The organism is Mesorhizobium sp. CNPSo 4684 (assembly GCF_057784315.1).
Genome location: NZ_JBWLUX010000004.1, coordinates 1 through 56,973, shown reverse-complemented (window position 1 = coordinate 56,973; position 56,973 = coordinate 1). Strand labels below are relative to the sequence as shown.

The following is a 56,973-nucleotide window of genomic DNA, read 5'->3' as shown; positions in this document are numbered from 1 at the left end:
AGTGGTGCAGGCGGCGCAGACCGTCTTCACCGTCGCCGAGGACGGTGACCGCGACGCGGTGTTCAACGTCCAGGAAACGCTGGTCGCCAAAACGGCGCCATCGCCGTCGGTGACGATCACGCTGCTGGCCGACCCGCAGGTGAAGGCCTTGGGCAAGGTGCGCGAAGTCTCCCCGGCGGTCGATCCGGCTTCGGGGTCGATCCGGGTCAAGGTCGGCATTGCCGACACGCCGGAAGGCATGCCGCTCGGCGCCACCGTCATCGGCTCGGTCAACGCCAGACCGGCGAAAGCCGTCATCTTGCCCTGGCAGGCGCTGACCTCGATCGAGGGCAAGCCGGCTGTCTGGATTGTCGATCCTTCGACCAAGGCGGTGGCGACAGCCTTGGTCAATGTGCTGGCCTTCGATTCCGGCGTGGTCGTCGTAGACAAGGGGCTGGAGGCCGGACAAAGCGTCGTCACCGCCGGCGGCCAATTGCTCAGCCCCGGACAGGCGGTCGAGATCTCGGGAGCCGGACAATGAGGCGGCGGCGTATCCTGCTCTTTGTGTCTGCCTTGTCTGCAATAGCGGCGCTCGCCGGCTGCTCGAAATCGGAAGAAACACCGCCCGAGATCATCCGGCCGGTGCTGTCGATGGTGATTGAGCCGCAGACGACGCGAACCTTCGGCTTCGCCGGCTCCATCGAGCCTGAGGTCAGCGCCGACCTAGCCTTCCGCCTGCTCGGTCGGGTCGTGTCGCGTGACGTCAAGGTCGGCGATATCGTCAGCAAGGGCACGACGATCGCCACGCTCGATCCGACAGCGTTGGAACTTGCTGTGCAAGCGGCCAAGGCCGAACTCTCCAATGCCGAGGCGCAATTCACCAACGCCGCCGCCAGCGAGGAACGCCAGCGTCAACTGCTTGCCGCCGCCAACACCTCGCAGGCCGTCTTCGACGCTGCGCAGCAGGCGCGGCAAGCGGCCGAAGCCGGCGTCGAGCGGGCCAAGGCAGCGCTTGCCAAATCGCAGGAGCAGCTTGGCTATGCCAGGCTGTTCTCGGACTTCGACGGCGTCGTCACCGCCACCGGCGCTGAGGTCGGCCAGACGGTTTCGGCCGGCCAGACCATCGTCACCGTGGCGCGCTCGGATTTGCGCGAAGCGGTGGTCGACATTCCCGACCAATTGATCGGCGATCTGACTGCCGGCACGTCGTTCGAGGTCATCCTGCAATCGCTGCCGTCGATCCAGACCGAGGCCACGCTGCGCGAGATCGCGCCGCAAGCCGATAGTTCGACCCGCAGCCGCCGCGTCAAGCTGACGCTCACCGATCCGCCGCAGGCGTTCCGGCTCGGCTCGACGGTGACGGCGACACGCGTGGCTAAGGTGGCGCCGACGATCGAGCTGCCGCTGTCGGCGCTGCTGCAGAAGAATGGCGGCGACAAGGTCTGGATCGTCGATGAAAAGACGTCGAGCGTCTCTACGCGCGACATCAAGATCGCCTCGAAGGGCGCCGCCAGCTTCATCGTCGCCGAAGGACTTGAGGCCGGGATGCGCGTCGTCACCGCCGGCGTCCACAGCCTGGTGGACGGCCAGAAGGTCAAGATTCCACAAGGAGGGGCGTCATGAAGGGGTTCAACCTCTCCGACTGGGCGCTCAACCACCGCTCGCTGGTCTGGTACTTCATGCTGGTCTTCGTCGTCGCTGGCATCTTCGCTTACCTCAATCTCGGCCGCGAGGAAGATCCGAACTTCACCATCAAGACCATGATCGTCCAGGCCAATTGGCCGGGCGCCTCGGTCAACGAGACGGTGCGGCAGGTCACCGACCGCATCGAAAAGAAGCTCGAGGAACTGGACAGCCTCGACTTCACCCGCTCGGTCACCACCGCCGGCAAGACCGTCATCTTCGTCAACCTGAAGGACACCACCAAGGCGCGCGATGTCGTGTCGAACTGGACCCAGGTGCGCAACATGGTCAACGACATCGCGCCCCAATTTCCGCAAGGCGTGCAAGGGCCGTTCTTCAACGACCGCTTCGGCGACGTCTTCGGCAATATCTACGCCTTCACCTCGGACGGGCTGACGCCGCGCCAGTTGCGCGACTATGTCGAGGATGTCAGGACCCAGATCCTGACTGTGCCCAATGCCGGCAAGGTCGATCTGGTCGGCGCTCAGGACGAAGCCATCTATCTCGAATTCTCGACCCGCCAGATCGCAGCCCTCGGCCTCAACCAGCAAGCGATCGTGGCCAGCCTGCAAGCGCAGAACGCCATCACGCCGTCGGGTGTCGTCGAATCCGGACCCGAGCGCGTCAGCGTGCGGGTCGGCGGCCAGTTCACCTCCGAGGAGAGCCTGCGCGGCATCAATCTGCGCGTCAACGACCGCTTCTTTCGGCTGAGCGATGTGGCGACGATCCGACGCGGCTATGCCGACCCGCCGACGGCGCTGTTCCGCTTCAACGGCCAGGACGCGATCGGGCTTGCCATAGGCATGAAGCCCAACGCCAATCTGCTCGAATTCGGCGCCGCGCTCGAGAAGAAAATGGACGAGGTGCTGGCCGACCTGCCGGTCGGCGTCGGCGTGCATCTGGTCGCCGACCAGCCGGTGATCGTGGAGGAAGCCGTTTCGGGCTTTACCCGGGCGCTGGCCGAGGCCGTCGCCATCGTGCTTGCCGTGTCCTTCATCAGCCTCGGCATGCGCGCCGGCTTCGTCGTGGCGTTGTCGATCCCGCTGGTGCTGGCCATCACCTTCACGGTCATGGCCTATCTCGGCATCTCGCTGCAGCGCATTTCGCTGGGCGCGCTGATCATCGCGCTCGGGCTCTTGGTCGATGACGCCATGATTGCGGTCGAGATGATGGTGGCGCGGCTGGAGGTCGGCGATAATCTGCGCAAGGCGGCGACCTATGTCTATACCTCGACCGCCTTCCCGATGCTGACCGGCACGCTGGTGACGGTCGCCGGCTTCATCCCGATCGGCCTCAACAACAGCGCCGCCGGCGAATATACGTTTACGCTGTTCGTCGTCATCGCGGTCTCGCTTTTGGTGTCATGGATCGTGGCAGTGCTGTTTGCGCCGCTGTTGGGCGTCACCATCCTGCCTGCGACGATGAAGCAGAAGCATGAACAGCCCGGACGTTTCACCAGCCTGTTCCGGCGCGTGCTGGTGGGCTCGGTGCGCCACCACTGGCTGACGATCTTCGTCACGGTGTTGTTGTTTGCCGGCTCGATAGCCGGCTTCGGCCTCGTCCAGCAGCAGTTCTTCCCGCCTTCGGACCGGCCTGAGCTGATTGTCGACTGGAACCTGCCGCAGAACTCGTCGGTCACCGAGACGCGCGACCAGATCGAGCGCTTCGAAGGCCGGGCGCTGGCCGGCAATCCCGACGTCGACCATTTCTCGTCCTATATCGGCCAGGGCGCGGTGCGCTTCCTGCTTGCCTTCGACGTGCAGCCGGCCAATCCCTATTTCGGCCAGACCGTCATCGTCACCAAGAGCATCGAGGCGCGCAACCGGGTCAAACCGCTGCTGGAGAAACTGCTGCGCGAGGAATTCGTCGGCACCGATGCCTTTGTCAAGCCGCTGGAACTCGGGCCGCCGGTCGGCCGCCCGGTGCAGTACCGTGTCGGCGGACCCGACATCCAAAAGGTGCGCGACCTGGCGCAGCAATTTGCCGGCCTGATCTCGGTCAACACGAAGCTGGCCGCGCCGACCTTCGACTGGAACGAACCGCAGCGCGTGCTGAGGGTCGATGTGCTGCAGGACAAGGCACGCCAGCTCGGCATCACCTCCTCCGACATCGCCAGCGCGCTGAACAGCACGGTCGGCGGTGCCACCATCACCCAGGTGCGCGACGCCACCTATCTGATCAACGTCATCGCCCGCTCCCGCGAAGCTGAGCGCGGCTCGATCGACACGTTGCAGAACATGCAGCTGCCGACTGGCAACGGCGAGGCGATCCCGCTCGCGGCGGTGGCCAATTTCCGCTACGACCTCGAACAGCCGACGGTGTGGCGGCGCAACCGCATTCCAACGATCACCGTGCGCGCCGGGCTGGTCGGCGATGTGCTGCCGGCAACCGTCGTCAACGAATTGAAGCCGTCGGTCGACGCCTTCATCGCCAACCTGCCGCCGGGCTATTCGGTCGCCACCGCGGGCTCGGTCGAGGAAAGCGCCAAAAGCGCCGAGCGGCGCGCCGCTCGGCTTCGTCGCCATTCTCGGCGTGCTGGCGCTGATCGGCATCCTGATCCGCAACTCGGTCATCCTGATCGTGCAGATCGAGGATCTGGTCGCCGAAGGCAAGGATCGCTGGGCGGCGGTGATCGAGGCCACCGAGCACCGCATGCGCCCGATCGCGCTGACGGCGGCGGCGGCGAGCCTGGCGCTGATCCCGATCGCGCGCGAAGTGTTCTGGGGTCCGATGGCCTACGCCATGATGGGCGGCATCATCGCCGGCACGGCGATCACGCTGCTGTTCCTGCCGGCGCTCTATGTGACGTGGTTCAGGATCAAGGAGCCGAAAGGCGAGGCGGAGGCTGCCCAAAGCGAAGCTCTGCCGGAGGGCGGAGCGGCTTGAGCCGCGTTCCTTCGCTGTAGACCTTCACGGCTGTCGGGACAGCACTCCCCTCTGTCCTGCCGGACATCTCCCCCTCAAGGGCAGGGCAGAGGGGGTGTGAAGGAACGCGACGCAGACCGCTACACCCGCCCGAGCCTATTGCTCTTCACCGTTGTCATTAAAGCCCACGGGCGGCGATTTTGCCCGCTGCCATGGCGACGATTTAGAGCTGCGCCAAGCATGCCAGCCTTCCGGTAAGTCGGCTAATTCCTGGATGCTTTCGTCCCGCTGAACTACCTCTTGCAAGCCCACCAGCATTACGTCGCGTTCATCCCAATCCCGATTGTCGCTGCTGTAGAACAGCCAACTACCGTCATCATCCTCATGCGAAACGTATGCGATCCAATCGCCGCTTGAAAATATGCTTCGATCAGAAATCACCGCGACATTGGGTGGGTCTTCGAACTTCCATTCGTCCATGGGCTTCTCCTGAAGCCAACGGTTCAACGTACAGTGAGAGGGAATTCTAATAAACGCAGACGGTTCGCACAAACCGCCGCTGGTCCGGCGTAGCATTGCCGGATCAGTCGTTGTCGTTGAAGCCCACGGGCCGCGACTTGGCCCGCTGCCACGGCGACGATTTTGAGCTTCGCCAGGCATGCCAGCCTTCCGGCAAGTCGGCTAATTCCAGGATACTCTCATCCCGCCGAACCACATTCTGGAGGCTGACGAGCATTATGTCGTCGTCTTCGGCTGGACCGGGCTCGCTGTTGTGAAATTGCCAGCTGCCGTCTTCATCGTCATGCGACACATATGCGATCCAGTCGTCCTGTTTGAAGATGCTCCTGTCTACGAACACCGCGACATTGGGCGGATCTGAAAACTTCCACTCACCCATGACGTTTCCCCAAAAACAGTCCGAGCGAACTCACGCCGTCCGCACAAACCCCTCGCTCGCCCTGAGCAGGTTGCGCGTATAATCCTTGGTCACGCGGTGCCCGATCAGCTGGCTCGCGGTGAGATTCTCTACCGCCTCGCCGCTCTGCATCACCATCAGCCGCTCGCACATATGGGTGATGATGGCGAGGTCGTGGCTAACCATCAGGAAGGTCAGCTTGCGCCGCCGGCGAACCTCTTCCAGAAGGTTGAGCACTTCGGCCTGCACCGAGGCATCGAGCGCCGAGGTCGGTTCATCGAGCAGCAGTATCGAGGGCTCGAGGATGAGCGCTCGCGCGATTGCCACGCGCTGGCGCTGGCCGCCTGACAATTGATGCGCGTAGCGGAAGCGGAAGCCGTTGCCGAGGCCGACCTCATCCAACGCGCGCTGGATACGCTGCTCGCCGTCGGCAAAGCCGTGAATGGCGAGCGGCTCCTGCAGCAGGCGGTCGACGGTCTGGCGCGGGTGCAACGAGCCATACGGGTCCTGGAAGACCATTTGCACTTCGCGATAAAAGGCCTTGTCGCGGCGGGCGCCGAGTGTCTTGCCGTTGACGGTGATAGTTCCGGACGCTGCCGGCACGAGACCGGCAATCGCCTTGAGGAGCGTGGACTTGCCGGAACCGCTCTCACCGACCAGGCCGAAGGAATCACCCGATTGCACCTCCAGGCTGACACCTTTCAGCGCGCGAAAACGGTCGAACACCACCGCCAGTCCGTCGATGGAAATGGCTGGGGAAATGGCTGGTGTCATGCCGCCCACTCCGGCTTGCGGTCGAGCACCGGCAGCGGATGGCGTTCGTAACCGATCCTGGGCATGCAGTTGAGCAGGCCGCGCGTGTAGGGGTGCTGAGCGTCGCGCAATTCCGAGGCCTTGAGCTGTTCGACCACCTTGCCGGCATACATGACAATCACCCGGTCGCAGAAGGAGGCGACCAGGCGCAGATCATGCGAGATGAAGATCAGGCCCATGCCACGCTCGCTGACCAGCCGGTCGAGGATGCCGAGCACGTCGAGCTGCACGGTGACGTCGAGCGCCGAGGTCGGCTCGTCGGCGATCATCAGTTCTGGCCCTGCGATCAGCATCATGGCGATCATGGCGCGCTGGCCCATGCCGCCGGAGACCTCGTGCGGATGCAGGTCGAAGACGCGCGCCGGGTCGCGTATCTGCACCGCTTCCAGCATTGCCAGCGCCCGCTCGCGCGCCTCCGTCTTGGAGACCTTCTCATGCGTGCGCAGCGTCTCGACGATCTGGCGGCCGATGCTCATCACCGGATCGAGCGAATATTTCGGATCCTGCAGGATCATGGCAATGCGTTTTCCGCGCAGCGCCCGGCGCTGGCGGGCCGGCATGGCCAGAAGGTCGATGCCGTCGAGGGCGAGCTTCTTCGCCGACACAAGGGCCTGCGGCGGCGTCAGCCCCATAATGGCGCGGCCGGTCTGCGACTTGCCGGAGCCGCTCTCGCCGACAATGCCCAACCGCTCGCGGCCGAGCGAGAAGGAGACGCCGCGCACCGCCTGGACAAGGCCGGTGCGGGTCGGGAAATCGACGCGCAGATCGTCGACATCGAGAAGCGTGCCCTTCACAGCGCTCATTGGTCTCCGCTCCTTGGATCGAGCGCGTCGCGCAGGCCGTCGCCAAGCAGGTTGAAGCCGAGGCTGACGATCAGGATGGCGAAGCCCGGCGCGCCGGCCACCCACCATTGGTCGAGGACGAAGCGGCGGCCGGATGCGATCATGGTGCCCCATTCTGGGAGCGGCGGCTGCGCGCCGAGGCCGAGGAAGCCGAGGCCGGCGGCGGTGAGGATGATGCCGGCCATGTCGAGCGTCACCCGGATGATCAGCGAGGAGATGCAGAGCGGCATAATGTGGCGCAGCACGATGCGGAAGGGCGAGGCGCCCATCAACTGCACCGCCTTGATGTAATCCGAGTTGCGAACCGTCATCGTTTCGGCACGGGCAATTCGGGCGTAAGGCGGCCAGGAGGTGATGGCGATGGCAAGCACGGCGTTTTCGATGCCTGGTCCAAGTGCTGCGACAAAGGCCAGCGCCAGGATCAGCTTGGGGAAGGCAAGAAAGATATCGGTGATGCGCATCAGAATGGCATCGGTCCAGCCGCCGGCATAGCCAGCGACGGTGCCGACCAAAAGGCCGATGGGGGCTGCGATGATGGCGACGAGGATGACGACATAGAGCGTCCATCGCGAGCCAAAGAGAATGCGAGAATAGATATCGCGGCCGAGATCGTCGGTGCCGAACCAATGCGCGCTGCTCGGCGCTAAAAGCCGCGCGTTCTTCAAATCGCCGACGGTCGGCGAATAGGGCGCCAGCACATCGGCGAAGGCAGCGACCACCAGCAAGGCGATGATGATCAGCAGGCCAAGAAACGCCAGCCGGTTGGCGGAAAAGCGGCGCCAGGCGACATAGGCGCGGCCGAGCCTTGCCTGCATGCGCGAGGCCGGCCGATCGCTGAGCAGCCAGTCACGGCGGGTCTGGACGGTCGCGATACTCATCCTGTCTTGGTCCTCGGGTCGAGCAGCTTGTAGAGAAGGTCGGACAGGAGATTGATGCCGATGAACACCGAACCGATGACGATGGTGCCGCCAAGCACCGCGTTCATGTCGGCGTTCTGCAGCGAATTGGTGATGTAGAGGCCAATGCCGGGCCAGGAAAACACGGTCTCGGTCAGCACCGAACCTTCGAGCAACCCGGCATAGGAGAGCGCGATTACGGTGACCATCGGCACGGCCGCGTTGCGCAGCGCATGGCCCCAGATGATGCGCGTTTCCGACAGGCCCTTGGCGCGTGCGGCGACGATGTATTCCTGCGACAGCTCGTTCAGCATGAAGGAGCGCGTCATGCGGCTGATATAGGCGAGCGAAAAATAGCCGAGCAGCGAGGCCGGCAGGACGATGTGGCGATAGGCGTCGTAGAAGACATCCCATTGCCCCTGCATCGCGGCGTCGAGCAGATAGAAGCCGGTGATCGGCGTGAAGGTGTATTCGTAGACGACGTCCAGGCGGGCCGGGAAAGCCACCCATTGCAGCTTGGCGTAGAACAGGACAAGACCCAGAAGCCCGATCCAGAAGATCGGCACGGAATAGCCGATCAGGCCGATGACACGCACGATCTGGTCGATCAGGCTGCCGCGTTTAACCGCTGCCAGCACACCAAGCGGCACACCGATGACCGAGCCGATCAGAGTTCCCAAAGTCGCCAGTTCGATGGTTGCTGGAAAGGCACGACGGATGTCGGTCATCACCGGATTGGTGGTTAGCACCGACGTGCCGAAATCCCCATTCAGGGCATTCTTCACGTAGATATAGAACTGCTCGATGAGCGGCAGATCGAGGCCCATTTCGCGACGGGTGCGCTCGACGACATTGAGGGGCGCCCTGTCACCCAGCACCGCCAGCACAGGGTCAATCGGGATGACACGGCCGATGAAGAAGGTCACCGCGAGCAGGCCAAGATAGGTCGTGATCGCGATGACCAGGAAGCGGCCGATGAATGATGCAACAGCGACGGCGCGAGCGCTGCCGCGCCCCGCCGCCACTTCGTTTTCAGCTGCGCTCATGCGGCGCGTCCGCCGACGCTATTCCTTGGAGACCGGACCGACGAAGTTGGTGTCGAAGCTCGGGCCGAGCGCGAAGCCCTTGAGGTTCTTGCGCAGGCCGGCCACTTCGAGCTGCTGGTGAATGATGACGAAGGGGCTGGTGTCGAGGATCTTCTGCTGCAGATCCTTGTACATGTCAGCGCGCTTGCCGGCATCCTTCTCGAGCAGAGCCGCTTCCGTTTCCTTGGTGAGTTCCGGAATATCCCAGGAGTTGCGCCAGGCGAGCGTGTGCGACTTGCCGGCGTCCGAATTATCGGGGTTCGAGGCAAAGGTCTGGGCATTGGAATTCGGATCGAAATAGTCCTGGCCCCACTGGCCGATATAGATGTCATGATTGCGGGCGCGGTACTTGGTCAGCGTCTGCTTGCCGTCGCCGGGGATGATCTCCAGCTTGATGCCGGCCTGACCCAGCGTCTGCTGCATCGATTCGGCCATGCCTGTCTCCGGCTGTTTGCTGCGCACGTCCATGGTGACGCTGAAGCCGTCGGGCAAGCCGGCCTTGGCCAGAAGTTCCTTGGCCTTGGCGACGTCGAGCTTGAACGGATTCTCGTCCAGTTCGCCGAGCACGCCCTTCGGCAGGAAGGTCTGGTGGATCTCGCCGATGCCCTTGAGGATGGTGGAGCCGAGAGCGTCATAGTCGACCAGATATTTGAACGCCTGGTGCACTTCGGGCTTGGCGAGGTTGGGGTTTTTCTGGTTGAGGCTGATGTAGTAGACCGTGCCCTTCGGCGCACTTGTGGTGGTGAGGTCAGCGTTCTTGGCGATGGCCTCGAGATCGTTCGGCTCGAGGTTGCGGGCAACGTCGATATCGCCGGCCTCAAGCGCCAGACGCTGCGCCGAGCTTTCCTTCATGTTGCGATAGATGACACGGGCGAGCTTGGCCTTTTCGCCATTGTAATTGTCGTTGCGCTCCATGACGACGGCCTCGTTGGCGCGCCATTCGCGCAGCTTGAACTGGCCGGAACCGGCATAGCCAGTCTTCAGCCAAGCATTGCCGAAGTCATTGTCCCATTTGTAGTCGGCGCTCGGCGTCACCGCGGCGACATGTTCCTTGACCAGCTTGGCGTCGACCACCGAGGCGACGGTTGCCGACAGGCAGTTCAAGACGAAGCTCGGCGCGTAGGCCTTGTCGACGGTGAACTGGAAGGTCGTGTCGTCGACGGCCTTGGCCTTGTCGGTGACGTTGTCGCCGCTGATGCCGAACTGGCCGATGATGAAGGCCGGGCTCTTGTCCAGCTTGACGGCGCGCTCGAACGAATAGGCGACGTCGGCCGCGGTGATCGGGTTGCCGGAGGCGAATTTCAGGCCGGGCTTGAGCTTGAACGTGTAGACCAGGCCATCGTCGGAGACGGTCCAGCTCTCCGCGAGATCGCCCTTGACCTTGGAGGTGTCGCTGAGGTCGAGGCGCACCAGCAGGTCATAGGTGTTGCCGGTGACCTCGGCGGTCGACAGCTCGAACGCCTCGCCCGGATCCATGGTGATGATGTCGTCGATGGCGAAACCTTCGACCAGCGTGTCGGCGGGCGTCACGGCGAAGGCGGGCGCTACAAGCAGCGCGGACAGCGCCGCTCCTGCGAGCAAGGCGCGAGAGCGTAGAGCAAACTTTTCCGTCATCATGGTGATTGTTCCCTGTTTTGTTGATTGTTGACCCCGAGTTCCCGGCTCAGGGCTGCAGCGTTTTTTTTCGCGGTCGTAGGACGGCCGTTCACCCCTTACCGTGTTGGTTTTTGTCCAGTTGGTCAACACCCTATCCGGCAGCCCTCCAACCGGCAACGAGCATTTTATGAGCCGGCATATTAGAGCGGAATGCGCGACGGTCGTCGAAGAATAGCCGGCCAATTGCAGCCTCCGACGGGGGCAGAATCTGCTCTTCTCTATGCTACTTGATCGCGGCGACCAATTCAGCGTCGGGAAAGCAGGTGGCGGCGCGGCCGTTCTTTTCCTGCCAGCTGCCGATCGAGCGGCGGGTCTTGAAGCCGGGCAGGCCGTCGGCACTGCCGACATCATAGCCCTTGGCCTCCAGCGCTCGCTGCAAGGCGGCGATGTCGGAACGGTGCAGCCCGCCGACCGGACCCCAACTGCCGGCGAAGTCAGCGTCGCCATGAGCGATACGGTCGGCGCCATGGCCGATAAACAGGGCGTAGAGGTCGCTGGTGTTGTACTCTTTCAGGACGTAGAAATTCGGTGTGGCGATGAAGGCCGGGCCGCTGCGCCCGGCAGGCATCAAGAGAAAGCCTTCGGCCTTCAGTTCGCTGGCTGGAAAGGCTTTGCCGCCGACACGGCTGATGCCCATCGCCGCCCAGGCTGAGATTTTCTTGCCCTGGTCGGGACCTTCGAGCGAGCAGGAGACGCTCTCCGGCACCGTCACCTCGAAACCCCAGCCGCGGCCTTTCACCCAGCCGTAGTGGACGAGATAGTTGGCGATCGAGGCCAGCACATCAGGCGTCGAATTCCAGATGTCGGGGCGCCCGTCACCGTCGAAATCGACGGCATGCTTCAGGAACGAGGTCGGCATGAATTGCGGCTGGCCGAGCGCGCCGGCCCATGACGATTTCATGGCGCCGACCGGCGCCAGACCGCGCTCGACGATTTCGAGTGCGGCCAGCACTTCAGTACGGAAGAAGTCTTTTTTGGTCGACATGAACGCCTTGGTGCCGAGCACCTCGAACGCGTCGTAAGGCATTTTCGCGGCGCCGAATCCGGTCTCGCGGCCCCAAATCGCCAACAGCACTTCATCCGGCACGCCGTAGCGTTTCTCGATGGCGGCCAGCGTCCTGGCGTTGGCCGCCTCGCGCGTACGACCGCCAGCGGTGACGGCGCGCACCGTCTTTTCGGCGAAATAGGCGCCAGGCGAGCCGAACTCGGCCTGATGCTGCTTTTGCGGGGTTTTGGGCTTTTCTCCGGGCAGGACGAGGTCGGGCAATTTGAGGTTGGGCTTCACGCCGTCGAAGGCGGCATCGAAGGTGGATTTGGAGATGCCTTTGGCTTTTGCGTCGGGCCAAAGATCGGTCTGCAGCCAGGCGCGGAACTGGTCGTCGATTTTGGCGGCGGATGCGGGAGCTACAAAAAGCAGGGCGAAAAGGGATGCGAGAAGCGTAACGAGCGCCAATCTGAAAGATCCGCGTTCTGTCGCGCCCCCCTCTGTCCTGCCGGACATCTCCCCCACAAGGGGGGAGATTGGCTGTATTGGCGCCGCGCCTCTTCCTGCAACGTTAGAGATTGGCGAAAGCCGTTGTGACATCTGATCTCCCCCCTTGTGGGGGAGATGTCCGGCAGGACAGAGGGGGGCGCGAAGGAATGCAGTCATCTCTGGGGCATCCCCGCCAATTGCGTCAAAACGCCGTCCGCGATCGCAACGCGGCGGCCAGTGTACCCTCATCGAGATAATCCAGCTCGCCGCCAACCGGCACGCCATGCGCGAGCCTGGTCACCTTGACCTCGAAACCCGAGAGCTGGTCGGTCAGATAATGCGCCGTCGTCTGGCCCTCGACCGTGGCGTTGACGGCGAGGATCACCTCCTTCACCTCGCCGCCGGCAACACGGTCGACCAGCGAGCGGATGTTGAGTTGTTCGGGGCCGATGCCGTCGAGCGGCGACAGCGTGCCGCCGAGCACGTGGTAGCGCACGTTCATCGCCGCTGCCCGCTCCAGCGCCCAGAGATCCGACACGTCCTCGACGACGATCAGCGTCGAGGCATCGCGGCGCGGATCGGTGCAGATCATGCAGGGATCTGCTGTGTCGACATTGCCGCAGGTCGTGCAGATGCGCACCTTGTCGGCCGCCTCGGCCATGGCTGCGGCGAGCGGCGACAAAAGCTGCTCCTTCTTCTTGATGAGGTGCAGTGCCGCGCGCCGCGCCGAACGCGGCCCGAGCCCCGGCACCTTGGCCAGGAGCTGGATCAGGCGTTCGATCTCGGGACCGGCGATTCGCTTGGACATCGCACTGATCTAGGATTTTTCGGCGCGCTTTGAAACATGCACCAAACGCATGGAGCCCACCATGCTGCCATGGCGGGCTCTGAAAAGGCTTCAGGCGTCAGTAGGCCGAGAGCGGCCGGGTCTGGTCGGCAATCATCGCGCCGATGGCGTCGGTGTTCTCGGGTGTCGACTGGAAGCCCATCGACGCTTCCTGCGTCGCCGAAGGTACCGAGGTGATGTAGCGGGCGTTCAGCGTGCCACCGAACCGCGAGGCATCGGGCTCGGCCATCGGCTCCTGCATCGCCACTTCCGTCTGCTTGGCGGCGACGCGGGCGCCCTTGGCGGGCGCCACAGCAGCCGTCACATAGGTCTGCTCTACCGGGGCCTGGCTAGCCTTGGCCGCGCGAACTGCCGCAGCCTGCTTGGCGGGGTCCGGACGGACGATCGTTTTCACCACCGGCTCGGCGTAAGCCACCTGCACGGGCGCTTCAGCCACGGGCGCGCGCGTCGTCACTGAAGCAACCATGGTCGTCGGTTCATCCGGCAGCGGCTGCCAATTGCGGCCGCGCTTCTCGTAGAAGGCGTTGCCGCCGGCAACCATGGTGTAGTGCATGTTCTTGTAGGGAAACTTCAGGCCGGCTGTGTGGAAGTACATCGTGTTCTTCAGCTTGGCCTTGCGCTCGCCCTTGAGCACCGCCTCGGCGGCTTCCTCGACATCGGGCATCGCCTTGGAATTCATCGGCCGCGTCATCACGCCGGGCGCGAACTGGCCCGGTTCGCCCACCACCTGGCAGATGGTGCTACCATGATTGCCGGAGCGCAGCCGGTTCATCACCACTGTGCCGACGGCGATCATGCCGTCGCGACTCGACCGGTTGGACTCGAAGAACATTGCCCGCTCAAGGCATTCCTTCTCCTTCGGCGTGTTGCGGTAGGCGCGCGTTGAGAGGAAGCTGGGGGTTATGGCGTCGGTCAGGCTGGCGACCGACATGCCGTGGGAAGAAGTGGTCTGGCTGCAACCCGCCAGGAACAAAGGGGAGAAGATGATGCCGAGCAACAGCGGCGTCTTCCATCGCGTCGCGATCAACAAAAGTGCCTCATTTTCCAGATGCCGCCCGTCCCAGGATGTGGCAAGAATGAGACTCTTAAAGGCAAAAAGATGGCTAAAGGATTAGCATTCGTGCAGCACAGGTAAAACTTTATAAATGCCCGGATATGTCCGCGTGAGCAAAGCCGGGGAAAGTCTTAACAATAGCACCCGCAGCCGATTTCCGTTCATAATCAATTAACTGGTGAAGCCGGCTCAGAACGGCAGTTTCATTCCCGGCGGGATCGGCAAGCCTGCCGTCAGCGCCTTGGTCTTCTCCTGCATGATCTGCTCGACCTTATTTTTGGCGTCATTGTGGGCGGCCAGAAGCAGGTCTTCGAGGATCTCGACATCGTCCTCCTTGAACAGCGACGGGTCGATCTTCAGCGACTTCATCTCGAACTTGCCGGTCAGCGTGACGCTGACCAGGCCGCCGCCGGCCTGCCCGCTCGCTTCAAGCGTGGCGATCTCGTCCTGCATGGCCTGGAACTTGGCCTGCATTTCCTTCGCCTTGCCCATCAGGCCGAGAAGATCTTTCATGGTCGGGTCCTTTGCGGATTTGTGCTGTGGTCAGGTTTCATCGTCGTCGCCCGGTGGCTCGACCGGCACTTCGGCCTTGTCGGTGTCGACTTCCGGCGCGTCGGGAATGCGCACGTCGATGATCTTGGCGCCGGGAAAGCGCGCCAGGATGGCGGCGACTGTCGGGTCGCTTTTCGCATCGGAGAAGGCGGTCTCGCGCTTGGTCGATTCCATCTCGGCCAGCGTCTGGCCGCCTTCTTCCTTCGACAGCGACACCAGCCAGTTGCGGCCGGTCCAGGCGCGCAGCTTGGCGGTCAGCTCGTTGAGCAGCATTTTCGGCGCATCGTCGGTCAGGCTGACGTCGATGCGGCCGGGTTCTATGCGCACCAATCGCACGCAGCGCTTGACCTGTACCTTGAAGGCCATGTCGCGCTGCTGGTCGGCAAGGGCGACGATGTCGGCCAACGACTTCACCGGCACCGGCGGCGTCTCAACGACCGGCTCCGGGGGCGCAACGAAGCTGGCCGGCAGCGGTTCGGGCTCGACCAGGCGCATCGTCTGCGCGCCGCTGCCGGACGACGGCATCCGCGTCTGCGCCACGGCACTTGCGCCGCCGCCATTGCCTGGGCTCGTCGGCGCACCGTTCGGACGCGGCGTGCCACTCGATACGGAAGCGCCGCTCTCCAGCGATTTCAGGGCCTCGTCCAGGGTTGGCAGGTCGGCGGCATGCGCCAGCCGGATCAGCACCATTTCGCCAGCGCTGACTGGGCGGTTGGAAGACTGCACCTCCGGGATGCCTTTCAACAGCATCTGCCAGGTCCGCGACAACACCTTGACCGACAGCGTGCTGGCGAAGTCGGCGCTGCGCCGGCGCTCGTCCTCGGACAGGGAGGCATCGTCAGCGGCCGTCGGCACGAAGCGCAGCCGGGTGACGAGATGGTTGAATTCGGCCAGATCGGTGAGCACCGCGGCCGGGTCGGCGCCGGTGTCGTACTGGTTGCGGAATTCGGCGAGCGCAGCGGCGACATCGCCCTTCATCACATGTTCGAACAGGTCGACGATGCGGGCGCGGTCGGCGAGCCCCAGCATGGCGCGCACCGCCTCGGCACTGACGGCGCCGCCGCCATGGGCGATCGCCTGGTCGAGAATGGACAGCGAATCGCGGGCCGAGCCTTCGGCGGCGCGCGCGATCATCGCCAGCGCGTCGTCGTCGACCGATATGCCTTCCTTGCCGGCAATGGACGACAGATGCGCGACCAGCGCGCCGGCGTCGATGCGCCTCAAATCGAAGCGCTGGCAACGCGACAGGACGGTGATCGGCACCTTGCGGATTTCGGTGGTGGCGAAGATGAATTTGACGTGCGGCGGCGGCTCTTCCAGCGTCTTCAACAGGCCGTTGAAGGCCTGGGTGGAGAGCATATGCACTTCGTCGATGATGTAGACCTTGTAGCGCGCCGACACCGGGGCGTAGCGCACGCGCTCGATGATGTCCCTGATGTCGTCGATGCCGGTGTGGGAAGCGGCGTCCATCTCGATGACGTCGACATGGCGGCCTTCCATGATCGCCTGGCAATGCTCGCCCAAGACGGCAAGGTCGACCGATGGCTGGTCGACTGTCGGCGTCTTGTAGTTTAGCGCCCGCGCCAGGATACGCGCCGTGGTCGTCTTGCCGACGCCGCGCACGCCGGTCAGCATCCAGGCTTGGGCGATGCGGCCGGTGGAGAAAGCGTTGGTCAGGGTGCGGACCATCGGCTCCTGGCCGATCAGTTCGGAGAAATTCGACGGACGGTATTTGCGCGCCAGCACACGATAGGCGGCGGCCTTTTGCTTATCCAGGTTTTCTGGGCCCGAATTTCCGGCTTCGCTCATTCGCCCGTAAAGCTCCAAAAAGGCCGCGTCCGAGGTGGCCGATTCCCGCTAATAGTCTCGCCCGCGCTGCAATGCGTCGTCAATGTCGCGAGAGGGGCCGATGAGGTGGGAGGCTGGAACAATGACCCGTTCCGGGCTCGTTAGGGCTGCTTCCTTCCGGACCTGACCCGGTTGGCGAGTGGATCGTCCACCACCAACCTCCCGCGTTCCATATCGGCAATTGCGCGATGAAATGCAAGGGTGCATGAGAATCGGACGCCCTTGAGCTCCGCCCCTCAATGAATCGCTTGCAGCCCCCGTGCAGCCGCTCTAGCGTTCATGAGTTTGGGAAATAATGCGAGAATCGCAAGGGAAACGCCAATGCTGCCGGGCCTCAAGGCCGGATTCACGCTCGACTCCAGGCTGGAGGCGGACAGCGAGCAGTTGATGTGGCTCGGCCTGTGCGAACTCAGAGTGATGAACGACCGCCGCTGGCCATGGCTGGTCCTGGTCCCGCAGCGGCCCGGCATCGAGGAAATCCACGACATGACGCCGCTCGACCAGGCGATGCTGACCTTCGAGACCAATATGGTGGCGCAGGCGCTGAAAAGAACCACTGGCTGCACCAAGATCAACACCGGCGCGCTCGGCAACATCGTGCGGCAACTGCATGTCCATGTCATCGCCCGGTCGGAAGGCGATCCGGGCTGGCCGGGTCCGGTATGGGGGCACGGCATGCGCGAACCCTATCAACGCTCCGAAATCCGCCGGTTTGCGCAACAGATAAAGGCGGCGCTATAAACTGCGCTCGTGTCCATCCCTGAACCTTCGAGCCTCCATGACCTTTCGCCTGTTTGACGCGCCCTTGCGCGAGCCGAGCCAGTTTGTCGGTTTTGCCGGCAACACGATCGACCGGCAATCCGAGACCCGCGCCGATGATTCCGTCGAAAAGGCGCTGGCCGACCCGACGGCACGGCTTTTGCTGATGCATGGTGGCCGGCTTTATCTGAAACTCAGCGACGGCAACTTCGACCCTTGGTTCGATGTCGCCGGCAGCGAGTTGCTACAGCCGTCCTTCGCGCAAGGCGTGCTGCTCGGCTTTGCCGAGAGCAATCCGGTGCTTGCCGTGCCGGTCGGCCTCGATCCTGAACAGCTGCCGGAGACCATCAAGGCCATCGACTATCGCTCGGTCTACATGCAGGGGCTGATCGATGAAGCGGCGGCGGGCGCACTGGCGCAAGGGGCGGCGCTGCTTGCCTGGCATGCCAGCCATCGCTTCTGCAGCAAATGCGGCCATGAATCCGAAATGCGTGCCGGCGGCTACAAGCGACACTGCCCCAACTGCGGCACCGAGCATTTTCCGCGCACCGATCCGGTGGCGATCATGCTGACGGCGACACGGGAGAAATGCCTGCTCGGCCGTGGCCGGCATTTCGGGCCGGGAATGTATTCGGCGCTTGCCGGCTTCATCGAGCCCGGCGAGACGATCGAGGCGGCGGTGCGCCGCGAGACGCTGGAGGAAGCCGGCATAAGGCTCGGCCGCGTCGTCTATCACGCCAGCCAGCCCTGGCCGTTCCCCTATTCACTGATGATCGGCTGTTTCGGCGAACCGCTCAACGAGGACATCCAGGCCGACCTGAACGAGCTGGAAGACTGCCGCTGGTTTTTCCGCGACGAGGTCCGTTCTATGCTGGAGAGGACGCACAAAGACAATCTGGTGACGCCGCCGAAAGGCGCCATCGCGCATCATTTGATCCGCGCCTGGGTCGACAGCGAGTAAACAGGGATAACGGGAGCAAGAAATGATCCGTCACACCGTGGTTTTCACCCTGAAGCACCCACAGTACTCGCTGGAGGAAAAACGGTTCCTCTCCGACGCAAAGCGCATTCTCAGCGCGATCAAGGGCGTTACCCATTTCGAGCCGCTGCGGCAGGTCAGTCCCAAGAACGACTATCACTTCGGCTTCTCGATGGAGTTCGCGGATCAGGCGGCCTACACCAGATACAATGAGCATCCCGACCACGTCGCCTTCGTGCGCGACCGCTGGGTGCCGGAAGTCGCGACCTTCATGGAAATCGACTACGTGCCGCTGGCACTTTTGGTCTAGTCCGCGACCTTCCACTGCTCGCGCGACTCGCTCGCGGGATAGACACCCAGGACGCGCACTTCACGCGAGAAGAAGCGCAGTTCGTCGAGCGCCAGCTTGACCAGCGGATCGTCAGGATGGCCCTCGATGTCGGCATAAAACAGCGTCGCCGTGAAAGCGCCCAGCTGGTAGCTCTCCAGCTTGGTCATGTTGATGCCGTTGGTGGCGAAGCCGCCCATCGCCTTGTAGAGCGCGGCCGGCACGTTGCGGACGCGGAAGATGAAGGTCGTCATCATTTTGATGTCGGCCGAGGACCGCTCGGCCCACTGCTTGTTCTTGGTCAGCACGACAAAACGGGTGACGTTCGAGTCGGTGTCCTCGACATTCTTCTCGATGATGTCGAGGCCATAGAGCTCCGCGGCAAGTGCGGGCGCGAGCGAGGCCATGGTGCGGTCCTTGAGCTCGGAAACCAGCTTGGCCGAACCCGCCGTGTCGCCCGCGACCACCGGCTTCCAGCCGTTCTTGCGGATGTATTTGCGGCACTGCCCCAGCGCATGGATGTGGCTGTGCACGGTCTTGATCTCTTCGCGCTTGACGCCCGGCAGCACCATCAGCTGGAAGTGGATCGGCAGGAAATACTCGCCGACGATGTGCAGTTTCGATTCCGGCAACAGATGGTGGATGTCGGCGACGCGGCCGGCGATGGTGTTTTCGATCGGGATCATGGCGAGGTCGGCCTTGTTGGTCTCGACCGCGTTGAAGGCATCCTCGAAGGTCGGGCACGGCAACGGCTCCATCGACGGGAACATGTTGCGGCTGGCGGTGTCGGAATTGGCACCGGGCTCGCCCTGGAAGGATATTCTGTTGGTCTTTTCAGGCATGCCGATGTCTCAGGTTGAAAGGATGGTTCTGGCGCGTTCGAGGTCTTCCGGCGTGTCGACGCCAAGCGGCAGCGATTGCACGATCTCGGCGTCGATGCGCATGCCGGCCTCCAGCGCCCGCAGCTGCTCCAGCCGCTCGCGCCGTTCCAGCGGCGACGGTTTCAGCGCGACGAAGCGCTCGAGCGCTGCGCGGCGATAAGCATAGAGGCCAACATGGTGATAGAGCGGCCCCTCGCCCCAGGGCGCGGTGGCGCGGGTGAAATAGAGCGCTTTGAGCCGCGTCGCCGACAGCGGCGAACCGACGATCTTGACGACGTTGGGATTGGTCTTTTCCTCGTCGCCGACAATCTCGACGCCGAGCGTGGCGATGTCGACCGCAGGGTCCTCGAAAGGCCGCAGCGCCGCCCCAATGATTTCGGGATCGATGGTCGGCAGGTCGCCCTGCACATTGATGATGGTTTCGACCTTGCGGCCGGGATCGAGCGCGGTCAGCGCCTCGAAAATGCGGTCGGAGCCGGATTCGTGGTCGGCCCGCGTCATCACCGCCTCGAAACCGTGCGCGCGCACCGCCTCGGCCACGCTTTGCGTGTCGGTTGCCACCACCACTCGGCCAAGCCCGGCCTCGGCGGCGCGGCGGGCGACATGCACGATCATCGGCGCGCCTTCTATATCGGCCAGCGGCTTGCCCGGCAGGCGCGTAGAGGCCATGCGGGCCGGGATCAGGATGAGCGTGGACATTGGGGCTGCTGGCGTTTGAAAAGACAATGGGAAAAGTGGCAAAAGGTCTCACTGGAAGCGCCCTTATAGGTGTTGCAACGCTGGAGCAAAAGACCTAGTTTCCGCCCGATTTGACCGGCTCGACGGGGCGGGTCACGATACCGACGGACGGAGTGGACGATCGGTCCGCCGGAAAAGGGAGCAAGGGGCGCATGGATTCCAACGAAGTCAACAAGCTGCTCGCCGGATTGCTCGGAACTTGTTTCGTCGTTTTCTCGGTCGGCCTGGTGTCTGACGCGCTGTTTGCCTCGCCGGCGCCGGAAAAGCCCGGCTACGCCATCGAGGCGACCGAGCCGGCCGAAGGTGGTGGCGCCGGACCTGCCGTAGAGGCCAAGCCGATCGCCGATCTTCTGGCCAGCGCCAATGTCGAGCAGGGCGCTGCCGTGTTCAAGAAATGCCAGGCCTGCCATTCCGGCGAAAAGGGCGGCCCGAACAAGGTCGGCCCGGACCTCTGGGACATCGTCGACCGCCCCGTCGCCGAGCATGAAGGTTTTGGCTATTCGGCCGGCATGAAGGACTTTTCCAAGGGCGGCGCCGAGAAGTGGACCTATGACAACCTCAACCACTTCATCACCTCGCCGAAGAAGTTCGTGAAGGGTACGGCGATGGGCTTTGCCGGCCTGCCGAAGGACGAGGACCGCGCCAACGTCATCGCCTATCTGCGTACGCTGTCGGACAGCCCGAAGCCGCTGCCAACCCCCGGTGCAGCCGCTGACGCAACGGCGCCGGCCAAGCCCGCCGAGGGTGCCGCTCCGGCGAAGCCGGCTGAAGGTGCCGCTCCCGCAGCACCGGCTCCGGCGCCTGCCAAATAACCGAATTGTCATCTCGATGACCTCAGAAAAGCCGGGTTTAGCCCGGCTTTTTTGTCAGGAAAATCGCATATGCGGCGACAAAGCCGGCGCATGGCGGTTTTCACCGGCGTCAAATCATCTAGGATTGCCGGGCATCGCGAAGAGGAGAACGCATGACGGTTGGCCGAACGCTTCTGAGGTCCTTTCTGGTTGTGGCCACCCTCGCAGGCGGCCTGCAGGCGACCTTGGCGGACGAGTGGCGCACCACCTCCTCGCTGATCGGAGAGTCCAAATACGGCAACGACTTCCAGCACTACGACTACGTCAATCCCGATGCGCCGAAGGGCGGCACGCTGAATTCGGTGGTGCTCGGCACTTATGACAGTTTCAATCCCTACATCGTGCAGGGTTCGCCGGCTGCAGGCCTCGTCGGATTCGGCGGCGGACTTCTCTACGACACGTTGATGGAGCAGGCTGCCGATGAGGGAAGCACGAACCACGCGCTGATCGCCGACGCCTTCAAATATCCTGCCGATTATTCCTCGGCCACCTATCGCATAGATCCGAGAGCCAAATGGCATGACGGCCAGCCGATCACAGTCGACGACGTGATCTGGTCATTCCAGGTGCTAAAGGCCAACAGCCCGCAATACAGCCGGTATTTCGAGAATATCACCGACGCGGTTGCCATCTCGGACCGCGAGGTCGAGTTCCATTTCAACCAGAAGGGCAACCGCGAACTGCCGCAAATCGTCGGCGACCTGGCGGTGCTGCCCAAGCACTGGTGGGAAGGCACCGATGCCAACGGCAAGAAACGCGACATCACCAGGCCGACGCTGGAGCCGCCGCTCGGTTCTGCCGCCTACAAGATCGCCAGCTTCAAGCCGGGTTCCGAGATCGTCTGGCAGCGCGTGCCGGATTACTGGGCAGCCAAGCTGCCGGTGAAGATCGGCCGCGAGAATTTCGACACCAAGCGATACACCTATATTCTCGACGACAACGCCGAATGGCAGGCCTTCACCAAGGGTGGGTTGAACGACATCAAGCCGGAAAACAGTTCGAGACGCTGGGCGACCTACTACAATTTCCCGGCAATCAAGGCTGGCGACGTCATAAAGCAAGAATTCAAGACCACCTCGCCCGAGCCTATGCAGGCCTTCATGCTCAACCAGCGGCGCCCGCAATTCCAAGATCGGCTTGTGCGCGCGGCGCTGACCTATCCGTTCGACTTCGAAACCATGAACCGCACGCTGTTCTTCGGTTTCAACACCCGCACATCTAGCTATTTCCAAGGCACTGAACTGGCATCCAGCGGCCTCCCGCAAGGCAAGGAACTCGAAATCCTCGAGCCCTATCGCGACAAGCTGCCACCCGAACTGTTCACTCAGGAATTCAAGCTGCCGGTTTATGATTCGCCACAGGCGGAGCGGAAGTACCTGAAGACGGCCGTCGATCTTTTCGCCAAGGCGGGCTGGGTGATCAAAGGCGGCAAGATGGTGAGTGCCAAGACCGGCGAGCCGTTCAAGCTTGAAATCCTCGGCTGGAACGACACCGATCAAGTCATCTCCAGTCCGTATATCGCCAACCTGCGCAAGATCGGCGTCGATGCGACGCTGCGTCTGATCGACCAGACCCAGTACGTCAACCGCGTCAACAACTTCGATTTCGACGTCATCATTTCGCAACTTGGGCAGTCGGAATCGCCCGGAAACGAACAGCGCGATTTCTGGAGTTCGAAGGCGGCAGACAAGCCGGGGTCGCGCAACTATGCCGGCATCAAAAATCCGGTCGTCGATGCCCTGGTGGACCGTATCATCTTCGCCACCGACCGCGCGGATCTGGTCGCCGCCACCCATGCCCTCGACCGGGTGCTGCTGTGGAACTTCTATGTGGTGCCGCAATATCATCGGGCGGTAGTCTGGCTGGCATACTGGAACAAGTTCGGCATTCCGGCCAAGCAGCCGAGCTATCGCGGCGTCGATACGGATTCCTGGTGGATCGATCTCGATAAGGAAAAGACGCTGGCGGCCAAATACAGGGGCAGCAATTGATTGCCACCCGCCGCGACTTTCTGGCATTCGGCGGTGTGGCAGCCGCCGCGGCCCTGCTGCCCCGCAAAGCTTTCGCAACCACCGCGACCGGAGTAAAACTGCACGGCCTGTCGGCCTTCGGCGACTTAAAGTACAAGCCGGACTTCACCCATTTCGACTACGTCAATCCGGACGCGCCCAAGGGCGGACAGATGAATTTCGCGCCGCCGAACGCGACCTTGAATCAGAGTTTCCTGACCTTCAACACACTGAACTCCCTGGTGCTGAAAGGGGATTCGCCGCCGCGCACCGAACTCTGCTTCGATTCGCTGATGACGAGCGCGCTCGATGAACCCGATGCAGTCTATGGCTTGCTTGCCGAATCCGTCACCTTGTCGGCCGATCGCAACGGCTTCCGGTTCATTCTGCGACCGCAAGCGCGTTTCAATGACGGTTCGCCACTAACCGCGGAAGACGTCGTCTTCGCCTTGAAGCTCTATAAGGACAAGGGCCATCCGAACCTGTCCCAGGCCTTGCGATATATGACGGATGCGGTCGCAGTCGACCCCATGACCGTCGACCTCAGCTTCAATGGCAAACAGTCGGCGCAAAACATCCTTGCGGTCGTCAACATGCCGATCGTGTCCAAAGCCTTTTATGCGGCCAATACCTTCGATGCCTCGACTTTGACACCGCCGCTCGGTTCCGGACCATACAAGGTGGGGCGTGTGGTTGCCGGACAGACTGTCGAATATGAGCGCGTTGCCGACTATTGGGGCCGCGATCTTGCCGTGAACCGCGGCGTCGACAATTTCGACCGTATCCGCATCGACTTCTACCTCGATCGCCAGGCGGCGTTTGAGGCCTTCAAAAAAGGCGATACACATTTTCGCGAGGAGTTCACCGCGCGCGTATGGGCGACCGGCTACGACTTTCCGGCGCTGATCGGCGGCAAGGTCGTCAAACGGGAGTTTCTCGGCGAGAAAACGCCGTCCATGCAAGCTGTCGCACTGAATCAGCGTCGCCCTCAATTTCGAGATGCGCGGGTGAGACGAGCGATCGCCAATTGTTTCGATTTCGAGTGGATCCAGCGGGTTCTGTTCTTCGGCTCTTACGAGCGCTCGCAATCGAACTTCGAACGATCGGACTATAAGGCTGAGGGTTTGCCTTCGCCCGGCGAATTGGCACTGCTGGAGCCGTTTCGCGCTGAGTTGCCTCCGGAAACTTTCGGCGACCCGGTGATGCAGCCGGCGTCGGACGGTTCGGGCCATGATCGCAAGCTGTTGGGTGCGGCTTCGAAACTGCTTGCCGAGGCCGGCTGGAAACGAACCGGCAATTTCGTCGTCAATGACAAGGGTGAGCGGCTGCAGGTTGAAATGCTGGCCGAAGACGACGGCCTCGTGCGCATCTTCACGCCATGGGCCGAGAATATGAAAGCGATCGGCATCGACGCTTCGATCCGGCAGGTCGATTCGACGCAATATGAAAGGCGGCAGCGCGATTTCGACTTCGATTTCAACATGCTTGCCTGGTCGATCGGCGCAACGCCGACTGCCGACGGCCTGGAGATACTCTACGACTCACGGATGGCGAAGACGCCCGGCCAGCGCAATTATCCGGGCACCGAGAGCCCTGCCATCGACGCGCTGATCGTGGCGGCAGGCAAGGCGACCACCCGTGACGAACTCGTAACGGCGCTCAGGGCGCTCGACCGGGTCTTGCGCGCACGGCTTGATTGGATTCCTAGTTGGTACTTGGCGAATCACCGCGTCGCCTATTGGGACATGTTCGGCTTTCCCGAGCAGAAACCCGATTTCGGCTTTCCGGTCGAGACGCTGTGGTGGTTCGACAAGGGCAAGGCGGCAAAGATTGGCAAAGCCTGACATGACCGTTCGCGCAGGATTGGCAGCCTGATGGGCGCCTACATACTGCGACGCATCCTGCTGATGATACCGACGCTGTTCGGCATCATGGCGATCTCTTTTGCCGTCATCCAGTTTGCGCCCGGCGGGCCGGTGGAGCAGATCATTGCCAGGTTAACCAACCAAGGCGGCGGCGATCGCCTCAATGGCGGCGGTGGCGGTGACGCCGGCGGCGCCAATTTCGATGCTGCCGGCGACGTCGGCTCGAAGTACCGCGGCGCGCAGGGGCTCGATCCCGAATTCATCAAGAAGCTGGAAAAGCAGTTCGGTTTCGACAAGCCGCCGCTCGAACGCTTCGGCATGATGTTGTGGAACTATGCCCGCTTCGACTTCGGCGACAGCTATTTCCGCGACATCTCAGTGCTCGACCTGATCCTGGAAAAGATGCCGGTGTCGATCTCGATCGGGCTCTGGATCACGCTGCTCTCCTATCTGATCTCAATCCCACTCGGTATTCGCAAGGCAATCAAGGACGGTTCCACCTTCGACGTCTGGACCAGCGGCGTCATCATCGTCGGCTATGCCATACCGGCTTTCTTGTTCGGTATCCTTTTGATGGTGCTATTTGCCGGCGGATCGTTCTGGGACTGGTTTCCGCTGCGCGGCATTGTCTCGGAGAACTGGGACCAACTGTCGTGGCCGGACAGGATCGCCGACTATTTCTGGCACATGACCTTGCCGCTGACGGCGCTGGTGCTGTCCGCCTTCGCCACGACGACGCTGCTGACCAAGAACTCCTTCCTCGAAGAGATCCGCAAACAGTATGTGGTGACGGCGCGCGCCAAGGGCCTGTCGGAGCGACGGGTGCTCTATGGCCATGTCTTTCGCAACGCCATGCTGATCGTCATTGCGGGCTTTCCCGGCGCCTTTATATCGGCCTTCTTCACCGGCTCGCTTTTGATCGAGAACATCTTCTCGCTCGACGGCCTCGGCCTGCTGGGTTTCAAATCCGTGCTCGACCGCGATTATCCGGTGGTATTCGCCACGCTCTACATCTTCTCGCTGCTCGGCCTGTTCGTTAACCTGCTCTCCGACCTCATCTACACTTGGGTCGACCCGCGCATCGATTTCGAGCGAAGGGACGTCTGATGGCAGAAGCCGCTGCCGAGACTCCCGTTCGCATCGCCCGTCCCTGGCTGTCGCCGCTCAATCAGCGACGCCTGCAGAACTTCAGGGCCAACCGGCGCGGCTACTGGTCGCTATGGATTTTCCTTGTCCTGTTCGTGCTGTCGCTGTTTTCCGAACTGATCGCCAACGACAAGCCGATCATTGCTTCCTACAAAGGCGAGATCCTGTTTCCGGTGGCGGTCGCCTACCCCGAGGAAAAGTTCGGCGGCTTCTATGCCGTCACCGATTATCGCGACCCGGTCATCCAGGACGAGATCAACGCCAATGGCTGGATGATCTGGCCGCCGATCCGCTACTCCTATCTGACCGTCAACAACGCCATTCCGGAGGCGGCGCCAACCAAACCGTCCTGGCTGTATGACAAAAAGACGCTGTGCAACCAGTATCCGAAAGGCGCGGGCGACCCGAATTGCTCCATCGGCAACTGGAACTGGCTTGGCACGGACGACCAGGCGCGCGACGTGCTGGCGCGGCTTATCTACGGCTTCAGGATTTCAGTGCTGTTCGGCCTGATCCTGACCGCAGGCTCGTCACTGATCGGCGTCGCGGCCGGCGCGATGCAAGGCTATTTCGGCGGCTGGACCGACCTTCTGTTTCAGCGTTTCATCGAAATCTGGTCGGCGATCCCGGTGCTTTATCTGCTGCTCATCGTCGCTGCCATCCTGCCGCCCGGTTTCTTCATCCTGCTTGGGCTGATGCTCTTGTTCTCCTGGGTGGCGCTGGTCGGCGTGGTCAGGGCCGAGTTTCTGCGCGCCCGCAACTTCGAATATGTGAACGCGGCGCGGGCGCTCGGTGTGCCCAATCTCACCATCATGTTCCGCCACCTGCTGCCAAACGCCATGGTAGCGACGCTAACCTTCCTGCCCTTCCTGCTCTCAGGCTCGATCTCGACGCTGACCTCGCTCGACTATCTCGGCTTCGGCTTGCCGCCCGGCTCCGCCTCGCTGGGCGAATTGCTCAAGCAGGCGCAACGCAATCTCAATGCGCCATGGCTTGGCATTTCCGCCTTTGTCGTCATCTCGCTGATGCTGTCGCTGCTGGTCTTCGTCGGCGAGGCGACGCGCGACGCGTTCGATCCGCGCAAGGCGTTCCGATGAGCGAGCTCCTGCTCTCCGTCCGCGATCTCAGCGTCGCCTTCACGCAAGGCGGCAACGAGTCGATCGCCGTCGATCACATTTCCTTCGACCTCGCCAAGGGCGAGACGGTGGCGCTGGTCGGCGAATCCGGCTCCGGCAAATCGGTCTCGGCGCTGTCGGTGCTGAAGCTCTTGCCCTATCCAACGGCCAGCCATCCCTCCGGCAAGATCCTGTTCCAGGGCGCCGACCTATTGGCGATGAACGAAAAGCAGTTGCGCAGCGTGCGCGGCAACAAGATCACCATGATCTTCCAGGAGCCGATGACCTCGCTCAATCCGCTGCATACGATCGAGCAGCAGATCGTCGAGATTCTGGCGCTGCATCAGGGGTTGGGCGACCGCCAGGCCAAGGCGCGGACGCTGGCGCTGCTCAACGAGGTCGGCATCCGCGAGCCGGAAAAACGGCTCGACGCCTACCCGCACCAGCTGTCCGGCGGCCAGCGCCAGCGCGTCATGATCGCCATGGCGCTGGCCAACGAGCCGGAACTTTTGATCGCCGACGAGCCGACGACGGCGCTCGACGTCACCGTGCAGGCGCAGATTCTCGAATTGCTGGCGGGGCTGAAGGCCCGCAAGGACATGTCGATGCTGTTCATCACCCATGATCTCGGCATCGTCCGCAAGATCGCCGACCGGGTCTGCGTGATGACCAAGGGCAAGATCGTCGAGACCGGGCCGACGAAGGAGATCTTCGCCAACCCGCAGCACGCCTATACCAAGCACCTCCTGGCGGCCGAGCCGAAAGGCAAGCCGCCGGCCGCCAACGCCGCCGCCAAGCCTGTCATGACCGGCAAGGACATCAAGGTCTGGTTTCCCATCAAGAAGGGTTTCTTCCGCACCACCGTCGACAATGTGAAGGCGGTCGACGGCATCGATGTCACCGTGCGCGCCGGCCAGACGCTTGGCGTCGTCGGCGAATCCGGTTCCGGCAAGACGACGCTTGGCCTGGCGCTGGCCCGGATGATCTCGTCGACGGGAACCATCCAGTTCAACGGCAGCGATATCAACCAGTTGTCGTTCAACGCCATGCGGCCGCTGCGGCGCGAATTGCAGATCGTCTTCCAGGATCCGTTCGGCTCGCTCAGCCCGCGCATGTCGGTGTCGGAAATCATCGAGGAAGGGTTGAAGATCCACGAGCCGAAACTCTCGCCCGACCAGCGCGACGACAAGATAGTCGACGTGCTGAAGGAGGTCGGGCTCGATCCCGCAACCAGGAACCGCTATCCGCATGAATTCTCCGGCGGCCAGCGCCAGCGCGTCGCCATAGCGCGCGCCATGGTGCTCAATCCGCGCTTCGTCATGCTGGACGAGCCGACCTCGGCGCTCGACATGAGCGTGCAGGCGCAAGTGGTCGACCTGTTGCGCAATCTGCAGGCCAAGCACGACCTTGCCTATCTGTTCATCAGCCACGATCTGAAAGTCATTCGCGCCCTTGCCAACGACGTCATCGTCATGCGCAATGGCAAGATCGTCGAAGCCGGCCCGTCCGAACAGATTTTCGAGCGGCCGCAGACCGACTATACCAAGGCGCTGATCTCGGCCGCGTTCAGGATCGAGACGGCGCCGGTCGGCATCGTCAGTGAATAACAGGTTCAGGCTGGACTAACAGGGAAGAAAAATCCGCAAATGGAAAAAGGCAAAATCCTGCTTGCCGTCACCGGCTTTCATCCGCAGCGCTGGCGCGAGCTGCTGTCGGCGGAACGCGAGGTGGTGCTGGAGCCGGACGGTGCTTCGGACCCGTCGATCACCTATGCGGTGGTGTGGAAGCAGAAGCCGAACCTCCTGAAGTCGCTGCCCAATCTGCGCGCCATCTTCTCGATCGGCGCCGGCGTCGACCACATCTTCGCCGATCCCGGCCTGCCCGACGTGCCGATCGTCAAAGTGGTCGCCGACAATCTTACCCAGTACATGACTGAATATGTCGTGTGGCGGGTGCTCGACCATCACCGCCAGGGCATGCTCTACCGCGCCCAACAGCCGAAGAAGATCTGGCACGAGCCGCCGCAACGGCCGGCCGGCGACATTTCGGTCGGCATTATGGGGCTCGGCAATCTCGGCCGTGCGGCCGCGTCGGTGCTGTTGTCGCTCGGCTTCGCCGTCAATGGCTGGTCGCGCAACGACAAGACCATGAAAGGCGTCTCGACCTATGCCGGCGAGGCCGGACTGATCCCCTTCCTCAACGCCACCGACATATTGGTGGTGCTGTTGCCACTGACGCCGGACACGCAAGGCATCATCAACCACGGCGTGCTGAAGGAACTGCGCAAGCGCAATGGCCTCGGCGGCTCGGTGCTGATCAATGCCGGGCGCGGCCGGCTGCAAAAGGACGCAGACATTTTGCGCGCGCTGGATGACGGCACGTTGAAGGAGGCAAGCCTCGACGTGTTCGAGGTCGAGCCGCTGCCGAAAACCAGCCCGCTGTGGGGCCACCCGAAAGTGTTCGTGACGCCGCATGCGGCGGCAACCTCGGACCCCGTTCACCTGGCGCCGATCATGCTTCGCCAGATGGATGCCTTCGAGCGCGGCGAAAAGCTCGACAATCTGGTGGACCGCAAGGCGGGGTACTAGCCGGACTTCACCTGGCCAGGTCCCAGTCCCGGAAGCAGTTCTTGATTGCCCGCAGGGACGACAGCTGGAGCTTTGGCAGGTCGAGCTGGGCGAACATCGCTTGATATCGCTTGCGGTTTTCCGGCGTAGCCACGGCAATATGGTGGATCATGTCCCATTTGATGCTGTCGCGTCCGCCTTCCAGGGCGCCGAGACGCTCGCTCTCGAACAGCGTTCGCCTGATATAGCGCAACAGACTAACCGGCGTGGAGATGTCCAACAGGATCAGTCCAGTCGCCCGTTTGAAGCGCTGCGGCATGCCGATCGAATAATTTCCATCCATCACCCAGCGTTCGCCGGCGATGGCGGCGTCATGCAGAGCCATAAATTCGCTCTTGGGGCGCTGTTCCCAATCGGTGTTGGGAAGATGGAACAGCTGATCGAGATGAATAACCTCCAGATTGCGCTTCCGGCCAATGGCGTCGGCAAGGGTCGACTTGCCGCTATTGGACGGCCCGAGGATACAGATGCGGTCACCCAGCTCCGAGAGGTCCATCCGATCGTGCCCCTAGAGGTAGCTTGTCGCCTGCGATCCCGACGGTGACGGCTTAGCTCGGCAGAGCGAACTTCTTCTGCTTGCTGGGCTTGCCGCAGTCGCGGCGTTCTAGTGAGCGGTTCATGGCGTCGATCTTGCCGCTTGCCAGGTCGGTGTCGCGCTTGCTTTTGGAACGCATATCCGGCGTGAACGGGCCAAAGCCCATCGCCGGATTGGAGAAGCTTGGCTTTGCATCCGTCGAAAGATGATATTGCTGCGCCAGCCCGTTGCGCTGCGCCAGCAATTGATCGCAAGGCACGCTGTCATACTGCAGCGACGATTGCACGTCCTGGTCCTGTCGTTCGGACATCGAACTGCCCATGCAGCCGGCCATCGCCAGGCAAGACGCCAAGACCATCATGTTCCAGCGCATCCGTTTCTCCTCAATACCGAACCGAGCGGACCTTCTCTCGGCAGATATCCTATCTGATGCCGCGCCAGCCGAAAAAATCCTATTCACATTTTCGAACAGGACGAGACATCAGCCGGACGATAGCGTCGCCAGCACGGCCAGCCCATCGACCGGCTGGCGGCGATCCAAGCGGATGACGGTGGGCTGCACGGACAGCACCGACAGGCCGCTGGTGGTAAGCACCCGCTCGACATAGGCTTGAGAATGGGCGTAGCGGCGCGATGGCCGCAGCGCGAAACCGGCTTCACCGGCCGCCTCGCCTTCGCCTGGCGTCTCGACGGAAAAGGCAAACAGGCCATTGGCGGCCAGAATGCCGGCGACGGCCTTCACCACGCCGTCGAGCGCACCGACATAGATGAACACGTCGGCCGCAACCACTAGATCGGCCTTCGGGCCGGCATAGGCGAAATGCTGCAGGTCGGCCTTGGCGAGCAGGTCGTAGACGCCCTTGGCGCGGGCCTTTTTCAGCATGGCGGCGGAGATGTCGTAGCCCACCAGCCGATCGGCGATCGGCCGCAGTCTTTCGCCCATCAGGCCGGTGCCGCAGCCGAGGTCGAGAGCAAGCGGAAAACGACCGGGCCTTGCCACTCGAATGGCGCGATCGAGAAACTCCGGCAGCCGGTAGCCGAGCTCGTCGACCAGCTCACCCTCGAAGCTTTCGGCATAATGGTCGAACAGCGTTTCGATGAAGGCGCTGGGTGGCGCCGCGGCAGCAGGCGCCTTGCCGATCAGTTGCAGCTTCAGCGCAGCCCCGAGGCGATCCGCCGGGTCGAGTTTCAGCGCCATAGCCCAGGCCTGCGCCGCCAGGTCGAACTGCTCCCTTGTCTCCTGCATCTCGCCGAGGCGGAACCAGCCCGCCGCCCATTGCGGCGCCAGTTCCAGCGCGCCGAGCAGCAATTCCGCTGCTGCCGCAGGGTCGCCCGAGCCGAAAAGCATCTCGGCATAGTCGGCACGGCGGTCGGCGGTCAGGTCGCCGGACGAGGTTTTCAGCGTTTGCATGGCGATGGGTCCGCCGGCTGATGCGGCCGGTGGCTGGCTGTAGGACGAGTCAGCAGTCTCTTGCAACAGGCTTCCCGCGCCGGAATTAGCCACTATCTTGACGGGATGCGCGCCAGCGACCTGCTCCATCCCCGGCCGGAGGGCCTCTATTGCCCGCCCGGCGATTTCTTCATCGACCCGGTGCGGCCGGTCAACCGGGCCCTGATCACACATGGCCATACCGACCATGCCCGCTCCGGCCACCGCTCGGTGCTGGCCACACAACAGACGCTCGACATTATGGGACTGCGTTATGGCGAGGACTTTGCCGGGACGACGCAGGCCGCAGCCCTCGGCGAGGCAATGGCGCTGAACGATGTCACGGTTACCTTTCATCCGGCCGGCCATGTGCTGGGCTCGGCGCAGATCGCGGTCGAGCACAAGGGCAGGCGCATCGTCGCCTCCGGCGATTACAAGCGCCAGAAGGACGCGACCTGCGCACCCTTCGAGCCGGTGAAATGCGACGTGTTCATCACCGAGGCGACTTTCGGCCTGCCGGTGTTTCGCCATCCACCCGACACGGAAGAGATCGCCCGCCTGCTCAAATCGGCGGCGCAGTTTCCCGAGCGCTCGCATCTGGTTGGCGCCTATGCGCTGGGCAAGGCGCAGCGGGTGATGCGGCTGCTGCTTGATGCCGGCTACGACAGGCCGATCTACATCCACGGCGCGCTGGCGAAACTCAGCGAATATTACCAGAGCCAGGGCATCGACTTGGGCACGCTGGAGCCGGCAACGGTGGACAGCGGCGGCAAGCAGGATTTCACCGGCGCCATCGTCGTCGGCCCGCCATCGGCCTTCGCCGACCGTTGGGCGCGGCGCTTTCCCGACCCGATCTCGTGCTTTGCGTCGGGCTGGATGCGCATCCGCCAGCGCGCCAAGCAAGGCGGCGTCGAACTGCCACTGATCATCTCCGACCATGCCGACTGGGACGAGCTGACCGCCACCATCAAGGAAACGGGCGCCGGCGAAATCTGGGTAACGCATGGCCGCGAGGAAGCGCTGGTGCGCTGGTGTGAGCTGGAAGGCATCGCCGCGCGGCCGCTGCATCTGGTCGGCTATGAGGACGAGGGCGATTGAGTTGAACCGCTTCGCCGAACTCCTCGACCGCCTGGTGCTGACGCCGTCGCGCAACGGCAAGCTGACGCTGCTGGTCGACTATTTCCGCAGCGTCGAGGATCCCGACCGCGGCCTAGCGCTGGCGGCGATTACCGGCGACCTCAACATTGCGGCGGTCAAGCCGGCCATGCTGCGCACGCTGGTCACCGAGCGCATGGACCCGGTGCTGTTCGGCTATTCCTACGACTATGTCGGCGACCTGGCCGAAACGGTCTCGCTGGTCTGGCCGCAAACGCCGGGGCATATCCCCAACCGGGAGCCGACGCTTGGCGATGTGGTGGCAAAATTGCAAGCGGCAAGCCGCTCCGACGGGCCGAGAGTGCTGGCCGGCCTGCTCGACAGCGCCGGCATCTCGGCGCGCTTCGCCATCATCAAGCTGGTCACCGGCGGCTTGCGCATCGGCGTTTCGGCGCGGCTGGCCAAACAGGCGCTGGCCGATTTCGGCAAGGTCGACGTCGCCGAGATCGAGGAGCTGTGGCACGGCCTGACATCGCCTTACATCTCGTTGTTCGCCTGGCTGGAGGGCAAGGCCGAAAAGCCGCAGCGGACGGCGCTCGCCCTGTTCAGCCCGGTGATGCTGTCGAACCCGGTCGGCGACCGCGATCTCGAAAAGCTCGATCCGGCCGACTATGCCGCCGAATGGAAATGGGACGGCATCCGTGTCCAGGCTGTGTGCGAAGGCGGTGTGCGCCGGCTCTATTCGCGCACCGGCGACGATGTCTCCAGCGCCTTTCCGGATCTCGCCGAAGCCATGAATTTTTCCGCCGCGCTCGACGGCGAATTGCTGGTCGGCGAACCCGCCGCGACGGGCACGTTTTCGGACCTGCAGCAGCGGCTGAACCGCAAGAGCGTGACGCCGAAGATACAGCAACAGTATCCGGCCTTCATGCGCTGCTACGATGCGCTGCAGATCGACGGCGAGGATTTGCGCGCATTGCCCTTTCGCGAGCGACGAGTTCACCTCGAAGCCTTCATCAAGACGCTCGACCCCAGCCGCTTCGATCTTTCGCCGTTCGTCGAATTTTCAGATTGGCTGTCGCTGGAGGAACTGCGCCGGGCACCGCCGCACCCGATCATCGAAGGCGTGATGCTGAAGCGCTGGGATTCGCCTTATCTCGCGGGACGGCCGAAAGGCCCGTGGTTCAAGTGGAAGCGCGATCCGCACACGGTCGATGCGGTGCTGATGTATGCGCAACGCGGCCACGGCAAGCGCTCCAGCTTCTATTCGGACTATACGTTCGGCGTCTGGTCGGGGCCGGAAGGCGCGGAAGAACTGGTGCCGGTCGGCAAAGCCTATTTCGGCTTCACCGACGAGGAACTGAAGCAGATCGACAAATTTGTCCGCGACAACACGGTCGAGCGTTTCGGCCCAGTGCGCTCGGTGCGCGCCGACCGCAAGCAAGGCCTGGTGCTGGAGGTGGCGTTCGAAGGCCTCAACCGCTCGACCCGGCACAAATCCGGCGTCGCGATGCGCTTCCCGCGCGTCTCACGCCTACGCTGGGACAAGCCGACCGCCGAAGCCGACCGCATCGAGACGCTGCAGGCACTGCTCGATCGCTAAACGTAATTCCGAACGAAGATCCTATTCCAGGCAGGAGCGCAGATGATTTCCCGATCCGACAAGGTTAACCGTTTTCGCGCTCTTCACGCATCCGGCTGCTTCGTGATCCCCAATCCGTGGGACATCGCCGGCGCGCGGATGATGGCGGGCATGGGCTTCAAGGCGCTGGCGACGACGTCGTCGGGCTATGCATTCTCGAAAGGCAGGAAAGACGGAGCGCTGGACGTCAGCCGCGACGAGAGCCTGGCCTATGCCGCCGAGATAGCGGCTTCGACCGATGTTCCAGTTACCGCCGATCTGGAGGACGGGTACGAAGACACGCCCGAGGGGGTTGCCGAGACCGTTAGGCTCGCGGCGGAAGCTGGATTGGCAGGGCTGTCCATCGAGGATCGGCAGCCGAATTCCGGTCTGCCGATACGCGATTTTGACGGCGCGGTGGCGCGGGTGGCTGCCGCCACTGACGCCGCGCGAAAATACAACATCGTGCTGACCGCCCGCGCCGATGGCCTGGGCAAAGGCGCCTATGATCTCGAAGAAGTCATTCGCCGCCTGAAGGTCTTCGAGACGCTCGGCGCCGAGGTCCTCTATGCGCCCGGTGTGCCGGACCTGGCGTCCCTCGAGAAGCTCTGCCGTTCAGTCAGCGCTCCGGTCAATCATGTGCTCGGCCAGGGTGTCTCTGGATTGACCCTCGACCAGATTGCTCAAGCCGGTGTGCGGCGGATCAGCGTCGGTGGATCGCTTGCCCGCGCAGCCGGCGGAGCGCTGATGGCAATCTGTCAGGAAATTGCGGCAGGCGACTTCACCGCGCTGGAATCCGCCCCGGCCTGGAGCGTCCTGCGCAGCCCGAAAGCGATGATCTAGATCGCAGGAGCCGCGCCCACCCCGTCAGGCTGCCGGGCTTACGGTTCGATCGAGACGCGGATCTCGTAGATATCGACCGCCTTGCCCTGCTTGTCGAAGTCGGAGTTGATGGCGATGCTGCCGGCCGCGCCCGGGGGCTTGTCGGGGAACTTCACGTCGAACAGATATTCGTTGCGCTGCTGGCCGACGGCATAGCGCTTGCGGCCGCAATCGCCAAGATCGCCGAAATTGCAGTCGATGGAGATTTGCGTGTCCTTGCCGTCCTCGGCACGGGCGACGATGTCGAACACCGCATGCTTGCCGGCAAGCTTCTCCAGCACGCCCTGCCCGACATCGAAGCTGATGGCCGAGCCGGAAGCGCCGGAACGGATGCGCAGGAAGGAGCCGGTATCGTCCTGCACGACATCGGCCTTCGCGTCGGAAGGCGTCGCGACATGCGTCGGATCGGTGGGCGTAAACACGTTGATCCAGTCGCGCGTCTGTTCGGCCGAACCGGGCTGTAGCGGCGCGCCAGGCTGCTGCGGCGCGTTTGTATCGGCGGGCGGCGTGAAATCGTCATCGTCGACCGTCGGTGGCGCCTCGGGTGGGGCCGTGTCGAGCTGCGCCGGCGTCTTGAAGACGCCGGTCTGGACGGCGAAATAGAGGCCGATGCCGGCGGCGGCGAGCAAAGTGACGCCAAAGAAGATCGCCGTCAGCGGCAGGCGGCGGCCTCTTATCCGCCTTTCGTCGCGGTCAGGCGCCACTTCGGTCGCGGCCTCGGCCGGCGCGGAATCGGCCATGTCGATCGCCGGGGCGCGGGGCAACGCAGCATCGGGCATGATGTCGGGGACGACCGGCAGCACGCGCGAGCGCGGCGCGTCGGATGCATCGGGCTGAACCGGCCCATCAACGACGATCGCCGGCGACGGGCCGGCCGCGACGCCTGTCGGGGCATCGACAGCAGGCGCTTCGGCGGCGCCTTGCGTCTCCGCAGTATCTTGAGCCTGAGCGGCGCCTTGCGTCTGCGCAGCGTCTTGCGTCTGCGCAGCGCTCTGCGTCTGCGCAGCGCTCTGCGTCTGCGCGGCGACATCGGGGACCGCCGGCAGGAATTCCGATTCGATCTCGGTGATCTTTTCCTGCACCGCCTTGCGGCGCTTGATGGCGGCTTCCACCGTCACGCCGGGATTGGCCTGAAGGACGCGGTCCAGCGCCGCGAAGGCCGATCGATAGACCCTCTCGCGAAACGCCCGGTCCTCGGCATTGCCTTTCTCGAAGGCGTTGCGGATCGCTTTTTCGATCGCGTCCAAGCGAATTTCCCCTGTCCGTTCGCTCACATTGCCATGATCGTTAGCCGCAGGCGGCCAATCAATCAACGGGCGAGCGTCCGCATTCTGCCTCGGCGGGGCGTTGAAAGCCAATTTCCAGGGTTTTTAACAATAAAATCAGCCTGTTTCGTCACCTTCCCGGGCAATTTACGCGCAGACCGCCGAGGTTATCCCACGCGATCGAAAAACGAAACGAGACGTGGCTCCCTCCAGCGCAAACGGGAAATGCCGGGACGATTTGCCGGATACCGCCTTGAAATCGCGGTTGCCCATCTTGAATTAGCGGCCGGTTGAGTCTATCACCCAGCCGATCTTGGAAGCCCTGCGCTTCCCGGGCCGCTTTAGCTCAGTTGGTAGAGCACATCATTCGTAATGATGGGGTCAGGTGTTCGAGTCACCTAAGCGGCACCAGATTTTCTAAGGAAAATCAAGCGCCTAGATCCAACCATCCGGGCGATCGAGTTGGAGACATCGCTTTCGGCCAAGCCTTTGTCTGCGCGTTGTCTCCAGAAAAATGCTGGCTACCGGATACGGATGGCGAGCAGCGGCGGAGTTCCTGGCCTCGACGCTCCGCGCCAATCGCGATTCGGCGTGGGCGAAGCAGCCGATTGGAGTACGGATTGGCCGAAGACGACGGTGGCGCTCGTCGGTCCCTTTTGCCGCAGCGGATCTAGATTGAGCAGGATCCGGCGTGTTGCGAGTGCTGCCAAGGGCGTATGTGCCCTGGGCGTATAGCGGACTTGGCCGGGGTTGCTGTTGGCTCGGCCCAGTCACCAATGACCAGTTATCCCGCGCCGCCTGGAAGCTCGCGCTGGACCACTCGGCCGAGACTTGCAGGTCACCAGCTTGGATTCCGGCCTTTGAGATCGTCGTCCGGAGCGACCTGCGGCTGGCGGCGAAGACTGGTGTAGGGGTCCATATAGGCGAGTTTGAGCGCATCGTTCCACAAACTGAATATTTCCCTTAGCGACGCGCCAAATTCGAGGCTGGGGAAGCTTGGCCGTGGCAGGCTGAGGCGACGGATGGTGATCGGGGCTTTGGCGGAGATATCGGTCATGGCGTCCCTGTGATTGCGAGAATGACACCGCTTTCCACTCAGGTCCTTGGCTTGGACCTGAAGAGTCCTGAACAGTCCTGAAGTTCGCCTTCAGGATCATCTTGGATTATCCTGCTCGCGAGGGATGGGTTCTCGGCCAATGGATCTGGAGTTTGCGAACTATCGTTTGAAGCGAGCCGAAAGGCTGCTGTTGGGGCCGAAGGGGCCGGTAGAGCTTTCGGCACGATCCTTCGACATTCTCGCCATGTTGCTCGAGAGGCCAGATGAGGTCGTTGGCAAGACTGAACTTTTCGATGCGGTTTGGCCCGGCGTAAGCGTGGAGGAGAACACGCTGCAGGTTCACATTTCGGCGCTTCGCAAGACTCTGGACACCGGCATGATCATGACCGTGCACGGCCGGGGCTACAAATATGCCGGTCCCCGACCCATCGCTGCTACCGGCGAAACCCCGATGCCGGCCAAGCCATCCGTCGCCGTCCTACCCTTTGCCAATCTCAGCGGCGATGCGACGCAGGATATTTTCTGCGAAGGATTGACGCTCAACATCGTCGCCAATCTCGGGCGCTTTCACGAATTGTTCGTCATCGACAGGTTTTCGACCCTGGCGTACCGGAACCGGCCGGTGACATCGGCCGAGGCCGCGCGTGAACTCGCGGTTCGCTACATCCTGGAGGGAAGTGTTCAGAAGGCTGGGGATCGCATCCGCGTCTCGGTCCAACTTGTCGACGGAACCGAGAGCCGGCAGCTTTGGACCGAGACCTATGACCGGCAACTGACGGATATCTTCTCGGTCCAGGACGAAATCACCGGGACGATCATCGGCACGCTTGCGTCCGGCTACGGCGGCAGGCTCGGCAAGGCCTGGCGCCACCGAAGCAAATCCGCCGGACTCGAGAGTTTCGTCGCCCTGGACCATCTACAGCGCGCCATAGATGTCTGTCGTTTAACCAGGGAAGGAGAGATCCTTGCCAGGGAGCATCTGACCAGGGCAATCGAATGTGATCCGAGACTTGCCAAGGCCTATAGCAAAATGGCTATGAGTCACACGGTCGACGCCTATTGCGGCTGGGCCGACGACCATGACGTCTCGATAGAACTGGCCCGCCGATGGGCGGTCGAGGCGATTGCCTGCGACGACGGCGATTCCTGGTCCTTTTGGGCGTTCGCCAACTATCATTTGTATACATTGAATCACGGCGTGGCACTTGAGGCCTTTCGGAAGGCCCTCGAATGCAATCCCAACGACGCTGACGTGACGACCGACTACGCGCTTTGCCTGAGCTATGCGGGCAGGGCGGAAGAAGGCATCGAGCACGCGCTAAAGGCCATGCGCCTCAATCCCTTTCACTACGAATGGTACACTTCCCAATTGGGCCAGATCTATTTTGATGCCCGCCAATATGACAAGGCCATCGCCACCTTCGCCTGCCTGCGCTCGCTGGATAGCGCCGTCATGCGTCTTTATCAGGCTGCCAGCTTCGCTGCCGTCGGGAACCAGCAACTGGCCCAGAAATCGGTGAAACACGCTCTCGAACTCGATGCAGGCGCCACGCTGGAAAAATGGACCGATCCGAAGCTCGCGCCCTATGGTGATGCCGCTTACCTTGAGCATTTTCGAAAGAATCTCCGCAAGGCCGGCCTTCAGGAGCGGGCCGCGCCGCAGTCGCATTCGGAGCGAAGCGGACATCGATCGAGCAACGCTTAGAGAACCGGATTGTGAGTACGCACCCTAATCAGTAACCGAGCGCCGTCACCGTGTGCTCGAATAGAGCCAGCGAAGCCGTCGCACCGTCGGCTTCGCCCTTCTCAAAATCCCCGTCAACCTGCCCCATCTGGTTCGTTAGGTGCGCAAAACACGCGACGCTGCGCTGCCGAGCCGCAGCAAAGGCGCAAAGCGCCGCCGCTTCCATCTCGACCGCCAGAATACCCTCGGCGCGCATGCTATCGATCGCGGCCTGCGTTTCGCGAAACGGTGCATCGGTGGTCCAGGTCGGGCCGACGAGCACCGGCGAGCGCAAATCGGCAAAGCGACCGCCGAGTCTCTGGAGAACGCTTTCCGGCGCTACGCTGAATCGCGACGGCGGCAGATAGTGATAGCTGGTGCCTTCATCACGAAGCGCGCGGTCGATGAGGATGAAGTAGGGCAAGAAAAATATTCCTTCCGCCATCGTTCATCCCGATTCTGGCAGCAAAAGTGATTCCCGCGATGAACAATGCATAGAGGAACAAGGCCAGAGCAACGGCGCGCCCCTTTCTTTTGACAAGGAAGAAGCCTCCTTGTGCACACGCAGCGGTCGGCGGGCGAAACAGTTATGGTAATTTCGGCGCGCATCCGTCCGACTCGCGCACTAAACGGTCGATAAGAATTCCGCACATAGATTTCAAATGTCAGATTTTCTCTACTGGCTAATCGTTGTTTCCGCATCAAAGATGCAGTTCCAAGAACAGGTTTTGTATTCTTGACGACAGTCTCTACCCCTGCTTGGCTTGCACATACTGTAGACTTGCGCACAATCCGAACCGCAGCTTTTACGCTCTCCGGCGTCTGCTAGGACGCTTTCATCGATATTGGTCTTGGAAGTCACACTACATTGATGAATATACCATGGTAGGCTCGATGACTCATTCGTGTCGTTGCATTGCTCGGCGGCAATCGCCGATACATTTATAATGGCAACAAAACCGAGAGAAACTAAGCTTACAAACGATATGTAGCGCATGATTTCTCCTTTTTGATTTATGATTTACTTAAGGAACTGGAACGAATTCCATTGCACCGGCTTCATTGATTTCGAATGATCAATGTCTCTTGAAGATACTTCTCCACTCATATGTCGACAGGTCTAATTATGCCGATGACGGTGCTGCTGTCTTGTGCTATGTTTTGTTCAGCCTGCTGCAAGAATTGCAGCGGTGATGCCGGAGGCTGCCGATGCGTTACCTGAACTCCGCTCACTATATCGATGTGGTGGCCAAGACCGGTTCGATCCGCGCCGCCGCGGAATTGCTCGCCATAACCTCGACGGCGCTTAACCGGCGTATATTGGCGATGGAGGCCGAACTGGGCGTTGCGATTTTCGAGCGACTGCCTCACGGCGTGCGATTGTCCAGCGCCGGCGAACTTCTAGTGCAGCACATGCGCAACCAGTTATCCGATATGGAGCACGTGAAATCGCAGATTGCAGACCTTGCTGGCGCCCGGCGCGGCCATGTGGCGATCGCCTGCAGCCAGGCGCTATTGCCCTACCATCTGCCGATGCAGATATCACTCTACCGCAAGGAACATCCGAATGTGACCTTCGGAGTGCACCTGCGCGACCGGGAGGAGGCCGAGCGCGCCTTGGTCGATCACACGGCCGACATCGCCATCGTCTACGAGCCAACCCGGCTGGCTGCTTTCATGACGCTGATGCGGGTGCACCAGCCGGTGCATGCGGTTATGCGGCCCGATCATCCGCTGGCTTCTCACGAGACGGTGCGGTTGCGCGCTTGCCTCGACTATCCAATCGCGCTTCCCACATCAAGTTACGGCGTGCGCTACCTGCTCGACATCGGGGCGCAATCGTCATCGCTGCAGCTGGAGCCGGTGATTCAGTCGGACAGCTTCGAATTCCTGCGCAACCACGCTATCTCGGAGGATATCATCACCTTCCATTTCCCAATTGGCCTGTCCCACCAGGCGATGACCGGTGACATGACCTCCCGGCCGCTCGACCCGCGCGACGTGCCCGCTGGCATGCTCTATGTCGGCCAACTCAAGGGCCGCACCCTACCGGTGGCCGCTGCCCGTTTCGCCGACCAGCTTTTCGCCTCGCTGGCGCAGCAGTATGACGTGTCGTGATGGCACCTGCCACACAGCTTGATGCACCTGGAAAAAGGGCTGTCGCGTGGTTGCAAGCGTTGCCGGTGTAGACGCACCGTGAGGGGTGAGGCGGCACTGTCCGGCCATTTGTCGGCCCAAGACAATGCTAACAGGCCGCCAAGCCCACCAGTGCAATACCGATCCTTTCTGAAGCGGCGTGGAAGTCACGACGAAAGCGCATCATCCAATGCAGGCTTCAGCGCGTGGTGGACCCTTCAATCCGCTTGAGGGCGCGCATGGCATCCACCTCTTCAAAATTCCCAAATTTCACCTATCACTAACCACCGTAAAATCCGCCTATTCTTCCATGATAGGTTGCAATCGATTGCGACAGTGTGAGACACGAGAAATGGGCTAAGTGTCTGCGTTATATTGCAATATGACACGCGGTGATACACGCTGAGGTCGTATGTAAATTCCCCTAAGCGGCACCAGTTCCCCATCCGACGCAAGCGCGCGACGGCCGCCGCAAGGCCAATCCACGTCACTCCCTACGCAAACGCCTCCCTGCCCGCGTCGACATGCGCCATATGGCTGCCGCCACTGGTGCGAATGTCTCCGGTTCTCTGTTCCAGCACCGGGATTGTCGCGCTATCGGGAAGGACTGCGTCGTCAGACGCTTGGCCATCGATTATGCTGCGTCGCGCAAAATCAATAGTTTCGATTTTGCCGATTATTCGTCAATATAAACTTCAATCATAAAATACAGAACCAATTTTCTTAAGATATTTTAATAGCCTACTGAAGACGTCAAGCAATACAGATTCCAGGCATGCAATTAAACCGGGTCTTAGTGATATGATACAACTCGTCCGACGGGCGTGGCGCGCGAGAAAATCCGTCAACGACACCGCGCATTTGCCAATCATATCCATTTTTAAGCATTCACTCACATAAATATTACAGTTCGGAAGATATTTTGTGTTGCACTGCACCATTGCCCGGCTACACCATTTCCTTGGGGGATTCAGTACCAGGACGTGCGCCGTGGAGGATTCCGCCAAGGTGACCAGCTTGAGTTTTTCGCTGGCCACTATCGATTTCGAGGCTGCCTCGCGCAGGTGCGGGCTTGATGTTGTCGGCGCACTGTCAACGCTGGCAGACCTGAGACCCGGAATGGCGGGCCGCCGGCTTCATCGGAGATCTCAGACCGGCGGAAATGGCTGATGGTCGCGCGCGACAATCAGCTGGACGCGCTGCGCGCCATCGCTGTCACGATGGTTCTCTATTCTCATTTCCTGGCACCCAACGGGTCCTCCTTTTGGGGCCATATCGGCGTGCGGTTGTTCTTCGTGCTGAGCGGCTTCCTGATCACCCGACTGCTGCTCGAAGCCCGCGCCGCGGCCGAATTCGAAGCCGGTCCTGCCTTGAGATCCTTCTACATCAGGCGCGCGCTGCGCATATTCCCGCCCTATTTCGCCGTGCTCGGGTTCGTCTGGCTGACCGATCTGGAGCGGTCCAGCGGATCGCTCGCCTGGCATGCGCTTTACCTGTCGAATTTCTGGTACGCGCTGCGCAACGAATGGACACCCTGGCTACTCGGTCATTTCTGGAGCCTGAGCATCGAGGAGCAGTTCTATATCGCCTGGCCGCTGGCCGTGCTTCTCGCACCGCGCCGGCGCGTGGAAGCGATCACTATCGGCGTCATCCTGTTGTCGCTGGCCTATCGCTTCTACTGGCCGATCACCGCCAACCCGGCGCTGGCGCGCGACCTGCTGCCACCGGCATCGATGGATGCGCTGACCTTGGGTGCTCTGCTTGCCTGCTGGCGGATCAGAGGCGCTGGCCTGCCGCAATGGATGCGGCTAGGCTGGCCAGCCCTTGCAGCCATCTTTCTGGCGATTGAATTGCTTGTCCCGGCACCGGCCGATCCCATGCTGGAATGGGCCCGCTGGGCGCTGCTGGAGATCCTGCCCTTGGTGCCGCTGGTGGCCGTTGTCGCCGCCTGTTCAGCCGGTCTTGGCGGCGCCCTCGGCAGGGTTTTCGAACTGCCGCCGCTGCTGTCACTGGGCCGCATCAGCTACGGCGTCTATCTCTACCATCCGATCCTTCTGTCGCTCGCCGTCAAGTCACAGCCCTGGATACCACTCAATGTCTCGGAGCAGGGGCCAGGGCGGTTCCTGGTCGCGAGCGCCGCCACGATCGCCGTCGCTTCGATCTCGTGGACGGTTTTCGAAAGGCCGCTCAACGGCCTCAAGCGCCGCTTCCCCTATGTCGCGCGCCGCCGCTCCCAGGCACGCGCCGGCGATGCCGTCTGGCTCGGCAGGGCGGAAGCCTATCCCAGCGGATCCCCCGATGGCCGCGCCGCGCTCGACCTCCAGCGAACGGATGCGCAGAGATGACCGCCGCGCCGCTCGTCTCCGTCCTGCTGCCGGTCTACAATGCCGGGCCTTATCTCGCCGCTGCGCTGGGGAGCATCCTGCGGCAGGACTACGATCGCCTGGAGGTCATCGCTATCGATGACGGGTCGACTGACAATTCGCTCGATATCCTCGAACGATACCGCCGGGCCGACAATCGCGTTTCTGTGATCTCACGTGAAAACCGCGGCCTCGTCGCCACCCTCAATGAAGGGCTCCGACTGGCCCAGGGCGAGCTGGTTGCGCGAATGGATGCGGACGATGTTGCCTATCCCTGGCGCCTCTCGCGCCAGGTGGCACTGTTCGAGCGGCGGCCCGAGCTCGGCTTCTGCGGCGCCGGCGTCGATACCTTGCTTCACGGCCGTATCGCCAAGGGCAGACCCGACCCGGTGTTCCGATCCGGCCGGCTCGACATATTGTCGATGTTCTTTACGATATTCATGCATCCGACGGTGGTCTACAACAGGAAGGTCATAGGGAACGATCTCTATTACGACCCCAAATACAGGCACGCCGAGGATTTCGATCTCTTCAGGCGGCTTGCCGGCCGTTTCCCGGCGACCATCTCGCCCGAGAACCTGCTCATCTATCGGGTCCATGCGGGAAGCGTGACCATGCGGCATGCCAAGGAAATGCGCAGGACGCATTTGCGAATTGTGGCCGAAAATCTCGAACGTGAGGGTCTCGCGGAAGCCACTGCGGATCTGCGCGACATCGGCGAGGCCGTTTCGTTCGACACGGTTGCGCGCGCAGCCGATTTCATCCGTGCGCTGGAAGAGCGGATTTCCGCGCTGCCGGCCAGCACACGGCCAATCTTCGAGGCCGGCGCGCTGAACCTGTTCTATTTCCTCTACCAGCTCGTCGGCGACGAAAGAGAACCGCCGCTGACACACGAATTGCTGACGCGGACAGCGAGATGGAACTTCATCCGGCGCCGCGAACAATATGCGCTGCGTCCCGGGGTCTGGGCGCCCTGGCTCAGCCTGGCCTCGATAGCGGCCGGAAAGCGGGCGGACGCGGTGGAATACTTCTTTAAAACCACGCCGGCCGAAGCGGTGCTGGCGCGTTATCAGCGAGGACTGGTATGACCGACAGGCCCCACCCTCTGCTGCGCGATCACCCGTTTGCAAGTGCGCCTGTCCCAACAACTCCCCGATCGGAGCGGCCGTCGCTTGAGGTCAGCTTCATCGTCTGCACGCGCGACCGCGCCGCTGTGCTGGAGGCCTGCATAGCGTCGATCCAGGCTGCATGCCGGGCGCACGCCGCCTTCGCGGCTGAGTTGGTGGTGGTCGACAATGGTTCACGGGACGGCACCTCAAAGCGGCTGGCGGGTATCGCCGAAACTTCAGACATCCCAGTCACAGCCGTCTCGGAGCCCCGTCCCGGACTAGCCGCTGCCCGCAATGCCGGACTGGCGCGAGCGCGAGGCCGCGTACTGGTCTTCATCGACGATGACTGCAAACTCGATCGCGACTATCTCCGCGACCTTGAACGGCACTACCGGAGCGGCGAGAAGTGGCTGATCCGCGGCGGCCGCGTCGAGCTCGGTGATGCCCGGGACCTGCCCTTCACCATCAAGCGCTGCGAGGCACGCGAGCGGCTGACCCCGGCGGTACACCCGGGCGGCTTCGTGCTCGGCTGCAACATGACCATGCACCGCGACGTCGCGGCCCGCATCGGGCCGTTCGACGAACGCTTCGGCGCCGGCGGCCCGCTACGCTCGGCTGAGGATACGGATTATCTCGTACGGGCGATGCTGCTCGGCATGCCGGTCGAGTATGTGCCCGACATGACAGTCTTGCATCATCACGGCCGGCGAGACCGCAAATCGATCGACCGGCTGCACCGCGACTATAGCCTCGGTAATGGTGCGCTCTGCCTGAAACATGCCCGCCACGCCCCGTGGCTGCTTCGCCATGTCTATTGGTCTGCGCGGGCCGCGTTCAAGGAACTGGCGGGACGTCCTCGCTTCGACCGCGACCTCGATCTGTCGCACTGGCCTATTGTCGTCATGAATCTGGCAGGTGCCGCCAGATTTGCGCTGCTCGTCATGATGGGATGGCCAAAACGGTTGCCGTTGCGCCAGGACCGGCAAGCCTGCGAAGCCAATGCGGAGGCCAGAGCGCGATAATGTCACGGATTCCGTCAGCCCTGCCAATGCTGCGCCGCGCGCTTGGTGGCAGGCTGTTGCGGCTCGTTCCCGTCGTGGTGGGGCTCGGGCTTGCGGGCGCCGCGCTGGAAGGCCTCGGCATCGGCCTCATCATTCCGCTGCTCGGCATCATTATGGGGCGTGGCGAAACATCAGGCATGGCCGGTTTCTCCGCCCTCCTCCAGCAGGTTGGAGCGGACCTCGGCGAGCGCGAGCGGCTGATCGCCATTTCGGCCGCCATCCTCGGTTCGATCGTGCTGAAGAATGTCTTTGCCTTCGCCAACACGCTGCTGACCAGTTTCATCTACGGCAAGGCAGGTTATTCGATCCGCAGCGCATTGTCCGAGCAGTTGCTCAGGGTCGGCTATCCCTTTTTCCTGCAGCAAAGCCCCGGACGGCTGCTCAACATCATCTCCAACGAATCCTGGCGAGCGTCCGACGCTATCCAGGCCCTGCTCGGCGCGATCGTCAGCGCCTCGGCCGCCGTCATCCTGCTCGCCTTCCTCCTGCTCCTGTCCTGGCAGATGACGCTGCTGGTGACGCTGGGGCTGGCACTTGTCCAGCTGGCGCACGGGATTTTGTCGTCCAATCTGAAGGCGCCGAGCCGCAGCGTCGTCTCGCGCAACAGCGCACTCGCGTCGCAGATGCTGCATCTGGTGCATGCTGGGCGCCTGATCCGCATCTTCGGGCAGGAGAGCCGCGAAAAGGCGATTTTCGCCAAAGCGTCCGACGGGGTGCGGCGGGCGGCTTTCGTGCTTTCAATCCGCCAGGGCGTCTTGCCGCCGCTGACCGAGGTGTTGCACGCGATGCTGTTCCTGGCGGTGGTGATCGGAGCCTGGCTGGCGAATGTGAGCTTCCCGCTGACCGTTGCCTTCCTCATCCTGCTCTACCGGCTGCAGCCGCATATGCGCGCCTTGCAGATGTCGTGGAGTCAGCTGCAAGGCATGAGCGGCTCGCTGGAGGAGGTGCAATGGCTGCTCGATCCTTCCGACAAGCCCGAGGCGCCGCAGGGCAGCCTGCCGTTCGAGGGCTTGCGCCAAGGGATCAGCTTCGATGATGTGAGCTTCGCCTATTCCGGTGCCCTGTCCGGCCCCGACGCGCGCGAGGCGGTGCTGCATCAGGCGATGTTCGACATCCGCAGCGGCCGCTCGACGGCGCTGATCGGCCGCTCGGGCGCCGGCAAGACGACGATCGTCAATCTCCTGTGCCGCTTCGTAGAACCCGACTGCGGCAGGATCCTCGTCGATGGGGCGCCGCTGGGTGAAATCGACCCAAGGCAGTGGCTGCGGAACATTGCCCTGGCCAGCCAGGAGCTGGAGCTGGTCGACGGCACCATTTTTGAAAACATTGTCTACGGCCACGACACGGCGTCGGCCAGCGACGCCATGCAGGCCGCAAGGCTGGCCGAGGCACATGAATTCATCGAGCACCTGCCGCTGGGTTACGCGACACTTGTCGGATACAGGGGCATCAACCTGTCAGCCGGACAAAGGCAAAGGATCGCCCTGGCCCGGGCGCTGGTGCGCGATCCCGATATTCTCATCCTCGACGAAGCCACCAGCGCGGTGGATGGGTTGTCGGAAGCCGCTATTGTCGAGACGCTGAAGTCACGGGCCGGCCGCCGCACCACCATTGTCATCAGTCATCACCACAGCACCATCTCGTTCTGCGACGACGTGGTGATCTTGAGCCGCGGTCGGGTGAAGAAACAGGCCCCCTTCGCAACGCTGGCAAAGCTCAGCATGGACGAGCTTTACCAACACGGAGCGGGTGAGTGATGGGGCGCACCCGAATCTGCGACGCGGCTTGCGCCCGGCAGCTCGCGGATTGCGATCAATCCTGCCGGCAAACCACCGCCGCGACGCATTCCCGATTGTGCAAAAGCAATTGCCAGGAGGTCAGGCGGCCTTTTTCTTGGCCAACCTGGCCTTGATCGAGGCGACGTCGGCGCGCGGCGTCGCGGCGAACAGCGTCCTGGTGTAGCTGTGCTTGGGGTCGGCAAAGACCTCTTCGCGCGAGCCGTATTCGACCGCCTCGCCGAAGTACATCACCATCACATCGTCGGCGATGTAGCGCACCACGGACAGATCGTGGCTGATGAAGACGTAGGTCAGCTGGAACTCGTCCTGCAAGTCGGCGAGCAGATTGAGCACCTGCGCCTGCACCGACAGATCGAGCGCGGAAACCGGCTCGTCGAGCACCAGAAGGCTCGGGTTCAGCATCAGCGCGCGGGCAATGGCGATGCGCTGGCGCTGGCCGCCCGAGAACATATGCGGGTAGCGGTTGTAGTGCTCGGTTCCAAGGCCGACCTTCTTCAGCATCTTCATGGCGAGGTCGCGCCGCTCTTCGGCCGGCTTGTCGGTGTTGATCAGCAGCGGTTCGCCCAGAACATCGCCGATCTTCTGGCGCGGATTGAGCGAGCCGTAAGGGTTCTGGAAGACGATCTGCACCTTGCGGCGCATCTCCTTGGTCAACCCGCTCCTGGCGATGTCGACCTTGTTGCCGTCGATGAACAGTTCTCCCGACGTTGCCGGATCGATCAGCGTGATAATGCGCGCCAGCGTGGACTTGCCGCAGCCGCTTTCACCGACGATGGCCAGCGTCTTGCCCTTGTCGACGCTGAACGAAACGCCCTTGACTGCAGGCACGGTGCGCGCGCCGCGAAACAGGCCGCCGCCGACGTGATAGTCGCGCTTGATGTTCTTGCCTTCGACGACCTTGATGCTCATCAGGCGACTCCGGCGGCCGGTTCGAACAGCATGTCTGAGACGGTCGGCAGCCTGTCGCCGACGGCGTTGTCCGGCAGCGCCGACAACAGCGCTCGGGTGTAATTGCTCTTCGGCGATTCAAACAGCGACAGCACGTCGGCCTCTTCCATCTTGCGGCCCTTGTACTGGACGATGACGCGGTCGGCGGTCTCGGCCACGACGCCCATATTGTGGGTGATCATGATCAGGCCCATGCCGTATTTGACCTGCAGCGAGACCAGCAAATCGAGGATCTGCTTCTGGATGGTGACGTCGAGGGCGGTGGTCGGCTCGTCGGCGATCAGGAGCTTCGGATTGCAGGCGATGGCGATGGCGATCATGACGCGCTGGCACTGGCCGCCCGACATCTGGTGCGGGAACGAGTTCAGCCGTTCCGCCGGCTCGGCAATGCCGACCTGCGTCAGCAACTCGATGGCGCGCTCGCGGCGCTGGGCCTTGTCCATGCCCATATGGAAGCGCAGCACTTCCTCGATCTGGAAGCCGACCGTGAAGCACGGATTGAGGCTGGCCATCGGCTCCTGGAAGATCATCGACATGTCCTTGCCGACGATCTTGCGGCGCTCGGCCGGGCTCATCTTCAGGAGGTCGCGGCCGTTGAAGCTCATCTCGTCGGCAGTGACCGTCGCGGTCCACGGCAACAGGCCCATCACCGCCAGCATCGACACCGACTTGCCGGAGCCGGATTCGCCGACGATGGCCAGCACTTCACGTTCGTTGACATGGAGCGAGACGCCGTCGACCGCGCGGAACGGGCCGGATGCGGTCTGGAACTCGACGACGAGATTGCGGATGTTGAGCAGCGCCATCACGACCTCCTCAGCTTCGGATCAAGCGCATCGCGCAGGCCGTCGCCGATCAGGTTGATGGCCAGAACGGTGATGAGGATGGCGAGGCCGGGGAACGTCACCACCCACCAGGCGCGCAGGATGAATTCACGCGCCGAGGCGAGCATGGTTCCCCATTCCGGCGTCGGCGGCTGGGCGCCGAGGCCGAGGAAGCCGAGAGCGGCCGCCTCGAGGATGGCGTTGGAGAAAGACAGCGTGCCCTGGACGATCAGCGGCGCCAGGCAGTTGGGCAGGATGGTGCGCAGCATCAGCCGGATATGTCCGGCGCCGGCAACCTTGGCAGCGACCACATATTCGCGGCTCTTTTCGGCCATGACAGCGGCGCGCACCAGGCGCGCGAAATGCGGCTGCAGGACAAGCGCAATGGCCAGCATGGCGTTGAACAGGCCGGGGCCGAGGATGGTGACCAGAACCAGCGCCAGCAGCAGCGACGGGAAGGACAGGATCAAATCCATGACGCGCATGATCGCCACGTCGACCCAGCCGCGGAAATAGCCGGCCAGCAGGCCGAGCGTGATGCCGCCGGTAAGTGCCAGCGTGACGACGACGGCGCCGATCAGCAGCGAGAAACGCGCGCCATAGAGCAGGCGCGAGAGCATGTCGCGGCCGACCGCATCGGTGCCAAGCAGATATTGCGCGCTGCCGCCCGCCTGCCATGCCGGCGGCCGCAAGAAAGCGGTCTTGTCCTGGATGTCGGGCGCATAGGGCGCCAGCAGCGGCGCAAAGAGTGCTGCCAGCACCAGCAGGATGAAGACGAACAGGCCGATGACGGCGCCGCGGTTCACCGAGAAATAGTGCCAGAAGGTCCTGAAGCCGGTCAGGCGATCAGGATTGCCAGCGGCCATCGGGGCGATTTCGGTCGACTGGCTCATCACGCTGCCCTAATGCGCGGGTTGATGACGGCATAAAGCACGTCGACGATCAGGTTCACGGCCATGACGATAAGGGCGATCAAGAGCAAGCCCGACTGCACGACGACATAGTCGCGCTTGGATATGGAATCGACCATCCACTTGCCGATGCCCGGCCAGGCGAAGATGGTTTCGGTGAGAATGGCGCCGGCGAGCAGCGTACTGACCTGCAGGCCGATGGTGGTGACCACCGGGATGAGCGCATTGCGTAGCGCGTGCACGCCGATGACGCGGGACGACGACAGCCCCTTGGCGCGGGCGGTCCGCACATAGTCCTCGCCCAGCACTTCGAGCATGGCCGAGCGCGTCTGGCGCGCGATCACCGCCAGCGGGATGGTGCCGAGTACTATTGTCGGCAGCACCAGATGGCTCAATGCCGAGCGGAAAGCATCCCATTTGCCGTAGAGCAGGCTGTCGAGGGTCAGGAAGCCGGTGATCGGCTTGATGAAGAACTGCAGGCCGATGCGGCCGGAAACCGGGGTCCAGCCGAGATAGCCGGAGAAAAAGATGATCAGCAGCAGGCCCCACCAGAAGATCGGCATGGAATAGCCGACAAGGGCTGTGCCCATCAGCCCCTGGTCGAACCACGAGCCGCGCTTGACCGCGGCGAAGATGCCCGCGGGAATGCCCAGCAGCATGGCGAAGATCATGGCAAAGACAGAGAGCTCGATGGTTGCCGGGAAGAGCGTCATGAAATCTTCGATGACCGGGCGCTTGGACGAGATCGACACGCCGAAATTACCGGTCGCGGCACCGCGAACATAATGCGCATATTGCTGCCAGATCGGCAGATTGTAGCCGAACTGCTCCTTCAGTTCTTCGTAGCGCGCGGGCGACACGCCATGCTCGCCGGCCATGGCAAGGATGGGATCGCCGGGCAGCAGCCTGACAAAAGCGAAGGCACAGATGGTGATGCCGATCAGCGTCGGGAGCACCAAGGCGATTTTGTTGAGGAGATATCGGAGCATCTTGAAAAGGGGGCGGCGCCTGATTGCGCGCCGCCCGCCTAACAGTTCTATTCGGCCTTGTCGACGCCGTCGAAGCGATGAATGCCGAGCGGATCCATCATGTAGCCGCTGACATTCTTGCGTACGACTGCGTAAACCTGGCTGTGTGCCATGAGAAAGGCCGGAGCCTGCTTGGCAAAGACCACCTGCGCCTGCTCATAGAGCTTGGTGCGTTCGGCCTGGTCGCTGGTCTTCTTGGCCTTCTGGATCAGGTCCTCGAAGTCCTTGTCGCACCAGCTGGAGTAGTTCGACACGCCGATGGCCGAGCAGGCGAACAGCGTGGCGAAGAAGTTGTCCGGATCGCCATTGTCACCGGTCCAGCCGATCTGGAAGGCGCCGGGGCGTTCCTTCTTCTTGCCTTCCTCGCGATACTTCGTCCACTCGTAGCTGACGATCTCCGCCTTGACACCGACCTTGGCCCAGTCAGCCTGGATCAGCTCGGCGGCACGCTGGAAGTTCGGGTTGTAGGGACGAACGCGATCGGAGGCCCAGAGCTGGATCTCCTTCAGCCCGGCATCGGCCAGCACCTTCTTGGCCGCTTCCGGATCATAGGCGTCGGACTTCACGTCCTTGTTCCATGACCACATGGTCGGGGGGATCAGGTTTTCGGCCGGCGTGGCGCCGGCGTCCTGGAACAGCGACTTGATGAGCGACGCCCGGTCGATCGCCTGGTTGAGTGCGTGGCGCACTTCAGGCTTGTCGAGCGGCGGGATGGTGGTGTTGTAGCTCATATAGCCGATGTTCAGGCCGGCCTGATCCATCAGGGTCACGTCGGCGTTGGCCTTGATCGTGCCGATGTCGGCAGGATTCGGATAGGGCGCGATGTCGCATTCGCCGGCGAGCACCTTCTGGATGCGGGCGGTCGCGTCAGGGGTGATGGCGAAGACGAGATCGTCGATCTTTTCCTTGCCCTTGAAGTAATCCGGGTTGGCCGCATAGCGGATCACCGAATCCAGCTGGTAGTCGACGAACTGGAATGGACCGGTGCCGATCGGCTTGGTCGAGAAGTCGGCCATCTTGCCTTCCTTCTCGAGCTGATCGGCATATTCCTTCGACACGATCGAGGCGAAGTCCATGCCGAGATTGGCCAGCATCGGCGCGTTCGGCTCGGTCAGCGTCAGCTTGACGGTCAGGTCATCGACCTTTTCCCACTTGGCGACGTATTTCGGCATGTCCATGCCGGTGTAGTAGTCCCAGGTCAGGTTCGGCAGGTATTTTTCGCCGTTCCAGGGGTTTTCCTTGTTGAACTGGCGATCGAAGGAAAAGACGACGTCGTCTGCATTGAGGTCACGCGTCGGCTTGAAGAAATCCGTTGTCTGGAACTTCACGCCCGGATGCAGGTGGAAAGTATAGACCAGGCCGTCGTCGGAGATTTCCCACTTGTCGGCAAGACCGGGCTCGATCTCGGTGCCGCCATGCTTGAATTCGACCAGGCGCGAATAGACGGTACGCGACGAGGCATCGAAGTCGTTGCCGCCCGTCGTGGTACCCGGGTCGAAGTTGGCCGGCGAGGCCTCCGAGCAGTAGACCAGCGTCTTGGCATTGGCCACGCCGCCGAGGACGCTTGCAGCCAGCAACGCGGCTGCAAAAGTCAGTTTCTTTTTCATTGAGCACTCCCTGATGTTCTTCCAAGCCCCTCTATCAGGCTCGCGAAGCGCGCATATAAGCACCGTTTTTCCGGCTTTGGAACACCTTGTTTGCCTACCCCACCGTAAGCAGAAAATATTTCTCGCCTTTTGCTCGATTTCAGAAATAAATAGCAAAATCTGCTAATCACGGGATTGTTAACGACCGCATTTTTTCATTGATGACCGATATCGCTGGAACAATGATCCACGGGCCTGGGGTCCCTCATGCCATCGCGACAAGCTAGTGCCTAAGGCCACAGCGCGGGACAGGTTTTGACGGCAAATCTTTGCCGTCCTGCCGTCGGGGCAAGACTTGCACGGCCGCCGATAGTCGCAATAGATAGATGACACGCCGGATTTCCCGGAATACGCGACATCGCTGCAGCGGAGGACGCCTCACAACGCCGAGGCGGTGCAGCATGGAGCAGGCAACGAACGACTGAGGGAGGCTAGAGGTGGCAAAAGCAACAAAGACAACGGCCCCGGCGAAAGCAAAAGCGGCAACTGCTTCAAAACCCGCCACTGCTGCCGCCAAGCCGAAAGCGCCACCGGCCAAGACCGCCGCCAAGCCCAAGGCAGCCAGCGCGCCGGCGAAGGCAAGCGCCAAGCCGGCAGCGAAACCTGCGACCAAGCCCGCGGCCGCGAAGACAGCACCTTTTGCAAAGCCTGCCGCCAGCCCTGCAGCGAAAACGGCGGCGGCAAAGCCGGCCTCAAAACCGGCGCCGAGCCCCGCTAAAAAACTGCCGAAGACGCTGACGGCGCTTGCCGCAGGCTTGCCGGACAAGCCGTGGCTCAAAAGCTATTCGAAAGCCATGCCGGCCGAGATTGGAGCCCTGCCCTACAGTTCCATCGGCGACTTCCTGGTCGGCGCCTGCAAACAGTTTTCCGGCCAGCCGGCTTTCGTGTGCATGGGCAAGTCGATCTCCTATGCCGAACTCGAGCGGCAATCGGCCGCCTTCGGCGCCTATCTGCAATCGAAGGGTCTGCAGCAGGGCGCCCGCGTGGCGCTGATGATGCCGAATGTGCTGCAATATCCGGTGGCGATGATGGCTGTGCTTCGCGCCGGCTATGTCGTGGTGAACATCAATCCGCTCTACACGCCGCGCGAGCTCGAACATCAGCTCAAGGATTCCGGTGCGCAGGCGATCGTCATTCTGGAGAATTTCGCCAGCACCCTGGACGCGGTGATCGCCAGGACGGCGGTCAAGCATGTAGTGGTCGCGGCAATGGGCGACATGCTCGGCGGCCTCAAGGGGACGATCGTCAACCTCGTCGTGCGGCGGGTGAAGAAGATGGTGCCGTCCTGGTCGCTGCCCGGCCATGTCAAGTTCAATGCAGCCGTGAAGGCCGGCGCCGGTATCGCCTTCAAGCCAGCCAAGATGGAAGCAAGCGACGTCGCCTTCCTGCAATATACCGGCGGCACCACGGGGATTTCCAAAGGTGCTGTGCTGCTCCACTCCAATGTGCTGTCCAATGTGGCGCAGAACACGCTGTGGCTGCAGGACGCCTACGCGATCAAGCCGAAGCCGGCGCATCTCAACTTCATTTGCGCGCTGCCGCTCTACCATATCTTCGCGCTGACGGTGAACGCGCTGATGGGTATGCAGCAGGGCGCCCAGAACGTGCTGGTTCCCAACCCGCGCGACATACCCGGCTTCGTCAAGGAACTGCAGAAATACCCGATGCACATTTTCCCGGGCCTCAACACGCTGTTCAACGCACTGCTCAACAATGAGGATTTCCGCAAGCTCGACTTCAAACCGCTGATCATGACGCTGGGCGGCGGCATGGCGGTGCAGAAGGGGGTTGCCGAGCGCTGGAAGGCGTTGACCGGCAACTCGATCACCGAGGGCTACGGGCTGTCGGAGACCTCGCCCGTGGCCACCGCCAACAGGTTCAGCGACAGCAATTTCACCGGCACGATCGGCCTGCCGCTGCCCTCGACCGAAATCGTCATCCGCGACGATGACGGCAACAATCTGCCGCTGGGCGAGGTCGGCGAGATCTGCATCCGCGGGCCGCAGGTGATGGCCGGTTACTGGAACCGGCCGGATGAGACCGCCAAGGTGATGACCAAGGACGGTTTCTTCAAATCCGGCGACATGGGCTTCATGGACGAGCGCGGCTACACCAAGATCGTCGACCGCAAGAAAGACATGATCCTGGTCTCCGGCTTCAACGTCTATCCGAACGAGCTCGAGGAAGTCGTCGCCCAGCATCCGGGCGTGCTGGAAGTGGCGGCAATCGGCGTGCCGGACGAGCATTCGGGCGAGGTGCCAAAATTGTTCGTGGTCAAGAAGGACCCGGCGCTGACCGTCGAGGCACTGACCGCCTATTGCCGCGAGAACCTGACCGGCTACAAGCGGCCGAAATACATCGAGTTCCGGACCGAACTGCCGAAGACGCCGGTGGGCAAGATTTTGCGCCGGGCGCTGCGGGAATAGTGGATGATTTGCGGGACGGTGCTGGCGATGGCGGGATCGTGGACGTCGGACGACGTCCCGACCCGGCAACATTCATCAAAGCAAACCTGCGGCTAGCGCCCGTTCCCGCGCTTCCTGAAATCCAGCTCTATACGGCTCATCCCGGAAGTGGCCTGAGGCGGCTGGTCGATCCGCATCAAAGCGCGGACGACGATGCGGTCGAGCCGGACGACGATGCGCCCGAACCGCAGCCACCCTACTGGGCCTATGCCTGGGCCGGCGGCGCGGTACTTGCGCGCTATCTACTCAGCCAGCCGCAAAGCGTGGTCGGCCGCCGCGTGCTCGATCTCGGCGCCGGCTCCGGCCTCGTCGGCATCGCCGCCGCGAAGGCCGGCGCCAGCGCGGTGATGGCGGCCGAGATCGACCGCAACGGCGTTGCCGCAATCGGCCTCAACGCGGCGGCCAACGGTGTCGAGATCACCATTCTCGACCAGGATATCACCACGGGCCTGCCGCCGGCGGTCGACGTCGTGCTCGCAGGCGACGTGTTCTACGATCGCGAGGTTGCCCTGCGGGTTATCCCATTCCTCGACCGCTGCCTGGCAGCCGGCATCGAGGTGCTGGTCGGCGATCCCCGTCGCAACGACCTGCCGCTGTCAAGACTGCGGTTGCTGGCGGAGTATCAGGTGCCGGATTTCGGCGACGCAAAGGGTGCTGAGACCAGACCGAGCGGTGTCTTCGCGTTCGAGCCGGATGATCGTAGCGCCAAGATCAAAACCAAATCACTCTGAATGACGATCCGACCTCATGGCGGACCTATGCCTCGCGCGAGGAGAACGGGAGCTATGCGCCAGTAGCTGCCATTCCCGGCGCTTCTCCAAACCTGACCTTCGCGCTACGGCTAGAGTCGACCCTAAGCGGAAGCTCGCTTGCTCCGGGTCAATTCACGGCCATGACCCAAAGTAGCCCTTCGGCAGCACCGGCGATCGGACCATAACGACGCCGTGTGAGGAATGGCCCAAGGGACGTGGTGAGTTGATCGCTGTCGGCGCCGGCACTGCACGCTCGCATTCGAGGTAGGACTGGAATACGCTCGCCACCCGGAGCTTCGACCTACGGGAGAGGCAGGACACAAGCATGGAGCGACGCCTCACCGCAATCCTTGCTGCCGACGTCGTCGGCTACAGCCGCCTCATGGGAGCCGACGAGGTTGGCACGCTTGCGCATCTTAAGAGGCTGCGCGCCGAAGTGATCGAGCCCAAGATCACAGAGTCGCACGGACGCATCGTCGGTTCCGCTGGCGACAGCCTACTTGTCGAATTCGCCAG

The 56,973-nt window shown here is 62.5% G+C and carries 47 protein-coding genes, 1 tRNA gene, 1 other RNA gene and 3 pseudogenes (1 of these 52 only partly in view); 26 read left to right on the top strand and 26 right to left on the bottom strand.

What is annotated here, in order from left to right:
* The 3 genes and pseudogenes from AC04SG_RS04590 to AC04SG_RS04580 all read left to right on the top strand — a co-directional run.
* Positions 1–520 carry the 3' end of an efflux RND transporter periplasmic adaptor subunit gene (locus AC04SG_RS04590; RefSeq protein WP_488550089.1) on the top strand. It extends 611 nt beyond the left edge of the window, so the window shows 520 of its 1,131 coding nt (coding positions 612–1,131); its start codon lies beyond the left edge, outside the window; its stop codon occupies positions 518–520.
* Entirely contained in the window at positions 517–1,602 is a 1,086-nt protein-coding gene (locus tag AC04SG_RS04585) for an efflux RND transporter periplasmic adaptor subunit (protein WP_488550088.1), read from the top strand. Before AC04SG_RS04590 ends, AC04SG_RS04585 begins: the two co-directional genes overlap by 4 nt.
* Positions 1,599–4,548 (top strand): annotated as a pseudogene (locus tag AC04SG_RS04580) (efflux RND transporter permease subunit). The gene AC04SG_RS04585 and the pseudogene AC04SG_RS04580 overlap by 4 nt, the downstream one beginning before the upstream one ends.
* 135 nt (positions 4,549–4,683) lie before the next feature.
* On the opposite strand, the gene AC04SG_RS04575 reads toward AC04SG_RS04580, so the two are convergent.
* The 13 genes from AC04SG_RS04575 to ffs all read right to left on the bottom strand — a co-directional run bounded on the left by AC04SG_RS04575 (position 4,684) and on the right by ffs (position 16,673).
* Entirely contained in the window at positions 4,684–5,007 is a 324-nt protein-coding gene (locus tag AC04SG_RS04575; RefSeq protein WP_488550087.1) for a hypothetical protein, read from the bottom strand.
* Positions 5,008–5,110: 103 nt separating this feature from the next.
* Entirely contained in the window at positions 5,111–5,425 is a 315-nt protein-coding gene (locus AC04SG_RS04570; protein ID WP_488550086.1) for a hypothetical protein, read from the bottom strand.
* Positions 5,426–5,455: 30 nt separating this feature from the next.
* Positions 5,456–6,217, bottom strand: a complete 762-nt coding sequence (locus AC04SG_RS04565) for an ABC transporter ATP-binding protein (protein WP_488550085.1) — start codon at positions 6,215–6,217, stop codon at positions 5,456–5,458.
* Positions 6,214–7,059, bottom strand: coding sequence for an ABC transporter ATP-binding protein (locus AC04SG_RS04560; RefSeq protein ID WP_488550084.1), 846 nt, complete (start codon positions 7,057–7,059; stop codon positions 6,214–6,216). Before AC04SG_RS04560 ends, AC04SG_RS04565 begins: the two co-directional genes overlap by 4 nt.
* Positions 7,056–7,976, bottom strand: coding sequence for a nickel transporter permease (nikC, locus tag AC04SG_RS04555; protein ID WP_477338205.1), 921 nt, complete (start codon positions 7,974–7,976; stop codon positions 7,056–7,058). The genes AC04SG_RS04560 and nikC overlap by 4 nt, the downstream gene beginning before the upstream one ends.
* Positions 7,973–9,040, bottom strand: coding sequence for an ABC transporter permease (locus AC04SG_RS04550; protein WP_192249876.1), 1,068 nt, complete (start codon positions 9,038–9,040; stop codon positions 7,973–7,975). Before AC04SG_RS04550 ends, nikC begins: the two co-directional genes overlap by 4 nt.
* 18 nt (positions 9,041–9,058) lie before the next feature.
* Positions 9,059–10,696 carry an ABC transporter substrate-binding protein gene (locus tag AC04SG_RS04545; protein WP_488550083.1) on the bottom strand — a complete coding sequence of 546 codons (1,638 nt, stop codon included), beginning with the start codon at positions 10,694–10,696 and terminating at the stop codon, positions 9,059–9,061.
* 262 nt (positions 10,697–10,958) lie between these two features.
* Positions 10,959–12,236 (bottom strand): lytic murein transglycosylase, encoded by a 1,278-nt coding sequence (locus AC04SG_RS04540; RefSeq protein WP_488550082.1) that lies wholly within the window; start codon positions 12,234–12,236, stop codon positions 10,959–10,961.
* A gap of 175 nt (positions 12,237–12,411) precedes the next feature.
* The gene (gene recR / locus AC04SG_RS04535) at positions 12,412–13,017 is read right to left on the bottom strand and encodes a recombination mediator RecR (RefSeq protein WP_192249870.1); all 606 of its coding nucleotides are present in this window, start codon (positions 13,015–13,017) and stop codon (positions 12,412–12,414) included.
* A 97-nt stretch (positions 13,018–13,114) separates the two neighbouring features.
* Positions 13,115–14,083 carry a cell wall hydrolase gene (locus tag AC04SG_RS04530; RefSeq protein WP_488550081.1) on the bottom strand — a complete coding sequence of 323 codons (969 nt, stop codon included), beginning with the start codon at positions 14,081–14,083 and terminating at the stop codon, positions 13,115–13,117.
* A gap of 216 nt (positions 14,084–14,299) precedes the next feature.
* Complete coding sequence (locus AC04SG_RS04525) at positions 14,300–14,623, bottom strand: YbaB/EbfC family nucleoid-associated protein (RefSeq protein ID WP_112560695.1); 324 nt, start codon at positions 14,621–14,623, stop codon at positions 14,300–14,302.
* Positions 14,624–14,653: 30 nt separating this feature from the next.
* Complete coding sequence (locus AC04SG_RS04520; RefSeq protein WP_488550080.1) at positions 14,654–16,471, bottom strand: DNA polymerase III subunit gamma/tau; 1,818 nt, start codon at positions 16,469–16,471, stop codon at positions 14,654–14,656.
* A 105-nt stretch (positions 16,472–16,576) separates the two neighbouring features.
* An RNA gene (gene ffs, locus AC04SG_RS04515) (signal recognition particle sRNA small type) lies at positions 16,577–16,673 on the bottom strand.
* A gap of 158 nt (positions 16,674–16,831) precedes the next feature.
* Here ffs and AC04SG_RS04510 point away from each other — a divergent pair.
* The 3 genes from AC04SG_RS04510 to AC04SG_RS04500 are packed head-to-tail and all read left to right on the top strand — an operon-like array spanning position 16,832 to position 18,558.
* On the top strand, positions 16,832–17,251 hold the full coding sequence (locus AC04SG_RS04510) for an HIT domain-containing protein (protein ID WP_112560693.1): 420 nt from the start codon (positions 16,832–16,834) through the stop codon (positions 17,249–17,251).
* 37 nt (positions 17,252–17,288) lie between these two features.
* Positions 17,289–18,230: an NAD(+) diphosphatase gene (gene nudC, locus AC04SG_RS04505; protein ID WP_488550079.1), complete on the top strand. Its 942-nt coding sequence runs from the start codon at positions 17,289–17,291 to the stop codon at positions 18,228–18,230.
* A gap of 22 nt (positions 18,231–18,252) precedes the next feature.
* Positions 18,253–18,558, top strand: a complete 306-nt coding sequence (locus tag AC04SG_RS04500; RefSeq protein WP_192249856.1) for a Dabb family protein — start codon at positions 18,253–18,255, stop codon at positions 18,556–18,558.
* On the opposite strand, the gene AC04SG_RS04495 is transcribed toward AC04SG_RS04500, so the two are convergent.
* Positions 18,555–19,418, bottom strand: coding sequence for a prephenate dehydratase (locus AC04SG_RS04495; protein WP_488550078.1), 864 nt, complete (start codon positions 19,416–19,418; stop codon positions 18,555–18,557). The genes AC04SG_RS04500 and AC04SG_RS04495 overlap by 4 nt on opposite strands.
* Before the next feature lie 9 nt (positions 19,419–19,427).
* Entirely contained in the window at positions 19,428–20,156 is a 729-nt protein-coding gene (locus AC04SG_RS04490) for a 3-deoxy-manno-octulosonate cytidylyltransferase (protein WP_488550077.1), read from the bottom strand.
* A 191-nt stretch (positions 20,157–20,347) separates the two neighbouring features.
* On the opposite strand from AC04SG_RS04490, the gene AC04SG_RS04485 reads away from it, so the two are divergent.
* The 7 genes from AC04SG_RS04485 to AC04SG_RS04455 all read left to right on the top strand — a co-directional run bounded on the left by AC04SG_RS04485 (position 20,348) and on the right by AC04SG_RS04455 (position 29,769).
* Positions 20,348–21,007 carry a c-type cytochrome gene (locus tag AC04SG_RS04485; protein ID WP_112560688.1) on the top strand — a complete coding sequence of 220 codons (660 nt, stop codon included), beginning with the start codon at positions 20,348–20,350 and terminating at the stop codon, positions 21,005–21,007.
* 152 nt (positions 21,008–21,159) lie between these two features.
* The gene (locus tag AC04SG_RS04480; protein WP_488550076.1) at positions 21,160–23,037 is read left to right on the top strand and encodes an extracellular solute-binding protein; all 1,878 of its coding nucleotides are present in this window, start codon (positions 21,160–21,162) and stop codon (positions 23,035–23,037) included.
* Entirely contained in the window at positions 23,037–24,899 is a 1,863-nt protein-coding gene (locus AC04SG_RS04475) for an extracellular solute-binding protein (protein WP_488550231.1), read from the top strand. The genes AC04SG_RS04480 and AC04SG_RS04475 overlap by 1 nt, the downstream gene beginning before the upstream one ends.
* Positions 24,900–24,929: 30 nt before the next feature.
* Positions 24,930–26,027 carry a microcin C ABC transporter permease YejB gene (locus AC04SG_RS04470; RefSeq protein ID WP_352555391.1) on the top strand — a complete coding sequence of 366 codons (1,098 nt, stop codon included), beginning with the start codon at positions 24,930–24,932 and terminating at the stop codon, positions 26,025–26,027.
* Complete coding sequence (locus tag AC04SG_RS04465; protein WP_488550075.1) at positions 26,027–27,163, top strand: ABC transporter permease; 1,137 nt, start codon at positions 26,027–26,029, stop codon at positions 27,161–27,163. The genes AC04SG_RS04470 and AC04SG_RS04465 overlap by 1 nt, the downstream gene beginning before the upstream one ends.
* Positions 27,160–28,788 carry an ABC transporter ATP-binding protein gene (locus tag AC04SG_RS04460; protein WP_488550074.1) on the top strand — a complete coding sequence of 543 codons (1,629 nt, stop codon included), beginning with the start codon at positions 27,160–27,162 and terminating at the stop codon, positions 28,786–28,788. Before AC04SG_RS04465 ends, AC04SG_RS04460 begins: the two co-directional genes overlap by 4 nt.
* Positions 28,789–28,827: 39 nt before the next feature.
* On the top strand, positions 28,828–29,769 hold the full coding sequence (locus tag AC04SG_RS04455) for a 2-hydroxyacid dehydrogenase (RefSeq protein WP_112560682.1): 942 nt from the start codon (positions 28,828–28,830) through the stop codon (positions 29,767–29,769).
* Between the two features lie 7 nt (positions 29,770–29,776).
* Here the strand turns inward: AC04SG_RS04455 and AC04SG_RS04450 are convergent, their stop codons facing one another.
* The 3 genes from AC04SG_RS04450 to AC04SG_RS04440 form a co-directional block, all read right to left on the bottom strand.
* Entirely contained in the window at positions 29,777–30,304 is a 528-nt protein-coding gene (locus AC04SG_RS04450) for a P-loop NTPase family protein (RefSeq protein ID WP_488550073.1), read from the bottom strand.
* A gap of 52 nt (positions 30,305–30,356) precedes the next feature.
* Entirely contained in the window at positions 30,357–30,716 is a 360-nt protein-coding gene (locus tag AC04SG_RS04445) for a hypothetical protein (RefSeq protein ID WP_488550072.1), read from the bottom strand.
* Positions 30,717–30,824: 108 nt separating this feature from the next.
* Positions 30,825–31,754: a methyltransferase domain-containing protein gene (locus AC04SG_RS04440; RefSeq protein ID WP_488550071.1), complete on the bottom strand. Its 930-nt coding sequence runs from the start codon at positions 31,752–31,754 to the stop codon at positions 30,825–30,827.
* A 105-nt stretch (positions 31,755–31,859) separates the two neighbouring features.
* Here AC04SG_RS04440 and AC04SG_RS04435 point away from each other — a divergent pair, with 105 nt between their 5' ends.
* Genes AC04SG_RS04435 through AC04SG_RS04425 form a run of 3 tightly spaced genes read left to right on the top strand, consistent with a single transcriptional unit; the run spans position 31,860 to position 35,331 of the window.
* Positions 31,860–32,870: a ligase-associated DNA damage response exonuclease gene (locus AC04SG_RS04435; RefSeq protein ID WP_488550230.1), complete on the top strand. Its 1,011-nt coding sequence runs from the start codon at positions 31,860–31,862 to the stop codon at positions 32,868–32,870.
* 1 nt (position 32,871) lies between these two features.
* Positions 32,872–34,470, top strand: coding sequence for a cisplatin damage response ATP-dependent DNA ligase (locus AC04SG_RS04430; protein WP_488550070.1), 1,599 nt, complete (start codon positions 32,872–32,874; stop codon positions 34,468–34,470).
* Positions 34,471–34,512: 42 nt separating this feature from the next.
* The gene (locus tag AC04SG_RS04425) at positions 34,513–35,331 is read left to right on the top strand and encodes an isocitrate lyase/PEP mutase family protein (protein WP_488550069.1); all 819 of its coding nucleotides are present in this window, start codon (positions 34,513–34,515) and stop codon (positions 35,329–35,331) included.
* Between the two features lie 38 nt (positions 35,332–35,369).
* Here AC04SG_RS04425 and AC04SG_RS04420 read toward each other — a convergent pair whose 3' ends face one another.
* The gene (locus AC04SG_RS04420; RefSeq protein WP_488550068.1) at positions 35,370–36,617 is read right to left on the bottom strand and encodes a hypothetical protein; all 1,248 of its coding nucleotides are present in this window, start codon (positions 36,615–36,617) and stop codon (positions 35,370–35,372) included.
* 353 nt (positions 36,618–36,970) lie between these two features.
* On the opposite strand from AC04SG_RS04420, the gene AC04SG_RS04415 reads away from it, so the two are divergent.
* A tRNA-Thr gene (locus tag AC04SG_RS04415) sits at positions 36,971–37,046 on the top strand.
* Between the two features lie 427 nt (positions 37,047–37,473).
* Here the strand turns inward: AC04SG_RS04415 and AC04SG_RS04410 are convergent.
* Entirely contained in the window at positions 37,474–37,692 is a 219-nt protein-coding gene (locus tag AC04SG_RS04410) for a hypothetical protein (RefSeq protein WP_488550067.1), read from the bottom strand.
* Between the two features lie 166 nt (positions 37,693–37,858).
* Here AC04SG_RS04410 and AC04SG_RS04405 point away from each other — a divergent pair, with 166 nt between their 5' ends.
* Positions 37,859–39,397, top strand: coding sequence for a winged helix-turn-helix domain-containing tetratricopeptide repeat protein (locus AC04SG_RS04405; RefSeq protein ID WP_488550066.1), 1,539 nt, complete (start codon positions 37,859–37,861; stop codon positions 39,395–39,397).
* Positions 39,398–39,425: 28 nt separating this feature from the next.
* On the opposite strand, the pseudogene AC04SG_RS04400 reads toward AC04SG_RS04405, so the two are convergent.
* A pseudogene (locus AC04SG_RS04400) lies at positions 39,426–39,836 on the bottom strand (phosphorylase family protein); the annotation flags it as partial.
* A gap of 788 nt (positions 39,837–40,624) precedes the next feature.
* Between AC04SG_RS04400 and AC04SG_RS04395 the strand changes: the two are divergent.
* The 5 genes from AC04SG_RS04395 to AC04SG_RS04375 all read left to right on the top strand — a co-directional run bounded on the left by AC04SG_RS04395 (position 40,625) and on the right by AC04SG_RS04375 (position 47,841).
* Positions 40,625–41,533 (top strand): LysR family transcriptional regulator, encoded by a 909-nt coding sequence (locus AC04SG_RS04395; RefSeq protein WP_488550065.1) that lies wholly within the window; start codon positions 40,625–40,627, stop codon positions 41,531–41,533.
* A 1,187-nt stretch (positions 41,534–42,720) separates the two neighbouring features.
* Positions 42,721–43,896, top strand: coding sequence for an acyltransferase family protein (locus AC04SG_RS04390; RefSeq protein ID WP_488550064.1), 1,176 nt, complete (start codon positions 42,721–42,723; stop codon positions 43,894–43,896).
* Positions 43,893–45,002 carry a glycosyltransferase family 2 protein gene (locus AC04SG_RS04385; RefSeq protein ID WP_488550063.1) on the top strand — a complete coding sequence of 370 codons (1,110 nt, stop codon included), beginning with the start codon at positions 43,893–43,895 and terminating at the stop codon, positions 45,000–45,002. Before AC04SG_RS04390 ends, AC04SG_RS04385 begins: the two co-directional genes overlap by 4 nt.
* Positions 44,999–46,045: a glycosyltransferase family 2 protein gene (locus tag AC04SG_RS04380; protein WP_488550062.1), complete on the top strand. Its 1,047-nt coding sequence runs from the start codon at positions 44,999–45,001 to the stop codon at positions 46,043–46,045. The genes AC04SG_RS04385 and AC04SG_RS04380 overlap by 4 nt, the downstream gene beginning before the upstream one ends.
* On the top strand, positions 46,045–47,841 hold the full coding sequence (locus AC04SG_RS04375; protein ID WP_488550061.1) for an ABC transporter ATP-binding protein: 1,797 nt from the start codon (positions 46,045–46,047) through the stop codon (positions 47,839–47,841). The genes AC04SG_RS04380 and AC04SG_RS04375 overlap by 1 nt, the downstream gene beginning before the upstream one ends.
* 120 nt (positions 47,842–47,961) lie before the next feature.
* Here AC04SG_RS04375 and AC04SG_RS04370 read toward each other — a convergent pair whose 3' ends face one another.
* Genes AC04SG_RS04370 through AC04SG_RS04350 form a run of 5 tightly spaced genes read right to left on the bottom strand, consistent with a single transcriptional unit; the run spans position 47,962 to position 53,201 of the window.
* A complete protein-coding gene (locus AC04SG_RS04370) occupies positions 47,962–48,792 on the bottom strand; it encodes a dipeptide ABC transporter ATP-binding protein (protein WP_488550060.1) in 831 nt (276 codons plus the stop codon).
* The gene (locus AC04SG_RS04365; RefSeq protein ID WP_112560673.1) at positions 48,792–49,637 is read right to left on the bottom strand and encodes an ABC transporter ATP-binding protein; all 846 of its coding nucleotides are present in this window, start codon (positions 49,635–49,637) and stop codon (positions 48,792–48,794) included. Before AC04SG_RS04365 ends, AC04SG_RS04370 begins: the two co-directional genes overlap by 1 nt.
* A complete protein-coding gene (locus AC04SG_RS04360) occupies positions 49,637–50,521 on the bottom strand; it encodes an ABC transporter permease subunit (RefSeq protein ID WP_436261874.1) in 885 nt (294 codons plus the stop codon). The genes AC04SG_RS04365 and AC04SG_RS04360 overlap by 1 nt, the downstream gene beginning before the upstream one ends.
* 26 nt (positions 50,522–50,547) lie before the next feature.
* On the bottom strand, positions 50,548–51,555 hold the full coding sequence (locus tag AC04SG_RS04355) for an ABC transporter permease subunit (protein WP_488550059.1): 1,008 nt from the start codon (positions 51,553–51,555) through the stop codon (positions 50,548–50,550).
* A 47-nt stretch (positions 51,556–51,602) separates the two neighbouring features.
* Positions 51,603–53,201: an ABC transporter substrate-binding protein gene (locus AC04SG_RS04350; RefSeq protein WP_203277786.1), complete on the bottom strand. Its 1,599-nt coding sequence runs from the start codon at positions 53,199–53,201 to the stop codon at positions 51,603–51,605.
* Between the two features lie 476 nt (positions 53,202–53,677).
* On the opposite strand from AC04SG_RS04350, the gene AC04SG_RS04345 reads away from it, so the two are divergent.
* The 3 genes and pseudogenes from AC04SG_RS04345 to AC04SG_RS04335 form a co-directional block, all read left to right on the top strand.
* Positions 53,678–55,666: a long-chain-fatty-acid--CoA ligase gene (locus AC04SG_RS04345; RefSeq protein ID WP_488550058.1), complete on the top strand. Its 1,989-nt coding sequence runs from the start codon at positions 53,678–53,680 to the stop codon at positions 55,664–55,666.
* A gap of 38 nt (positions 55,667–55,704) precedes the next feature.
* A complete protein-coding gene (locus AC04SG_RS04340; protein WP_488550057.1) occupies positions 55,705–56,436 on the top strand; it encodes a class I SAM-dependent methyltransferase in 732 nt (243 codons plus the stop codon).
* A gap of 346 nt (positions 56,437–56,782) precedes the next feature.
* Positions 56,783–56,973 (top strand): annotated as a pseudogene (locus AC04SG_RS04335) (adenylate/guanylate cyclase domain-containing protein); the annotation flags it as partial.

What these genes read in the sequence shown, in the direction of transcription:
- AC04SG_RS04540 (WP_488550082.1), bottom strand. Translation starts at nt 12,236, where the DNA reads ATGTCCGGCAGGACAGAGGGGGGCGCGACAGAACGCGGATCTTTCAGA.
- AC04SG_RS04480 (WP_488550076.1), top strand. Translation starts at nt 21,160, where the DNA reads ATGACGGTTGGCCGAACGCTTCTGAGGTCCTTTCTGGTTGTGGCCACC.
- AC04SG_RS04570 (WP_488550086.1), bottom strand. Translation starts at nt 5,425, where the DNA reads ATGGGTGAGTGGAAGTTTTCAGATCCGCCCAATGTCGCGGTGTTCGTA.
- AC04SG_RS04380 (WP_488550062.1), top strand. Translation starts at nt 44,999, where the DNA reads ATGACCGACAGGCCCCACCCTCTGCTGCGCGATCACCCGTTTGCAAGT.
- AC04SG_RS04490 (WP_488550077.1), bottom strand. Translation starts at nt 20,156, where the DNA reads ATGTCCACGCTCATCCTGATCCCGGCCCGCATGGCCTCTACGCGCCTG.
- AC04SG_RS04435 (WP_488550230.1), top strand. Translation starts at nt 31,860, where the DNA reads ATGCGCGCCAGCGACCTGCTCCATCCCCGGCCGGAGGGCCTCTATTGC.
- AC04SG_RS04355 (WP_488550059.1), bottom strand. Translation starts at nt 51,555, where the DNA reads ATGCTCCGATATCTCCTCAACAAAATCGCCTTGGTGCTCCCGACGCTG.
- AC04SG_RS04365 (WP_112560673.1), bottom strand. Translation starts at nt 49,637, where the DNA reads ATGGCGCTGCTCAACATCCGCAATCTCGTCGTCGAGTTCCAGACCGCA.
- AC04SG_RS04575 (WP_488550087.1), bottom strand. Translation starts at nt 5,007, where the DNA reads ATGGACGAATGGAAGTTCGAAGACCCACCCAATGTCGCGGTGATTTCT.
- AC04SG_RS04500 (WP_192249856.1), top strand. Translation starts at nt 18,253, where the DNA reads ATGATCCGTCACACCGTGGTTTTCACCCTGAAGCACCCACAGTACTCG.
- AC04SG_RS04565 (WP_488550085.1), bottom strand. Translation starts at nt 6,217, where the DNA reads ATGACACCAGCCATTTCCCCAGCCATTTCCATCGACGGACTGGCGGTG.
- recR (WP_192249870.1), bottom strand. Translation starts at nt 13,017, where the DNA reads ATGTCCAAGCGAATCGCCGGTCCCGAGATCGAACGCCTGATCCAGCTC.
- AC04SG_RS04545 (WP_488550083.1), bottom strand. Translation starts at nt 10,696, where the DNA reads ATGATGACGGAAAAGTTTGCTCTACGCTCTCGCGCCTTGCTCGCAGGA.
- AC04SG_RS04455 (WP_112560682.1), top strand. Translation starts at nt 28,828, where the DNA reads ATGGAAAAAGGCAAAATCCTGCTTGCCGTCACCGGCTTTCATCCGCAG.
- AC04SG_RS04550 (WP_192249876.1), bottom strand. Translation starts at nt 9,040, where the DNA reads ATGAGCGCAGCTGAAAACGAAGTGGCGGCGGGGCGCGGCAGCGCTCGC.
- AC04SG_RS04495 (WP_488550078.1), bottom strand. Translation starts at nt 19,418, where the DNA reads ATGCCTGAAAAGACCAACAGAATATCCTTCCAGGGCGAGCCCGGTGCC.
- AC04SG_RS04370 (WP_488550060.1), bottom strand. Translation starts at nt 48,792, where the DNA reads ATGAGCATCAAGGTCGTCGAAGGCAAGAACATCAAGCGCGACTATCAC.
- AC04SG_RS04390 (WP_488550064.1), top strand. Translation starts at nt 42,721, where the DNA reads ATGGTCGCGCGCGACAATCAGCTGGACGCGCTGCGCGCCATCGCTGTC.
- AC04SG_RS04585 (WP_488550088.1), top strand. Translation starts at nt 517, where the DNA reads ATGAGGCGGCGGCGTATCCTGCTCTTTGTGTCTGCCTTGTCTGCAATA.
- AC04SG_RS04520 (WP_488550080.1), bottom strand. Translation starts at nt 16,471, where the DNA reads ATGAGCGAAGCCGGAAATTCGGGCCCAGAAAACCTGGATAAGCAAAAG.
- AC04SG_RS04470 (WP_352555391.1), top strand. Translation starts at nt 24,930, where the DNA reads ATGGGCGCCTACATACTGCGACGCATCCTGCTGATGATACCGACGCTG.
- AC04SG_RS04525 (WP_112560695.1), bottom strand. Translation starts at nt 14,623, where the DNA reads ATGAAAGATCTTCTCGGCCTGATGGGCAAGGCGAAGGAAATGCAGGCC.
- AC04SG_RS04560 (WP_488550084.1), bottom strand. Translation starts at nt 7,059, where the DNA reads ATGAGCGCTGTGAAGGGCACGCTTCTCGATGTCGACGATCTGCGCGTC.
- AC04SG_RS04360 (WP_436261874.1), bottom strand. Translation starts at nt 50,521, where the DNA reads ATGGCCGCTGGCAATCCTGATCGCCTGACCGGCTTCAGGACCTTCTGG.
- AC04SG_RS04485 (WP_112560688.1), top strand. Translation starts at nt 20,348, where the DNA reads ATGGATTCCAACGAAGTCAACAAGCTGCTCGCCGGATTGCTCGGAACT.
- AC04SG_RS04440 (WP_488550071.1), bottom strand. Translation starts at nt 31,754, where the DNA reads ATGCAAACGCTGAAAACCTCGTCCGGCGACCTGACCGCCGACCGCCGT.
- AC04SG_RS04375 (WP_488550061.1), top strand. Translation starts at nt 46,045, where the DNA reads ATGTCACGGATTCCGTCAGCCCTGCCAATGCTGCGCCGCGCGCTTGGT.
- AC04SG_RS04465 (WP_488550075.1), top strand. Translation starts at nt 26,027, where the DNA reads ATGGCAGAAGCCGCTGCCGAGACTCCCGTTCGCATCGCCCGTCCCTGG.
- AC04SG_RS04445 (WP_488550072.1), bottom strand. Translation starts at nt 30,716, where the DNA reads ATGCGCTGGAACATGATGGTCTTGGCGTCTTGCCTGGCGATGGCCGGC.
- AC04SG_RS04410 (WP_488550067.1), bottom strand. Translation starts at nt 37,692, where the DNA reads ATGACCGATATCTCCGCCAAAGCCCCGATCACCATCCGTCGCCTCAGC.
- AC04SG_RS04510 (WP_112560693.1), top strand. Translation starts at nt 16,832, where the DNA reads ATGCTGCCGGGCCTCAAGGCCGGATTCACGCTCGACTCCAGGCTGGAG.
- AC04SG_RS04460 (WP_488550074.1), top strand. Translation starts at nt 27,160, where the DNA reads ATGAGCGAGCTCCTGCTCTCCGTCCGCGATCTCAGCGTCGCCTTCACG.
- AC04SG_RS04350 (WP_203277786.1), bottom strand. Translation starts at nt 53,201, where the DNA reads ATGAAAAAGAAACTGACTTTTGCAGCCGCGTTGCTGGCTGCAAGCGTC.
- AC04SG_RS04425 (WP_488550069.1), top strand. Translation starts at nt 34,513, where the DNA reads ATGATTTCCCGATCCGACAAGGTTAACCGTTTTCGCGCTCTTCACGCA.
- AC04SG_RS04385 (WP_488550063.1), top strand. Translation starts at nt 43,893, where the DNA reads ATGACCGCCGCGCCGCTCGTCTCCGTCCTGCTGCCGGTCTACAATGCC.
- nudC (WP_488550079.1), top strand. Translation starts at nt 17,289, where the DNA reads ATGACCTTTCGCCTGTTTGACGCGCCCTTGCGCGAGCCGAGCCAGTTT.
- AC04SG_RS04395 (WP_488550065.1), top strand. Translation starts at nt 40,625, where the DNA reads ATGCGTTACCTGAACTCCGCTCACTATATCGATGTGGTGGCCAAGACC.
- AC04SG_RS04450 (WP_488550073.1), bottom strand. Translation starts at nt 30,304, where the DNA reads ATGGACCTCTCGGAGCTGGGTGACCGCATCTGTATCCTCGGGCCGTCC.
- nikC (WP_477338205.1), bottom strand. Translation starts at nt 7,976, where the DNA reads ATGAGTATCGCGACCGTCCAGACCCGCCGTGACTGGCTGCTCAGCGAT.